The following is a 57,671-nucleotide window of genomic DNA, read 5'->3' on the forward strand; positions in this document are numbered from 1 at the left end:
CTTAAAATCGAATTCATCCAGCTTATCTTTCTTTTTTCTTGAAGCTATATAATCTTCTATTGATAGCATAGTCTTCCCTCCTGAAAATTTAGATTTTAACACAGATTCTTATTGATATCCAAAATATTGGAACTTGTTTAGAGATATTATAAATCATAATTGAATTAAATCACAAGGAAAAATTCCAGTAAAGATATAACATTATATTTACTGTGATGACCCATCTTTTGATAGTGCAATGTATGGTTACGATAAGTGTATAAACCTTAAGAATATTCTCTTTCGATGTCTTAGTCGGGTCAGTCCTAATTGCATCTATAATTGTCATAGGTTCATTAAAAATAAAAACAGAGCGTTATGCTCTGCTTTTATTTTTAGTCTTATTCAATTCTAATAATATCTAGAATATATACTAATCAGTATGCTATTCTTTTTCTTAATGTTAATAAAATAATTCCACTTATTCCTAATAGTACTATTAATATTCCAATAGGATTTGTATCCCCTGTTTCCACAATTACTTTGAATTGCGAATTTCCTACAATAGCATATTCTGAAAAATGATTTGTTTGAAATTCAACGTATTGAATACCATCTTTTGTTACAATCTTTGTATCATATGGATGAACATTTCCACTATCATCAATAAAAATGACAGATAAATCATTTCTACCCAGATAATTATCTGGAACTGGAATTCGTACAGTAATATAATCGACAATACTCGAATTATTTACTTTTGAACTTGAATCAAGGTTTCCTGACATTCCATAAATTGATTTCATTAATGAAATATCAAATGCTGCAAGAATCTCTTGTCCAGAAGTTTGAAGGTTTGTTGTAGCGATTGCTATATTAGCTGACATTGTAGTATTATTAGATGTCACAATTGGTTTTACATTTAATGATATTTCAATCTTACTAACATCAGGCGAATTTAATTCATCAACTACAACTGCAGTACCAATTCCCTCAACCATGATTCCAGTTGTTTTATCTTTTGCTATAATAACTAATAATGTTTTCAGTCTGCTAATAAGATTATCAAGTTTTTCTTTTCTATCATAACTAATCAAATCCCTTCCATCCTGATCAAGCGCATCATAACTCAGTTTTGTTTCTGTAATTTTATTCTGACTATTTAAAATTTCATCATCTGATGCTGCATTGGGATTAGGAAGTACATCAATCATATCAGCAACATGGCTAGTTAATGTAACAACTTGAATAGTAGATTTATCGCTAACATTTCCACTTGTATCTGTTGCAATTACATATAAAACACTCTCATCTGTTTGTTTTATTATTGTTATAGAAAAGCTTCCATCAGCATTAGCAATTCCATCTCCTATAATTTTTTCTTTTGAATCCTTTACAGTTACTTTAGAACCAGGTTCCGCAGTACCTGTGATTTTTGTAGAATGACTGTCAACAACACTATTTAAAACAGGAATTACAGGTTTTGTCTTATCTATTTTTATACCCTCATACTGTGTAACTATATTCCCAGCTTTATCTTTTGCTGTTACAATGACTTTATACTGTCCTTCCTTTGTAAATGTAATTGTTCCTACTCCATTTATTAATATTACTGTTCCTGTTTGTGGCACCGCTTCATCTGTTGTGTAGGTTACTTCTTTCACTCCCAAAAGTACATCATTTGCTGTAACATCAATATTTACATTACTTGAATTCCATCCACTTACATCTGATAATGATAGTAATGGATTTGTTTTATCTATCTGTACTGTTACTGACTGTGGATTGCTTGCATTTCCAAGTTCATCGATTACCCTGAATAAAATTGTATTGATTCCTTCTTTACTAGCCACAATACTGGTTCCGTCTGCCCATGTATTTCCACCATCAAGGCTATATTGTATTTTTTCCGTACTTCCCTGTGTTGGTGTGAATCCAGCTGTAATTGTCTGGTCCGTATTATACCAATTATTATCTGTATACTCATCGGCCTTTGTAATTACAGGTTTATTAGGCGCTGTACTGTCTATATTTGCAATGGTTACTGTCTGTGATGTGGTAAGTCCTGAGTTGCTTGTTACCACAAATGTATAACTTCCGCTTTCAGCCACTGTATAACCGTTTTTATAGCTATCTGTTATATCAGTACCATTTACTGTTACGCTTTTTATTCCTGATATACCCGCTGTTGCTGCTACGGAAAGATTTGCATTGTTCTTCCAGTCCGTTGGAACTCCAGTTACATTAATGGAAAGAGCTGTTTTATCAATCTTTACTTCTTCAGACTGTTCAATCGTATTTCCAGCTTTATCGTTTGCTGTTACGATGATTTTATACTGCCCTTCGTTTGTAAGTGTAATTGTTCCTATTCCATTTATTAATACTACTGTTCCTGTTTGTGGTACCGCTTCATCTGTTGTATATGTTACTTCTTTCACTCCTGAAAGTGCATCATCTGCTGTAACATCAATTCTTACATTACTCGAACTCCATCCACTTACATCTGATAATGATAATGATGGATTTATTTTATCTATCTGTACTTTTATTGACTGTGGATCGCTTGCATTTCCAAGGTCATCAATCACCCTAAATAAAACTGTATTGATGCCTTCTTTACTAGCCACAATACTGGTTCCGTCTGCCCATATATTTCCACCATCAAGGCTATATTGTACTTTTTCTGGACTTCCCTGTGTTGGTGTGAATCCTGCTGTGATTGTCTGGTCCGTATTATACCAATTATTATCTGTATACTCATCGGCCTTTGTAATTACAGGTTTATTAGGCGCTGTACTGTCTATATTTGCAATGGTTACTGTCTGTAATGCAGTAAGTCCTGAGTTGCTTGTTACCACAAATGTATAATTTCCGCTTTCAGTCACTGTATAACCGGTTTTATAATTGCTTGTTATATCCGTACCATTTACTGTTACGCTCTTTATTCCTGATATACCCGCTGTTGCTGCTACGGAAAGATTTGCATTGTTCTTCCAGTCCGTTGGAACTCCAGTTACATTAATGGAAGGAGCTGTTTTATCAATCTTTACTTCTTTAGACTGTTCAATCGTATTTCCAGCTTTATCGTTTGCTGTTACGATGACTTTATACTGTCCTTCGTTTGTAAGTATAATTGTTCCAATCCCATTTATTAATACTACCGTTCCTGTTTGTGGTACCGCTTCATCTGTTGTATATGTTACTTCTTTCACTCCTGAAAGTGCATCATCTGCTGTAACAGCAATACTTACATTACTCGAACTCCATCCACTTACATCTGATAATGATAAGGATGGATTTGTTTTATCTATCTGTACTGTTACTGACTGTGGATTGCTTGCATTTCCAAGTTCATCAATTACCCTAAATAAAACTGTATTGATGCCTTCTTTACTAACCACAATACTTGTTCCGTCTGCCCATGTATTTCCACCATCAAGGCTATATTGTACTTTTTCTGAACTTCCCTGTGTTGGTGTGAATCCTGCTGTGATTGTCTGGTCCGTATTGTACCAATTTTTATCTGTATACTCATCTAACTTTGTAATTACAGGTTTATTAGGTGCTGTACTGTCTATATTTGCAATGCTAACTGTCTGCGATGCAGTAAGTCCTGAGTTACTTGTTACCACAAATGTATAACTTCCGCTTTCAGTCACTGTATAACCGGTTTTATAGCTATCTGTTATATCAGTACCATTTACTGTTACGCTTTTTATACCACTGTATCCAGCTGTTGCATCTATTTCTAGATTTGTACTATTTTTCCAGTCTGTTGGAATTCCAGTTACATTTATGATCGGCTGTGTTTCATTATTTATTGTTAACGAAGCGACTGATGATGTTGTACTTGATACTACGCCATCTACTGTATTTGCAACAACACAGCGGTATTTTGTACCATTATCAGTAGCTGTTAAAATTCCTGTTGTATAAGAATTGGTGGTAGCGCCTGCTCCAGTCGTAACATTATTCCAAGATGTGCCATTGTCACTTAAGTTTTGCCATTGATAGGATAATGTACCATTATCTGTAATAGATGCAGATACAGAAAATATTGCAGATTCACCATTATTTATTGAAATATCTGATGGTCCACTTAATATAGGTGTTACAGGAAGTGCCTTCGTTACATATCCAGTCAAATTGATATATTTTACATCTGAATTACTTCCGTAGTTAATACTGATTTTTCCAGTGGTTGTACCTATTATACTATGTTTATAATTTACATGAATTACTGCTGATTCATTAGCAGCTAAAGTACTATTGACTCCTGAGGAATCTATTGTAAAATCTCCCAAAACTATAATACTATTAATATCTAACGGCTGATCTGATGTATTTGTTATTGTTACATCTTTTGATACGTCATTATTATCTGCATTAAAGTACAAACTACTGTTTGATACATTTAAATCATATCCCTTTAACAGATTTCCATATACTTTTAAATATATTTTACCTGCTCTTTCATATAAGAAAAGAATATCACCATTTGTTGTGTTTATTGATGCATTGGCAATTGTAGCCTGAGCAACAGTAATTGGAGTTCCAAATGTTGAACCAAGGTCATGACTTACTTGTAGATATACATTTGTATTATCAGAGTATCCTGTCGCCATATTTCCATATACATCATCACTAAGGGATCTTCCCTGAGAAGTTATATTATTCCCCATAACGGGATTAGTAACAGCACCATTATCAAGATTTATTTTTACACCAGTTGTTGAAGCACCTGCTATCAACAGATATTTACCTGCCAAGTCCGAGCCAATACTGCCTACAGAAAAATATACTTTTTGTTCAGATAGCATTACCGCATCTCCAAATGACACTCCATAATTAGTACTAATATAGTACTTAAGGCTAGGATTATCTTCCTGAACGATTACAGTATGACTTGTTGGATCTACATGAACATCTGAAAACACATACATTCCTGTTGCTAATGTAACTGAAGAAAATGTTTCACCAGCATCACTACTTCTATGTAGTACTAATCCTGCCCGGTCAATGATATATATATAATTACCATCTGTAGCCATATGCACTGTAGGGCTATTTGAAGTACCTACAACAATTGGAGTTTGGAAAGTCAAACCACCATCAGTACTTTTTGATAATTTAATGTTTGAATCTTCTACCCATGCTAAATATACTGACCCATCTGTAGATACAGCTATTTCTGCCTCTAGATTTTTATTATAAGCTAAAATACTGCTTTGAAAAGTATTACCCTGATCTAAACTTTTTGCCACCCTTATTCCTTCTGTACAGTGATAGGTTGCGTATATTGTTCCATCAGAAGCAACGGCAAGTTTTCTCGTTGTATTTCCATTCTGTATGGTTGGATCTGTTCCTGAATCACTTACAAGAACTTCACCAAATCTACTTGTGTCAGTCTCAGCCTTTACAGTTTTTTCTAAATACGAATTACTCGAAACAAAAATAACTAAAGCAATTGTTGCTAGTATTGCTCTTTTCTTTTTCATGATTTTTCCTCCTTGTTAGTATACTTAAAATATTAATATATTTTTTTACATAATATTATTTATTTCTACATAATATCATACAGTTCTGAAACGATTCTGAAATTTCCATTGTTTTAAACAGATTTTAATAATATTCATTCCAACAGCTCTTCTGTATTTATTAAATCTAGATTTATTATTTATAATTTACAAGTTTTAAGAATTCTTTATACTTTTAGGTGAAAAATTATATATAAATCTATATAAATCTATATAAGTTTGTTAATTTTATAAGTTATCACAGCATTATTAAATCTATATTTAATTTACATTTTTTTGATTTTCTTAATATTAATTCAAATTTATAATTTAATATATAAAACATAAATTTCATCTTTACTATATAAATTCAAACAACTAAATGAGTTGATTTTTAATATTAATACCTGTTAAAAGATAACACAAAACTAATATGCTCTTCTTCTTATGAAAGTTTTAAACAATGTAATAAGTGAAAAAATTCCTAATATTATAAAGCGGGATGATTCTTTCCGATCTCCTGTATTAACTGTATTAACTGTTTTATCATTATTAATGGATAATTTTGTAGTTCCGTCTTCATCTCCTTCAACACCAACTAAATAAGAATTTGTAAAACTTAATTCAGAAACTATAACGGAATTATATTTTATTGTTTTTAATACATTTAACGAACCATCATTATTATCCACAACATTTACGATAACATCATAAATATTATTATCATATATATATCTAGCATTCTCATCATTCACCTCAGATACTTTATAATAGTAGGTTTTACCCATATCTGACTGAGTGTAAGAAACTGGTGCAAAACTAATCACACCGTTGATATCATTTGTTGTTCTTTGCATTTCTTTTATAAACGTTCCATTTTGGCTAACTTGATTCAATACAAAAGTAAACTGTTGGTCAGTCAGTATTCTACCTATTAATTTCTTCCTTGCATTAAATACGGTAGTTACATTTGTTGTAATGTATGTATTATTGAATTTAATAACAGTTGCCTGTTCTGGATTTGTTACCTTTTTTGCTATATAAAGAGTACCATCACCATTGTCTTTTACTGATACATGAACGATATAACTACTATTGTCATATTGATACCCACCAATATTGTCATTGATTTCAAACACCTTATACTCAAATTCTTTTCCTGCGTCTGCTTCTGTATAATTTATAACCGGAAATACTATTGTACCGTTTGCTAAGTTTTTGGTTATAATTCTATTCCCAATATTTTTATTGTCTGTAATATCTACCTGTTGCATTGCAAAGTTAAATAATCCGTCTGCCAGAGGCTTTCCAGTTAACGATTTAGTTCCATCAATGATAATACTTCCTATTGCCTTGTAACTATTTTGAAATTCTATCTGGGACTGAGTAATACCATTTTGAGTAATAGTTTTTACTATTTTTAAAGTTCCATCATTATTGTCAAGTATATCTAGCTTTATTATATATACAGAAGTATCATATGTATATCCAGACTTATTATCATCGATTTCACTCAGCTGATAATAGTAGGATTTTCCGACATCACTTTGGCTAAAGGTAAGTGTCGGTAATGATATAACATTACCAGTATTCGTAACAGTACCTATCTGTTTGATTAATGTTTGATCGGCAGCCACTTGATCAAACCGAAACTGAAACTGGTTATCAAATAAGGCTCTGCCGGATAAATTTTTTCCAGCATTTAAAGTTACAGTTGCGTCTGTTGTTGTATAATTATTGGTAAAAGTGATTTGAGATACATCTGTGGGAACCCCGTTTTCTATCTTTTTAATGCTCTGAATGGAACTTGACAGTGTACCATTATCATTATCTGATACTAGAACATCTACATAATATATGTTTGAATCATAATTATATCCAGGAAGACCAGTATTTTTCTCCACAATTTTATAGGTTTTAATTCCAACATCACTTTGTGTATAATTAATTGTTGCAAAGGTAAAATTGCCGGAATAGGATTGCTGATCTGCGGTGGTTCCCAGCTGATTTCTTTGAGTATCTATCAGCGTATTACCCTCATAAAGTTCGAAGATAAACTGCCCCGTTGCCAAAGCATGTCCGTTTAATATTTTTATTCCATTAATCTGAATACTACCATTTGCTCTATAGGAATTTAGAAAAATAGGTATTTTATCAGTAAGTAAATTACCTTTTTCATCAGATAAAACATTTCCCTTTAGATCTTTTATTACTACGTTTAACGAGGACTGTCCTTTTACATTATAAACACTTACAACAAGCGGATAAACTGTATCATCATAACTATATCCAGCAAGATTTGAAGATAACTCTTTTATGTAAAATGTTTTTGTAGTCACAAGATATTTTGTACCATTTGGTTCACTGGACGAAAATGTATGATTGTTGCTGAAATTCAAAATTTCCTTCGGTGATATTCCTGCATTCATGCCAAAAGAAATAGCATAAGTACCATTACTTAGTTTTGTATCTGTAATGCCTGTTAAAAGTGAACTTGTACCATCTGTAATTTCAAATTGAAAAGTATGTATGATATCTTTACCATCTAATTCTTTAGCAGCCTGTGGTATCCAACTTCCTGTTTTGATTTGTGTATCATAAAAAACTAATGGCGTACAGTCAGAAGTACCTGTAGCTGGTACTGTAAATTCTACTGGAGACGGATTATCTATCTTATAATTATCAGGAGCAGATACCTCTGTTATTGTATATTTTTCTCCTCGTTCCAATCCCCTAAATATAATAGAAGCCTGTGTTGCAGTCAATGTACGTACAAAAACGACATCATTAGCATCTCCATTTCTTAACCAGTTTAATGTAAAAGTTGCACCTGTAATTCCTGCCCCAGTATCGCTGTCATATTTGTTTACAGTAATCGCAGCTTTTGTTGTAGACCCTCCACCAGCCATACCTGATAAAGTCATAGTACTTGTATTAAAATTTTCCGATGTTTTTGACTGTCCTGAATAATAAGCAACATTATTAATATTAGTTCCTAAAAGACTCTTATCGATATCTGTTAAAAATGTCAGAATATAGTCTGTACTTTTATCTGGTAAATCTACTGATAATACATATCGCCCTTCCATTCCCGCTTCTGTTGAAAGTTTATATGTATAATTAAATGGGACAGCAGTTCCTATTGTTTTGGCACTGGTGCCTGATATAAAATTACCATCTGTTCCAATTACATTTTTATAAAGCCTAATGGTGGTAGGATCTAGCGTAACCCCCTTTGGAAGTTCATCTACAACTGTAGGTGAATCAAGCATAATTCGATGCTGATTTAAATTAATTGTCCATTGTACTTGTTGTTCAGCGACAAGATTCACGCCTGATTTTCCTAATACTTCATTTTTGATTACATTTGAAGTGCCTGTAGGAGCGGAAGAAATCGTAGTACTCTTTAATCCAGTTGCATCTATGTTTGCAATATTTGCACTACAAGTGATATTTCCATTTTCTTTAAATACTGCATTCTGTAATATATCAAGTTCAGCTGTAAATGTAATGGTATATTTATCATTTACATTATCTCCAAAATTTATACTAAGTGTATTATTATTATATATAGAATTTGATATGATGGAATTTAAATCCAAGCTATCTCGTGTACCTGCGCTTTTTACCACTTTTAAGGAGTCTGGAACATAGGTCCATTTAACTCCACTAAGGGTACTATAAACGGAATCAGTTGCTTTTTTAAACTGAGTTTTAATGTTATCTAGATTATCATTAATGATTACATTACTCAAAGGCATAAGATTGCTATTAATAGTAATCTTGAAATCTATTCTTGGATTTTGACCTGATTTTGTAGTATTTTCGTTATATATAGTTGATGCTTTTGCTATAACTGTATTCTGGATATTCACAGAATCTGAATCTGATTTTGTAGCTAGTACATCACCTATTGTTTCTGATAATAAATTGCATTTGATATTGTTAGTAAAGTTCTTACTAATATTATCACCATAAACTTCAGGGTCAATTTTAGTTTTAATAGTAAAGTTCTGAATTGTCGAAATTGCATTATTATTATTAAATTTAATTGTTAATGTTCTACCGTCTGCACTTATGCTTGCTTGAGGCTCTGTTGACTCATCAATTTTCTGGCTTCCCCAATAGATTTCATCAGTAATAAAGCTCTGATTGTCAGGAAGTGTGTCCATAATCTGTGTTTTCCCATAAGAGGATACATTGCTTGCTGCGGCTACTGTCCAGGTAATTGTACCATCTCTTTTATCATCTGCACTCAAAGTAGAATGGCTTTTATCTATGTAAACATACGGAACACTTACCCCTACCTGGTTTATATTAACTGTTGGTAGTGTACCTTCCGTATTTCCATCTCCAATGTAATTACAATCTAAGCTTGCCCTATTATTATAGGTTGGATTTTGTGCTGCTACTGTTACTGGAGCTACAACATCTGTAACATAAGTAATCGTTTGCTTTGTTGAAGAAGCATTTTCCATTCCCCTCGGTAAATATATTTTTAACGTTGCCGTTCCATCCGGATTTTGGATATATATACCATATACTTCCGAATTACGAGAAGGCGTATAGGAATTATCATAAATTGTTATCGATGTTGCAGATAAATATACACTTGTCTTATCTAATTTAACATCAGACTGTAAATTATCAGTAATCACACCATTATACATGGATTGGTTTGTAATATTAGCATTAATGCTCCATTTTATCTTATTTCCCTGATATAATGAACCAGATTTTGAAAGCCAGTCAGGATTAATTGTCTGGCTAGCTATATTGGAATCGATATTTACATAGTTGTCACCCCCAGAAAGATTCGCCAAATTGGAAATAGTTGTAGCAGTCAGTTTTCCATACACACTTGGCTTTACAGTTGTCGTAATAACGATGTTTTGGAAACTAATGCCATCACGGCCTAATGGTATCGTATATACAAGCTTTCCAGTTAAAGTATCATAGGTATAATCTGTACCTTCAAGAAGGGTTAAACTTCCATGTTTTATGGACTTTAATTCCATATACTCAGGATTAATGGTATCTGTAAACACACAGCCACTAAATATGCCATTGGAAGGTTCCACTTTTATATTCCAAACAAGTTCCCTAGTCTGATTATTATAGCTAGCTACTGATTTTGTCAGAGACGTTGGTGTCGTAACTGGTGGAACTGGCTTAACCACATCTATTATAACAGATGCCGTATTACTGATAGGAATTGTAACTTGTGTACTAGTCCCTGCAGGTACTGAACTTAAATCCAAATTAAAATCAAAATCTAGCTGTCCATAAATATCATACTTGTTTTTATCATCTACATAACTAGTAAAAGTAATCTTTATATGCCATGTACTATCAGCACTTTTATAAAACGAATAAGTAGCAATGATATTATTTTCCTTGTCGAAAATGCTTCCATCTGTTGGATTTGACAGTTGTATTTTATCTGGTAAATCAATAGTATAATAATCTCCACTTTTAATCACCCGGTTTTCAGCGCCGAGTTCATCCACATGATCATCCAGCTTGAACGTATATTTAGCTCGAAATTTTTCAATTTTAGAGCTATCTTCAATCTTATAGGGCGACTTAAGCTGTACAAAACTTGTACTTCCCTTAAGCAAATAACTTAATTCCAAAGTTCTGATAATATCATTACTTGCTGTCTGGTCATTAGCATCTACCGCAAATGTAGATACTGAGGGTATAAAATTAATGAAAATCAACACACATAGTATAACTGACATTATTCTACGTATATTTTTTCCCCTAGTCCTTCTGAAAATTTTTTTTCTCCCGTTCATATATCATTTCCTCTTTCCATAGAATATGTGAAGTAGTAATAACTAGTTCGTATATTTATATTTTGTGACATCTTATCATACAATCTTTAAAAAATTCTGAATTTTATAAGCAAAAAATCCAGAATTTAATTACAAGAATTAAATTAGAGCGCTTATATATTTTATCCTTCTTACAAAATATTTCTATAGTAATTATTAAATTTAGATTTAGGTTTTAAACAAAATTCTTCCTTTAACATTTTTTCATACTCTTTATAAAATCTAATAAATTTATCATGTTTTTCTGTTTTCATCAAATAATTCAGTAAAATATTATATCCTTTTTCATTTAATGGATCATACTTAATTAATGTCATCAAAATTTTTTCATATTTTTCATATTCAAATGCTTCATAATAATAATCTGTCATTAACAAAATCAACTTTTCATATTGTAGCTCCACCTGGGTACGAATTTCATCTGCCCAGATATAATCTTCATCTTGAAGATAAGGTCCCTCATAAGTTTTTATGATATTCTCTGCTTTTTCTATATTTTCTTTATCAATTAATGGTGTTTGATTATAAAATTTAATAAAATCAATATAATCACATACTCCATCAGCAGCTTTTAAAATATAATTTCCCGATATCAGCAATTGATTTTCCTTAATTCCAACAGCTGTTAACAAATTCCTTAATTTATAAGCTGTAACATGCAAAAGATTTATATTTTTTTTGTCTTCAATTCCACCAAAAATATAATCTATTAATTCTTTTCTGGTTACCCGTCTTTCAAAATGAAAAATTAAATATGCTAACATTTCCTTCGTTTGCCTCGTTGGAAATTTCACTTCCCTATTTGCATCATCATTCAAACAGATTTCAAATTTTTGAAAACATTTAACGATTTTTTTATTATTCTTAATTGTATTTTCTTTCGTCTTCTGTTGAAATATAAAAGAAATCTGTAATATTGTTTTTTGTAGGCGTTTTTCATTTATCGGTTTTATAATGTAATCCAATGGAAAGAAATTAAAGGCTTCCAATGAATATTGAGAATAAGCAGATATAAAAATAATAACAATGTTATTATTTATTTTCTTAATTTTCTGGGACAGCTGAAGACCATTTTTATTAGGCATATCAATATCTAAAAATATAACATCAGGCATTTCCTGGCTAATACATAATAATACTTCTTTTACATTTTGATGTTTTGATATTATCTTAATAAATTCATATTTTTTAAGGTGATACTCTAATTCATCCAAAGCTGGCTTTTCATCTTCTACTATCATTACCCTTATCATTATTTTCACTTCCTTTATCTGGTATATTTATATACTTTTAATCCCGCATCTTCTATATTTTTAATGATAAGAGATATTCCATATAATTTTTTCTAACGATTTGTAATATTATATATACCAATCCCTCAACTTTGTTCAACTCCTGATATAAGTTTAAGTTAGCAACCACCACTTCATGTGGTTGTTTGCTATCAGCCCACTTGCTCGCCTAAAAGGCGGGTATCATTTTAACATAGGAGGATTTTTTTATAACATACGTAACACTTCCGTTTACTCTATTCGTCCCAGCATAGCTAGGGGATTAATATTATTATTTACTGCCCCTGTTGAACCGTCAATATTATCTTTCAGCTCAAATGAGTATTTTTCGTGAAGCTTTTCAATCTTTGAGCCATCAGTAATTTTACAAGGTGACAGCAGCTGGATATAATCGGAACCACCCTTGTGCATGTAGCTTAAGGATAAGGTTCTGACAATGTCGGTGTTTTCTATTTGATCATTACGTCTAAAGAAAAGGTACCGATTGTATAGGTAGCATATAGATAAGTACAAGAATTATACTTAACGAATTTGCTTGTAGCCTAAAAATTATTTTGTACTCTTTTTCATGTTAATTCCTTCCCAATTCAAATTTATTTAAATACTATTTAAAAATATCATCCTTGTACTAATACAACAAAAGAGAATTGTATAAACAGTGACCGTGCCATGCTGTTTTCATGGTACGGTCACCTTCATAAAAAGTGCTATGAATTTTGTCTTCTGCGCTTCAACATAAGAGATATAATTAGCAAGGATAGACTTAACAATCCTATGAGAAGTGCCACACTAACGCTATCTCCAGTTTTTGGTGCATTATCAGAATTATCTGTACTTGGTTTGCCCGAGTCGGTCCCGTTGTCAGCACCGAAATTGTTATCATCATTTTCTGTTACAGAAAATGTGCCGGAAGGTCCTCCCTCAACGCCGTCTACTGTCTGGGTTACATAGTAAACACCCAGTTCTAAATCTATATAGGTATAGAAGCCATCTAAGTTTTTCGTTGGTGCAACATTTACCAGAGTTCCATCAGACTTATAGAGGTTAAGAGTAGCTCCGTCGGTGACATCTTTTACCGTGATTGTTCGTGTTCCGCCAGTTGTTGTTGGAGCTATTGGTGCTTCTGGTGTTACCGTCACTGTGTTAGAAGGATCACTTTCAACACCACCAGAGGTCTGTGTTACATAATAGGTTCCTGGTTCTAAATCAGTATATGTATATGTTCCATCTGGGTTCTTTGTTGGTATCGCAGTTACAATTGTACCATCAGCTTTGTAAAGCTTAAAGGTAGTATCGTCTTTAACATCTTTTACAGTGATTGTCTTTGTTCCACCAGTTGTTGTTGGAGCTGTTGGAGCTGTTGGAGCTATTGGTGCTTCTGGTGTTACCGTTACGGTGTTAGAATGATCGCTTTCAACACCACCAGAGGTCTGTGTTACATAGTAGGTTCCTGGTTCTAAATCAGTATATGTATATGTTCCATCTAGGTTCTTTGTTGGTATCGCAGTTACAATTGTGCCATCAGCTTTGTAAAGCTTAAGGGTAGCATCGTCTTTAACATCTTTTACAGTAACCGTCCGTTTTCCGCCTTTTGCTGTAGGTGCCGATGGGGTTTCGGGTGTTGCATCGGTTACCATCGCCGTATTGGAATGTCCACTTTCAATTCCGTTTATTGTTTGTGTTACATAGTAGTTACCTGGTTCAACATTGGTGTAGGTATAGGTTCCATCTGGGTTTTTAGTTGGTGTCTCGATTACAATTGTTCCATCAGGCTTGTAGAGCTTAAGGGTAGCACCGTCAGTGACATCTTTTACAGTAACCGTCCTTTTTCCGCCTGTTGCTGTAGGTGGATTGATTTTCACTGTAAAACTTACATCAAAGCTCTTTGGTATAATATTGTTTCCGGATACTGTAACAGTTGCAGTGTAGGTACCTACTGCAAGTCCGGTTTTTGGCACAACGGTAAAATTGTCGCTACCGTTTGCTGTAAGGCTGGCTATTGTGGTTTTTGAAAGCATAAAGGAATCGGCGTTTGTTCCGCTAAGTGAAACGGTAAGCTCACCCGTGGCTCTGGTGCCGGTATTGCTTAAATTGACGTCATAAGCAGTAACAGGGCTGTAGCCAACGGTTGCTGGGGAAAAGGTTTTGTCGTCGAAGGGATTAAGGATAATCACATCTTTGTTTTCTTCAACCGTAAAGCTTATATTAAAGCTCTTTGGCGTGATATTGTCGCCGGATACTGTAACAGTTGCAGTGTAGGTGCCTACTGCAAGTCCGGTTTTTGGCACAACGGAAAAGCTGTTGCTACCGTTTGCTTCAAGGCTGGCTATTGTGGTTTTTGAAAGCGTGAAGGAATCGGCGTTTGTTCCACTAAGCGAAACTGTAAGCTCGCCTGTGGCTCTGGTTCCGGTATTGCTTAAATTGACGTCATAAGCAGTAACAGGGCTGTAGCCAACGGTTACTGGGGAAAAGGTTTTGTCGTCGAAGGGATTAAGGATAATCACATCTTTGTTTTCTTCAACCGTAAAGAATACATCAAAGTTCTTTGGCGTGATAGTGTCACCCGAAACTGTAACAGTAGCCGTGTAGGTACCTACCGGAAGCCCTGTTTTTGGCACAACGGTAAAATTCTCGCTGCCGTTTGCTGCAATATTGGTAATCGTGGTTTTTGAAAGCGTAAAGGAATCGGCGTTTGTTCCGCTAAGCGAAACCGTAAGCTCGCCTGTATCTTCTGTACCGGTATTGCTTACATCGACGGTATGCACGGCAACTGGACTGTAGCCTTCAGTTTTAGTTGCAAAAGTTTTATCATCAAAAGGACTTAAGTTAATAATATCTTTGGTTACACTTTCAACTACCGTAAACTCTATTAAAAAGCCTTTGTTTTTATCAGAAGCTTGCATATTGGTGTTTGAGCATGATATTTGAACAAAGTCCTGATAGGTACCTGGCGCAAGTCCTGTATTTGGCGTAACGGTAAAGCTATCACTTTTGCCTACCGCGAGACTTGCCATTGTGGCTTTCGACAGCGAGAAATAGTTTAAGCTTGCTTGTACGAGAGAAAGGGTAAACTCCCCTGTGTCTCCTGTGCCGGTATTGCTTACAAGAACGGTCTGGGACGCAGCCGATTTGTAGCCTTCGCTTACTGTGGGAAGGATTATCGGGGTTTGAACATCCGCCGGTTGCGGACTAATAGAAAAGCTATACGTCAGCGGAATGGTCGCCATTACACTGCGTCTGGAGGTGGCTTGCACTTCACTTTCCGATGAGGTGTAGAATACATTAAGTTCGGGATAGTAGATTGAACCGTCGTTTGTCCGCTTTTTCCATTCTGAGCCCAGTGCGCTCATCAGACCCTTATCATTGCCTGAGGTCAAAACGCTGTTGTCAGTCATTTGCTCAACAGTGAGTGCAGTTGCATTCCATTGTTGGTTACTGCCGACTCCGGCTCCTTTACGATAATCGCTCCCATTAAAATAAATGGCGAGTGCGGGATTGATTGCCGGAGCATAAAAATTATTCGAAGACTCCATTCCGCCAAATTTCCCAACCAGCGCACCGACTAAACTGGTGCCCTCTACAGAGCTTGCGCTGTATGTTTTGGTCACCGATGCACACTGATTAGCTTCCCCGGCAATACCGCCAACATAGCTCGTACCACTGACACTTGCAGTATTATAGCAGTTGGTTAAGTAATTGCTTACCTTGGTGTAATCGACCCCGTTTCCGTTCTGATTTCCTAATCTGCCAATTATTCCGCCTGTATATTGGGTACCGTTTACCTTTCCAAAATTAAAACTTTGTCCAATGTCGGTAAGCTGGCATTGTCCTATAAGACCGCCGGTGTTGTTTCCACTTGATGTAATTGTTCCTGTGTTATACGAGTTGCTCACCTTTGTGTGTGTACCACTAGGAAAACCTTGGGTATAGCCTGTAATGCCGCCCGCACTGCTTGCTCCATTCACGTTTCCAGTATTAACCAATCCGGTAAGCGAAAAACAATACCAGGCGCCTCCTGTGATTCCACCGACGGAACTGTCCATGTTGGTTGAATCTTTATGGGATACAGTTGCATTGTTCCTCAGATTTGTAAGATAGCATCCTCTTGCAGTACTCGTAATGCCTCCGGCATAATTTGGAGTGGTATAACTGCCAGTGGCAGCTACGTCACAGCCGTTGCTCAAATTTTTCAGACCGCACCCAGACGTATATCCAATAAGCCCGCCGGCATTGGGCCCTGAGACAGTTTTCCCCTCTGCTGTGCTGGCAGAGCAGTTTTCAACAGTTAATCGAGAGGCAAATCCAGCCAGACTTCCGACATATACCAGTGAGCTGGTTGACGTACATTCTACCGAAACTTTCGCAAGCTTTATGTTTTTCAACCTGGTGGGCATGGATTCTGTAACATACCCCGAATCAACAGAGCCAAACAGGCCAAAACCGGAATTGGCAACATCCGTACTTGTTTTAATGGTAAGGCCGCTGATGGTATAATTGCCGCCGTCGAAATAGCCTTTAAAAGCATTGTTATAGCTACCAATCGGTGTCCAGTTCTCATAACCGGATATATCAATATCCGATGTCAGCTTATAATACATATCGACCGTATTAACGCCGCTGTTTACATCTGTGGCAAATTGCGCCAGATCACTTGCGCTGGTTATAAGGTATGGATAAGTTTCAGAACCGTTTTGTGTAGCCGCACTTACTGTCAGCATACCTATCGGCAAAATTGCAATTGAAAGAAGCACTGATAAAATACGCACTATAACTGTTGATCTTTTCTTTATGTTCATAATTTTCCTCCGTTATGATTACTTTTTCTTCTAAAATACCCACAGCAAACAACCATAGTATTTTATTATTATTTTACAATAGCAATTGTGACAAAGCTGTGACAAAAACAGCTGCTTGGACATGATTCCCTGAATAACGACAAAATTATTTGTGTTATTTTACAGCAAAACAGCAAAACAAGCCGAAATTTCAAATTTCGGCTTGTTTTGCTGTTTATTTAGGTTTAACCAAATTGCTTATGCATTGTGCATTAGTTGCTCATATAATTTGTAAAGATTTTCTCCCGGCTTTTCTCCCAAGTCGGTTTCTAAAAGCTTCTGATATATTTTGAAATAATCATGTACACCCTGTTTGCCTGTCAACCTAAAATGGATTTGCATGGCACAGCCGCGAACAGTTTCATCATAAGGCTCATATTTAGTCACAGTTTCAATCAGTTCCAACGCCGAGAGATATTCTGTGTCCCGTTTTATCAAATACATAATCAACCGCTTTGCCGCGCTGACAAAGCGCAGATGATATAGTACCCGATATGGCTCACACCATTCCCCGCCAAAATTTTCAAAAAGCATCCCCTGATATGTAGTTAATATCTGATGATACTCCTTTGCTCGCTCATCATTCATACAGTCTGTTTCTGGGTTGAGCGATTCCAGAAGAAATGCGTCCAAACGCAGTTCTAGAAATTCATTTATGTGAAGCTGATAGTCACCACCTTTAAAAACGACAGCTATGGATACACCACTTTCATGAAGTGTTTTGTTTAGGCGACTGATAGAGCTTCTCAAATTGATATCTGCCTTGTCCTTGTCCTTATCTGGAAAAAGAGTGTCCATCAGTTTATCCTTCGTTGCTTCTCTATTTTTTTGCAGAAGCAAAAATGCGAAAAGCTCTGCACATTTCGAAGTTGTCCAGTGAATAGGTTCCTCATACTCACAGCAAGCGCGAAAGGAACCGAACATACTAATGTTTAAGAACTTCGCTTGTGGCGTTTCAGTTAAAGTTCCTGTACGGTTCAACCTTTTTTGCAAACGAAGCACTGTACGCTCCAAATCCTTTTCAAGTACGGGTTTGAGAAGGTAATCCAGAGCATTGACTGTAAAGGCCTCAATCGCATATTGATTATATGCCGTGATGAAAACAACTTCACCATCATATCCTTCCGCTTGTGCACGTTCAGCCAGTTCAAGACCATTTATCTCCGGCATTTCAATATCCAAAAACAAAACATCGGGCTTTAGTAAATCTATTTTTTGTAAGGCCTCACATGGATTTGAAAAAAGCCCTACAACTTCAAACTGATAGGCCTCAAGTAGTTCGCCTATATATTCCGCAAGCAGTTTCTCATCATCTACAATCATTGCTTTAATCATTTACCAAAACTCCTTTTTGCATAGTGTCACCTACAGGTATACGCATGGTCACTGTAGTTCCTAGACCAAAGTCACTCTGAATCTCTAATCCCTGCCCATAAGCATTAATTAAACGCTTATTCACATTTTTTAGCGCAATTCCACTTGTGGAAAGGCTACTGTCTAATAGAGACTTTTGTTTTTCATCGTTCATTCCCTGACCGTCATCGCTGACAGAGATAACCAGTTCCATGTCAACTTTTTTTATAGATATAGCCACTGTCCCTCCTGAAATTCGTTTCATCAATCCATGTCGGACGGCATTCTCAACAATGGGTTGGATTATCATAGCAGGAATTTCAATTCCCATCACATCGTCATCCAAATCTAAAACAACGTTAAGACGTTCTCCAAAGCGAGCTTTGTCAATATGAATATAGGATTCCACTAGAGAAAGCTCCTGTTTTACACTAATAAAGGAATGATTTGGGTCAATATCAAGACTGCCTCTTAGATAATTGCTTAAATCCTTAAGCAGATTTTCCGCCTGACCCCCGTCTTTTCGGCACAGTGAAATAATTGTACTTAATGCATTGTATAAAAAATGGGGCTTGATCTGGGACTGCAAAAAAGCGGTTTCCATTTTTACCGTATTTTCAGCTGACTCTTTCATTCTTAAAAGGGTATTAACCCTCGCTGTAAGTTCCCTTACATCATAGGGCTTCACTAAAAAGTCATTTGCGCCGGCTTCAAAACCTTCTGCTATGTCTTCCGGTGCATGTCGTGAGGTGAAAAGCAGTATGGGAAGTTCATACAAAGAATGCTCCACTCGAATGCGTCGACACACTTCATATCCTGTCATGCCCGGCATAGATGTATCTAAAAGCACAATAGAAATATCTCTGCGTTCGTTTAGTCGCTTTAACGCCTGCTCACCGCTGTAGGCCCCTAAAATCTGATACTCTTTTGCATAGAAGATTTCCTGTAGAGTTTTGATATTTTCCGCTTCATCGTCAACTGCAAGCAGTATGTACGGAAGTGCGCTGGCATTACCGGATGGAACGTAATTGGATGACACAAGTAAGGTACTTTTATCTGCTTCTACCAGTGAATTATCTATATTTTTAGTCGAGTATTCTGCCATTTGTGGCATTTGAATCACAAAAACAGAACCTTCTCCGGGCGTGGATTTTTTCAAAAATAAATTTCCCTGCATATTTTTTGCCAGCATTTTTGAAATTTTAAGGCCCATTCCGATAAAAAACGGATCAGAACTTTCATCTTTTTGTTCACTGAAACGATCGTCAAATAGATTTTTCTGATCCTCCTGGCTAATTCCTACACCGGTATCCATAACATAAATCTGTATTTCTCCGTCAATCACTTCCGCCGTGATTTTAACAAACCCTGTTTGGGTATATCTTAAAGCATTGCCCACTATATGAATCAGTATTTGGTGCAACCTATCTTCATCTGCGTGGACATAAAAACAGCCTATCGGAACTGCATTTTGCAGCTGAACCTGTTCACCTTTTTTTATATGAATCAGCACTTCGTTCACAGCCTGAATAGTTCCACTTACATCAAAATCACGACAATTCAGGCGCAAGGTGTGGTTTTTTATGCTTTGAAAGTCAATAATATCATTTACAAGACTGGATAGCCTTGCAGCAACAGAGGAAATCAAAATCAAATTTTTCTGTTGCCGACCGGAATCCTCCCCGGAATCGACCGTCGATTTTGCCACACTGATGATGCTGTAAAGGGGTGTTTTAAATGCGTTGGAGGTTTGTATTAACAGCTGATCCTTCTCCTTATCCGCCTGAATCAACTTTTGATTCCATGCATTCATACTATCGTTAGCCTTAACAAATTGAATAATATATAGAAAGGACGCCATGGATAAACCGCATAGTAAAATCAATGAGGGCGATATATAAGTGTGAAGTATGGAAGTAAAGTACAAATATGCTCCGCAAAATGAAATCGTGATTAAAGAAACAAACAAAAGCAGCAGCAAAGTACCATTTTTCCCAATAGTTCCGTATTTCGCCCTACGGGCTGCTCTAAAAATAAATATGCTATAAATTACATAACTGCTTATATCAAAAAAGCTCAACATCATCTCGACAAGGTAAAGATCTTTATTTCGAATTATTAACAAAAGAAGGACCCCACACGATAAGGACAAAATAATACCTTTTAAAACACGAAGCGGAATAAAATCCTTTCCCAATTCACGTATAAAGAGTCCCATAAATATGATGCTCAAGCAGATGGCGGTATTTTTAAACCGTAAGACATTCAAATACGAAATAGAGTTGAAAATAAAGTTAAAAAACTTTTCCCCATCAGCTACTTTAACAAAAGTATAGGAAATGCAAACCAATCCAAGAAACAGCAAATGTTTATTATGCCTACTAAAAAAATATATGGCAACGAATAAACAGCCAAAAATCATCAGCGCGGCAATTCCAATGCTTTCAAGCATTTTATGTATAAAATCAGTATGAAGAATACCCTGTTGGCTACCTAAATAAATAGGTTGTATGATACCGCCGTTGACATAATCCCAATTTGCAACTTGAATGACTAAATCAATGGTATCATTATCTGAAGGAAAGAACGCCATCACCGGCAGGATACTCGTTTCATAGGCTGTTGAATAAGTAGTTGTCGGATTACCCACCTTGGTAATCTCTTTTCCGTTGGCATATATTCTACAGGAGGATCGGATATTAGTGATTTTGAGTCCGTACTGGGAAGTTTCCCCATTTGTCTTTATAATCAGATGATAGGTTCCGATACCTCTATCCGCTATATCTATGTCTGCTTTTTTATTTGCCCATCGACCGGGTACTTGCAGGTATTCCACATTTTTCAAAGACGGATTGTTAATATCTGTAGTAGAAAGCAAACGGTCGGGATAAAATTCCCACTTGCCATTCAATGGTACTGTTCCATCATCGCCCAATCTCCAGTGAGATAAATCAAGGACGCCATTTGTGCAGATCGGTACGCTTGGCTTTTCCCAGATTGTATAAATACAAGCCGATACCATACAAAAACCGACAGCCAAAAACAATACTATTTTTTTTTGAAATGTATTTTTTTCTTTCATAAAAATCTCCAAATTCAATTAAAATATTGTCATGACTACATAACTCAAAAACACCGCAAATGTATTTATTAGAATAAAATATGTATATCATTTACGATAATTATAAACATATCATTTTATTGTAGAAAAAATTTTCATTTATCTTAATCTAAGATTCTATACAATTTGATTAATGATCACTCTTCACCCCTAACGTTGAATATCTATGATAGATAGGTGATTTTTTTTCAAAAACATTTATGTTTATTTCACAGTATATCACAAAATTTTCACCCGGCAACTACAAATCACTATGTTTTCAAATTATATGAATCATATATGATAATGTCCTCTTAAACCACAAATGATTATGTCCCAACTATAGTATAATAAAACCTCATAACAAAGAAATGAGGTGGACACAATTAGAAAGGAAACTGCAATCACTTTTCGTGAAGTTGCTAAAGCCTCTATTGGCTCTATTATGCCAGTAAAATCCTTAGGGTTGAAGTATACCATTAAATTAATATGGGAGATTGATGAAGTCGAATCTGAAATCAAAGCAATCATGGATGAAATAGATTCTCCAATTTTAAGAATTCCTGGTATTAGCTACCGTATGGGAGCAATGATTATTGCTGAAATTGGCGACTTTAGTATTTTTGATTCTCCTTATAAGATACTTGCTTATGCTGGATTATCTCCATTCATCTACCAATCAGGACAACTTGTGTCCTCTTATTCTCATATGAAGAGCGTAGTTCTAGATACCTCGGATATGCACTTTTAATTCATCTAAATTTGTTTGCCTTTGGGATCCAACATTTGTAGCCTATCTTACGAAAAACGTTCTGAAGGAAAGCACTACAATGTTGCCATTTCACATGCTGCCAAGAAACTTGTAAGCGTAATCATCTTGAGAAAACAAGGCAACAATATATCAAAGTAGCTTAATACTATATTCTCAATACATCTTTTTTGAGCACCTATATAGATGCTCTATTTGTCATACAGTTTTCAATGTTCAAATATATCTAAAATACAATTCAGCACTCTATTCAAAAAATATTAGTTTAAGACTTGACTTTTAATAATTTGTATACCTAGCAGCTAAATTCTCGCTGACCGGATACACATTTATATTTGTTCGTATAAAAAAGTAGGTAATCCCATATCTGGATTTACACACCTTTGATACTCGAAGGAATTTATTTCATCATAAAAAGACTGATATTTTCAAGTTTTTTTTACATTGAATTTGCATTAAATTTGCCTTTATTTTTTCGCTCTCAGTCTTTATTTTTATACATTACCACTCTATTTCTTCCGATTCTTTTGGCTTCATATAATGCCTTATCTGCATCCTCTATCAAACTATCTATGTTCATAGATGTGTAAGGATATGATGCGATTCCAATCGATACTGTAATATCTATACTTATATCATTTGAAATTTCGAAATTGTAAGTTTCAATTTTTTTACGTATTCTTTCCGCTATTCTAAATGCATGCTCAGCTGAACAATCTAATAATAATGCAGAAAATTCTTCCCCTCCATTTCGGGAAACGACATCGAAAGTTCTAACGGTATCTTTTAAAATTTCAGCCGTTTTTTGTAATACAATGTCTCCCGCAGTATGCCCGTATGTATCGTTAATTTTCTTAAAGAAGTCAATATCCATATATATATATGACAGTTTTTCTTCTTTTAAAATTGTTAATCGGGATAGGTTGCGAAAAGATGTATCAAATTCTCGTACATTATTTAATCCCGTAAGAAAATCCTTAGTAGCTTCCTTTTTTAATTTGTTGTTCATTTTTATCATATCAACTAAATATCCTGTATACTGATATATTACATAAGCCACAAATGTATTACCAATGTAATAAATCACTAAAATTCTAAAGAATAATATTGATATCCCTGTTACGAAAAATAATCCTGCTGAAAAGAGCAATACCATGTATATGATTGAGTATATCCACTTTTTTTTCTTAGACTCCACATACTTACTTATAATATTAAATCCCAAAACAATTAAAATGATAATTACAAATGCAACAGTAGACGACTTTGAAGCACCAAAATAAAGGAATCGAAATGTACCCATTAATATACCTGCTGTAATTGATGGTATAAATCCACAAAACACTACCGTTAGTAATAAAGGAATGTAACGAAAATCAATCATGACCTCCGGTAATACATAAACACTATTTAGCATTAAACTAATTCCTAACAAGCCACTGATTAATCCAATCACTATTTTTGTGAGATAAGAAGCATTAATATTCACTTCCCTATCCTTAAATCCGAAATACGATATACTGATAAATGCTATTAAAATACATGCATTAATAAATAATTGATAAAACACAATTACGCCTCTCTATATTATCAAAAGACCTATTTTTGTAGTATAAAGTCTGATGTTTGAAAGTAAATATGCTACTTTGTTTAAATGCTTTGCCTGAATAGTCTAGGATTAAAGGCAATCAAACTAGACGAAGTAAAACTTATTCCAGTATTTCTAAAGTAAAATAGTCATAGCGCAGGCAGATTTCACTGTATAGAATTTAGTCTTACACGAAAGGCATATGGAATTTAGCCTCGCACACTATTTTTAGATACCCGTTTGCCATACAGAAAATAATTTTTCTAACCAAACACTCTGCCAACCTCGTTTATTCTTCCGAATCATCATTTTTGTCGTAGTCATTTGTTGCCTTTTCATATTATTCAAACGTAACTACAACTTTACCCTGTGCGTGACCTTGAGCAACTTTATCTAAAACTTGACTTATTTGTGAAAAGTCGTACACTGAATCAATTGTCGGTTTGATATTATTGCTTTCTAAAATAATTGCCACCTTTTTCAATTGTTGAGCATTAGCTTGTACAAAAAAGAAATGATATTCTTTTTGTTGCTTAGATGCCATTCGATCATATTTACCGCCTGCTAATTTTAATAGAATCTTCTTCCAAAGAGGGAAACCATTTTCTACTGCAAAGCGATAATTAGGTACAGCTTTTAATGGCACTATCTTACCATATTGCTTTAAAATTATCAACTCTTGCTCGATTTCGAGATATATATCATTATTGAATTAATAATTGATATATTATATAATATATTTATCCTGCTCCCAGTAGGATGATTTATTTGAGCCACTACTCCCCTTATAATGTAGTGGTTCTTCTTTTTTGCATTTAAAAATACACCCTGCGTGCTGAAAGTGCTTGATTAGTATATTTATATAAAATAAGGTTTATAGTCATTCAACTGCACTTTCAAAAGGATTGAAACCTTGCAGCGTTTGTAAACCACCAACAACGTAAATATTGCAAATTTTAACGAAAAGGGCAACAGCCACATGTTTTTGTCGAAAGGGGACTTTTGCTCATATCAGATTACTCATCTATTTTGCAAAAGCCCCTTTTCTTTTAGTTAAAGGATTAGTTTTGTGACTTACTAAGCATTAGGTGAAAGTGTATAATAAACGACTGTTTGTTTATGACCACAAGGGCATGTGCATCCTAAAAAAACGGTATCTTCTTCATTGAAACAAGTTTTTGTACAAGGTACAATTATATAATTAATAAACCATAAGAAATCATTCAATTGACATTCTAACTGACTTGAAGAACAATAAGTGAAAACTTTAGCAAACCAAAGTTTACATGATGTTGAATGAGTAGTCCAAGATATATGATATTGTTCAGCTAATAATTTCAATGCTTCTTCTTCTGTTGTTCCTTCAAATTTTCTCTTTATTTCTTCTTTATTGAACATAAAAATCACTCTCCTTTTAATAATATAATATGCGACAAAAAGTTTTTTGACTCCATAATATGATGTTTTTTGACAATTTATTTTAGGGTATAAAGCAATCAATATTCCGTACCTCATACGGGTTTTTATTAAAGAATGAAAAGCGACCTAATAACTAAAGGACAAAATATAGGCACTCAAAAAGACCTAATGAATATGAAAAAAACAAAGGAATGTCAATGAAGTGCATGGGAATTACCACCCCAAGATAAAAAATCCCACTTGTTTTTTGTTCAATATAATTCTACAAAAAGAGACGTGTTTCTACGTCTCCCCCACTACTATGCCACCTGCTCCAGCAACTGCATCAGCATATTTTCAAATTCAGTTTGATATTTCCATTTGATTTCAATTCGATCTTCTGAATAGACAATCACCTTATCAATCAAGTCATTCATAACCTCATCCGAGAACTATACTTACAGTCTTGAATTTTTCAATTAAGTCACTCAGTTTCTGTTCTAATAACTTGCGCTCTTGTCTATCCCCAATTTCATTGCAAATTTTCAATTTTCTTTCTTCCAGTTCTTCAATCTGCATTGTAAATTGCTTCTTACGTAATACATATTCTTCCTTTGAAATTGACTTTAATCGGTATCTTTCATACAGATTCATTTTTGTCTGCATCAATTTATTAATAGCATTATCTGCATCGGATACTGTCATTTCTGCTTTATTTTCTTTATATATCTTCTGTTTCAAGTCATTAATAAGTTTTTGTGAATCACATAGCAGCTTAATATGATTTTGTATCAATTCAACCATCGTACTCATCATATCCTTTTCATACACCTTAATTTCTGAACATTTATCTTCAGTGTATCTACTTCTAGAACATTCATAATAAGGATTAATCGTTGTATGGCTCCTTCTGAGCAATCTTCCACAGTCTGCACAGTAATAGAATCCTTTTCTCCTAAAATCACCAAGTAGAATAGTCTCCTTCTCCGTAGGGGGCATAATATCATTGTTTACTTTCCAAAATACTTCTTTCGAAACAATCCCTTCATGAGTTCCTTTAACAATAATCCACTCATCTCTATTTACACGTTCACTCTCTCGCTTTGCGATTTTTGTACGCACTCTGACATTACTTATCATATCGCCAGCATACCTTTGGTCCTGATAATCTTCAAGACCTTCGGTGATGTCCATACGGTCTTATCATCGACCACATACTTTCTTTGTCTGTTAGTATTACTATACCCCGCTGGCGTAAAGATTTCTAGCCCATTCAGTTTACGTGCTATATCAGAACCAATTAAACCGTTTAGTGCATACTTAAATATCAGTTTGACAATTGATGCTGTCTCTTCATCAATAATCAACTTATGCTTATCCGTCGGAGCCTTCTTATATCCAAATATAGCATATGGACTAATAAATTCACCCTTTTTCTGTCTGCTATGAACAGCACTCTTACCTTCTTAGACAAATCTTTTACATAATAATCATTAATAAGATTCTTCATTGGGATACTGATACCATCTGATGTTTCCATTACATTTTCACTATCATAACCATCATTAATAGAGATTAAACAAATCACATGTCAAATCAGAATAATAATAGTAAGTAATAGATACATCATGGTCATCTCAAATATCATTCGGTACTTAACCCGGTTTCCTGTTCAATCTGTTTGGTAATTATTCGTCCAAATAATTCTTCAAATGCAGGTGCATCCTCAGCATAATCAACTTTTACAACAATATTTCCCGCTTTATAACAATATGGATTTTTTACCTGCTCCATAAATGAACAGATTCGCTCATATATTGGTAATGACTCATCAATATACACATTTTTTATATCTACTAGCTCATTCTTATCAACCTTTAGAATATCAGTTTTCTTCATTCTGTCTAATTCAGCCTGCGTAGGAATTACATAAACGTTTTTGTCAAATATATATTTTTTATGGGTTTTCTTTTCTTCTACTTCATCAATTTGTAGCAATTCGATTTCATTACCCGGCCTGAATAGAACTCCTTCTTTCCATTTTTCAATCCTTTCTTTTATTTTGCGAACACTATATTTCTTACTCATGCATAACTCTAGCCAGAAACTTCTATCTCTTTCTTCAATTCCATCAAGTAATAATATATGGCTTGACCAATTTATTTCCGTCAAATGTTCTCCATAAATATCCCAATCAGAATATGCCTCATAAAACTGAATCATTCTATATAGACCACGTCGATTATATACTTTATCTTCAATGCCTTTCTTTTTCATACCAATTGTAACATTTCCAATAAAATCAGAACCAAACTTATTTACTGAATTTTTGCGACTCAATTCACGTCCAACTTTCCAATACTGATAAATTATATTTTCCTGTCTATCATTTGAAAATCTAATAATACGTTCAATATTTGCAATTACCGTATTCACTGTTCTCATAAAAATCCTCCTGATTTTTTATGAATAGTATATACAGTAATTGCAACAAATAAAAGTCCATTAATTGTGAGTACACCTTTTGTGTCATTTGTGAGTACAGATGCCATTTTATAAGGCTTTTCAGACTTAATTAAGCCTATATTTTCACGTATTATATTGAATTTTAATATGTAAATACAACTATTTTTCTATTTGTGAGTACACTTTTAGATAATTCAAATTATAAACTTTTTATAAAATCTTCAAAAATGCGGGACACTACCCCCTAATTTTCGGCTTATAAGTATAGAGGTAAATTTAAGAAACTGCAGTAAACATAATCACCCTGGTATACTATCCTTCACACAAAGTGCTCCCCAACCCATTTCAGGATTCGGCCACTCACTAAACCCCGGCAGTTTCTTCGCCCCATCAATTAGGTAGGCTTTCACTTTCTCTGCTTGTGTCAAGGAAAGACTAAAAAAAAATTGTACATTTATTGCGTTTTCGTTATCAACTCACCAGAAAATGCAGTGTTTCTGCGGTCTCTGGTGAATTGATAATTTTCACCTCATCTATTAAAATGAAAGTAAGATAAAATGAAATCTTACTTTTATCAAATGAGTTTGCATTAGAACTTTCTTCCAATGCTTCAAATAATATATATGCCAGTGTGGCTGCCCAGTATTACTATTGGACTGACCACACTTTTTTTATTTACTCTACCCCGTGCATTATCTATCGCAAATACTTCTGCCATAGATCGGGAAACATGTAAGTTAGGATTGATGATTTCCATCACAGCACCACATATATCTAATTCCAATGAACCAATGTTGGTTCAACCATATGCTTGCTATGCTCCGGTGCCACCCGGCTGCTTGTTTAAGCAGTTGTTTCATTATCCATCAAAGCTTTGCAATGCGTATCAATAACATTACATCCATCTGGTTCGCTCTTTACCTTTTGCGTTGAACTTTAGTTCAATCTTCTACTTACGATACCTTGCTTGAACTGGTTTCGCAGCAGGTACATCACGGCAAATCTACAGATGGATCACGTTTACTTCCAAAGCGGATACTACAGCTTTGGTTTCAATTAAGTGTGTTTGATTTTTGTTTCTTACACTCGATATTCAGTTGTCAAGGTTCAGGTGCTGTAGCAAATTACCAGAATCTTGATTCTGATTATCGTCTTTCAGCAGGGGGAAATTTATCCCTATACTTATAAGCCGAAAATCAGGGGGTAGTGTCCCGCTTTTTTTAATTATTTTTTTATTATTTTGATAATCCATTTGATTTATCTTAAATTATTCATTGTTTTATTTGCATATATAATATGAAAGATCTTTTAGAATTTTATATACAAGTAAAATAGTTTTGAGCAAAATACCTCAGTAGAAAAATGATCTACTGAGGTATTCATTGTTAATATATAATATTAATGGTATTTATCAATATTTTCATTTCTACTACATGTATTAGTAATCCTAGCATTATCTTGGCATAGTTTTCTCTTAATTTTCTCTTGTGCATATGGTAACATATTCTTTCTCGAAACTAATCCAAGAAAGCTGAATTGTACCTTTTAGATGCAGAACAAAAGACCCTTCTTAGTTTACATATAGATATGCAAAAATAATTTAAAATACTATCTACTAATTTCCTTTATATTATAAAAAATCTTTTTTTCTAATAAACAATCCCATTAGAAATAATCCTATTATTAAAATTAATGGATACACTACCAAATTATAATAAGATACTCCCAACCAATAGATTACATATGGATTCATATTTACTTTTAAAAAAAATAAATGGATAGCAGCTGGTTGCATTCCTAGTTCTAACTTTATTAACAGTATAATAATAACATATCCAATTAAAGGTGTTCCAAATATCCACCACAACAAAGCAATAAGCATGCCAAAAAAAACAATTGTTAAAAATGTCATTATTGTAAATACAAATAATATCTCCCATACATTTCCGTTATGCGGAACCTGGGTATGTAATAAATTTGATGCTGCACTATTTTCTTCTATCCAGTTATTATTAAATCGACCAAATTGGATTCCTATCAATGTCGTACAAATTAATAAATAAAATGATATGATAAAAGCATTTTTTATAATTTTTTTACATAATCTTATCCAAAGATTTCGTACATTTTTCATATGTAGTATCACACTTGGAAAGAAATCATATTTGATACTATGAACAACAAGGAATGCTGCAAATGGGATAGTGATAATACTACACTGATTTTGAACAGTACAAAATGCGTCAGCTAAGCAATAGCTTACCTGAGGTGAATCCATTAACGCCCAAAGGACAAAACTTATATATATAGGAATGCCAATCAGAAAAATAAAAAATGCTATGTTATAACTCCAATCAGTTGCCATTTTAACCTTCACTTACTATTTTCCCCTCACTTATTACAATAATCTCATCTGATAAAGATTCTAATTCTTCTGCATCATGGCAAGCTACTAATATAATAGCACCTCGTTCTTTTTGTTGTTTTAAAATTTGTCTAACAAGCTCCACGCCCGTCTCATCTAAAGCATTAATTGGTTCATCTAATAGGATTAGTTCAGGTTCTTCCATCACAGCCGCTGCGATGCCCAATCTCTGCTTCATGCCAAGAGAATATTTTCTATATGTTCTCCTATCATTTGGATCTAATCCAACATTCTGTAAGGTAACATAAATCTTATTTTTATCAATCTTTTTTTGTATCGAAGCCAATACCTGTAAATTTTTAACCCCTGTATAATTTGAAATAAATGTAGGATTCTCTATCAGCACTCCAACACTTTCCGGAAATGATATATCCTTTCCTAATACTCTTCCATTAATGTCTATTGTTCCTTCGGCTTTTATTAATCCACAAATTGCTCGCATAAGCATTGTCTTTCCAGAACCATTTTTCCCTTTTAATCCATAAATTTTACCTGACTCGAATCTAAGATTAATATTTTGTAGAATATAATTACCCCGAATCTTTTTTGTAAGATTTATAATTTCTATATACATAGCTTTATTCCTTTCCTAAAATATCAACATTTCGAAAATAAAAATATCCCACAATGAAACTTATTAAAATTATGATCATATTAACCATCATAGAAGGAAAAATATGAATTCCATTTGGGTTCACAATATAATTACGGTAAAACATTAAGAAGTTTCCAGGCAGAAACCATTTCATATAAAATGCTGAAAATATATATAATATAATAATTATTATATAACTCACAATTGGATGAACTAAAAAAGACAGAAACATCTGAAACATTGATATGGCTATTGAGGAAATAATTGGGAGAAGTCCTACGAAGATGATAATTTCAAATTGCTTGTACCCTACTATTTCCATTCCAAGCATTCTATGAATCAATTCTTTATGAATTTCACCAGTTATCTGTGTTTTAAATAACATACCTGCTATTAAAATACCCATATATATTGCTGCGTAATAAGAAATTACAGTCGCCATATTCCAAATGCATTTTGAACTCCACCAGAATATTCTTTGTTTACTTTTTATCATCATTTGCAATCCCATTCCATGTAAATCTTTATGAGGATAATACCCTATCAATAATCCCAGTATTAAATTAAAAAGCAAAAAATCGAACGGAACATTAAAAGGATTTGAAGTGGATGGAATGTATTCTTTCATTCCCTTAAACATATATATAAAACAATCAATTACTGAAGTCTCATCTGCTATATTATACTTTTTGATATAAATATTCGTTTTTAAAAAAAATTGAATTGCAATAGTACATGCAACAAAAAATATAATGATATACTTATAATAATATCTTATAATTCCTTGACGTAAATCTGATAGAATTTGTAATTTCATACTTAACCTCTTTACCCAAAATTTAATATCTTTTTCGCAGGATAATAAGTAAAAACAAGATGAAATGCACAAGATTCCAGTTTTTCTTTACTCCAATAGTTCTCGCTTACAAGACTATTGCTAATTACAGTTGAAAGCTCGATTACAGTACCTTGTGATCCTGACTTTATCACCCCAACCATATTACCAACCATGCTGATTCCATTTCCAAACTCAAAAGGGCTTGTTTCTACCTGCATTAACATTAGATCTTTTAATTTTATATCATTTGATGTATTGTTACTGATTTTAATAGTAAATACAACATGCAAAAATCCTTTTTCCATATCAAAATCATAACTATCTTCAGGATATGCAACAGCATATTCCTCAGCCGAATAAATCTTTCTACTAATTGGCGTAAAATCTAAATCTTTCCATTTCATTGACTGATTTAGAACATACTCTTCCACCTTAGCATTGGGAAAGCGGTGATTGATATCCCAAATCATATAGAAAGAGGCACAAAAAAATATACCAATTGCTATACACAAGAGTATCTTTTTATATTTTTTAATAAATATCATCTTTAAATCCTCTCCAAATATAAATTGCACTACTTATTGTACCAATCAAGACTGCTTCAATTATTATTGCTGATAACTTAACTTTATATGGTTGTGTCAAATCTAAAATATAAATTGGACTCCATGAACCTATATGTATATTGTAAATATAGGATGCAATTATGCCCAAACAATAATACATAAGAAACGGACATAGTGTAAACATAAATATATTATGAACAAATCCTACTAATGATAATGCAAGCGTTGCAAACACGCCGCCGTAAATAAAATAAATTAACATGTAAATTAAAATATAGTAATATGGATGGCTATAAAAAAGGGCAACCAACATACTCCCACTGATTGGGGCAAATAAATTATTAGTGGATGGAAGTAGTGAAGGAAGCAAGCAGGCTGTAATCAGAAGGTTTAAAAGCATTGGAATTACTACTGATATTCCTCCAGCTATAAAGTTAACGAGATATTTAGATATGTAATAATTTCTTCTGAAAGTTCTAGAAAAAATATTTTTAACATAGCCTGTCTTCATATCCATAAAATACGTAATTGCGCATGGAAGTATGGCTAAAATTGGAAATATTGTCCGATAAGAGAAGCTATACGGTGAAAACCCACTTCCACCAATCCATGAATTAAACACAGAAGGTAAATAACAGCTTGCATCATTCCTATAACCTCCTATTATGTCTTGAGATCTTCTCCCGACTTCCATGATAATCTGAGCTATTGCAATAGTACAACCAATTGAAAGTGAAAGCCAAAATCCCCAATTTGATTGAACACGTTCTCGTTCAATTTTAATCATTTCTTTCATATTTTACTTACTCCTAATTAATTGGAATCATGTAAGATCCCACTGATAATTTATCAACACTATAATTATTTATTAAAAATCCCGTATTTAAATATACCTTGTTATTGTTAACGACAGACTTATACATATTTCCACATAAAACCGTTTCAATTTCCTCATTAACTTTGAAGTTATAAAATAATGCATCTTTAGCATCTTTATTCAAGTCCGGATACTTATTATATGCTTCAAGTGCTCCAAAACAATTTACGAATCCCTCTGAATTTTTAGTAAAAAAGGTAGAACCTAAATACTGCTTTATATCAGTTGTAGATTCATTTTTAATTTTTACTTTTATAAAATAATTAACTTTTTCATCATTTATTAAATTTATACCATTATAAAAATAATGTTCATAATCCTTCACATTAACTATGTAATTAATAAATTGATTCTTATCTTTTTCATTGAGTAACTGATTTAAATCCTCTAGAGTGCTACTAAGTACCACCTGCTCATAACAAATCGAAAATTTTCCTATACGATATATTTCACCTAATTTCCCATATGATATCAAATCCGAATTTGAAGCAGCTTTATTTAAATATTCAATTGGATCATTCTCGCTCATCGTTCTCTGAGTTTGATGTATACTAGTAGATTCTTGTATTACATTTGTAGTTGTAGTAACCTGTAAATCACTTACGCTTGTTCTATTGCATGCAGTAAAAAAGAAAAAACATGTACAGAAAAAAAATATAATATATTTACCCTTCATATTATTCCCTTTCTTGTTAGTTAGGTGGTAATATTATATGAATAGCAAATTATATACAATAAGTTTTAATTTAATATCCTATACTATCTGGACTCCAAAGCCCCCAAAACATACAGCTTCCAAATCCTTGGTCATTAACTAGACTTCCTTGTATAAATGCATCTCTGAACCTCTTCTCATAAACGTCATTAGTTATAGGTAACTTTGTTCCCTCAGTAAAATATTTTTTCCAAACGCCATTTTTACTACATCTTTCACCATATGAATACTCCCAGTCAGCTCCATATGCTTCCGCGGAATAAACAGTTCCTAGTATTTCAGAAGAAGTGCAATACATATACATATAAGATGTATATGTTTTAGGTCGTGTTTCTGTTTGTGTATATCCTTGATAAGTATCAAATCCAAATGTATATGGTGTATCACTATGTTCATTCGCTTTAGCAGCGACTGTGCCAATATGAAACATTATAAAAATCACCATCATACATATAAAAATATTACTCCACCTTGATTTTTTTCATACAATCCTCCTTAAATATATATATTATTACCACCTAGTTCTATAATTATATGATTTAATATCTAAAATATAGTACAAGTTCAAATAAAAATACTTTTATAAATCAAAAAATACTTGAGGATCTCTGTCAGTCTTAAGTGAAATCCTCAAGTATTTATTTATTACATTTTTTTATTTTACAAATTTAATATCAATTTTAATGACTACTTCCCCAGAATCGACATAAGTATCATTGTTTTTCATTGTCTCTCCATGTGATTATATTTTAAATTAGTATAATAATGAGTAATAAATATAGTAATAAATATATAGTAATTGCAACAAATAAAAGTCTATTAATTGTGAGTACACCTTCTGTGTCATTTGTGAGTACATATGCCATTTTATAATGCTTTTCAGACTTAATAAAACCTATATTTTCTCGTATTTTATTGAATTTTAATATGTAAATACACCTATTTATCTATTTGTGAGTACACTTTTAGATAATTCAAATTATAAACTTTTTATAAACTCTTCAAAAATGCGGGACACTACCCCCTGATTTTCGGCTTATAAGTATAGGGGTAAAATTTAAGAGACTGTAGCAAATACACTCACATCGGTATACTATCCTTCACACAAAGCGCTCCCCACCCCATCTCAGGATTCGGCCACTCCGTAAACCCCGGCAATTTCTTCGCCCCATTAATCAAATACGCCTTCACTTTTTCTGCTTGTGTCAAGGAAAGACTAAAAAAAAATTGTATATTTATTTCGTTTTCGTTATCAACTCACCAGAAAGTGCAGTGTTTCTGCGGTCTCTGGTGAATTGATAAATTTTAACTCATTTGTTGAAATTATCAATTGAATAAAAGGAGAACCTTCATTCATTAAATGAGTTAGTGGTAAATCTTTGTTCTAATGCTTCTAATAATATATATGCAAATGTGGCTGCCCAGTATTACTACTGGATTAGCCACACTTTTTTAATTTACTCTTCCCCGTGCATTATCTATCGCAATCACTTCTGCCATAGACCGGGAAACATGTAAGTTAGGATTGATGATTTCCATCACAGCATAACATACCACTCTTACAAATGAACCGCTTCCGGTTCAATGATATGTTATGCTCCGGTGCCATCCGGCTGCTTGTTTAAGCAGTTGTTTCATTATCCATCAAAGCTTTGCAATGCGTATCAATAGCATTACATCCATCTAGTTCGCTCTTTACCTTTTGTGTTGAACTTTAGTTCAATCTTCTATTACGATATCTTGCTTGAACTGGTTCCCCAGCAGGTACATCACGGCAAATCTACAGATGGATCACGTTTACTTCCAAAACGAATGCTACTGCTTGGTTTTCAACTAAGTGTGTTTGATTTTTGTTTCTTACACTCGATATGAAATTGTCAATGTTCAGGTGCTGTATCTACTCATCAGAACCTTGATTCTGATTTTCGACATTCAGCAGGGGGAAATTTATCCCTATACTTATAAGCCGAAAATCAGGGGGTAGTGTCCCAATGTCATTTAGTTAAGATATCAGAATACGATGTTAAGAATTGAAACATAGCAGAGAACGTATTTTTCTTTGTTCTGTTTCTTTTTTTATACAGAACTGCCATGAATTAATATTTATAAGCATTACAAAAAGACAGATTGCTATCTGCCTAAAAGTAGATTATACTTTTTATGGATTAAGCTACTCTATAGAGGAATCCAACTACGCTCTTTGGTTTGACTTTACGAGGGTCTTGACGGCCTGGGCGCACGGGTAGGATATACTTCTGTATTAGCAATTCGACATTTGGTGGACTTATATCATTACATTTTAGGTATTTTTTGCAGATACATATTGCCATCGTGAAATTCACTTGGTAAGTGTGCTTATTTTTCTGTTGCTGCTCAATAACAACATAGGTTGTTATTGCTTCACAGAAGTTATATAGTAACAATCTTGCAAAAATCTCCTGCTTGATATAATCCACCTTTTTGGAATGAAAACTAGTTAATCCTATTGCGTATTTTAATTCTCTAAATGATGTTTCTATTCCCCATCTTAGGTGGTATATATCTTTGATTTTATCAGGTGAAAATTCAGATCTATCGAGATTTGTTATTATAGTTTCATAAGAATCTTCGCCGATCAAAAAACGAACTACTCTAAATGAGATTGCATATGTTTCTTTACTTCCAACTGGCAAATAGTCGAATTTCTGGCAAGATGGCATAAATTTATATTTTCCTGGTTGTGAATGTATATCTTTCGTCTGTTTCCTGGTTAATAAAAAGGAGAAATCTTTATCAAATTCGCCCTCTTCTGAAATATGTAGTCCTGAAGTGATACCATTGCTATGAATATCTTTCGCTCGTATAACAAACTTCCATCCTTTATGATCTGCATGAGCGAATAGGTTATAATTCTCATAACCACGATCAGCGATAAGTATTACTTGCTCTGTTATCGATGACCGTTCTATCATTTGTATGCAAGCAGCATATTCGTTTTCTTGGGTTCCATTTTGGATAATTGCATCCATATACATACGATTTTTCAAATCATAAATTGTATTTAAATGCAATTGATTAAAACCTTTATCGGTCGGTGTGCATTGAAAATAAGTAGTAGAGTCTTTAGAATTCCTGGCAATATTCAAATCCGAACCATCACATGCTATAAGCGAATATTCATCATATCGTTTGGGTTTATAAATCTGACCACTAACCTCATGGAATAAATATTCAAATGCTTCAGGAAGTATCTTACTTCGTTGCTGATTAAAAGCTGAAACAGTAGCGGTCTCTGGTGAAAAATTAAAATGCTCTAATAATTCCACACCAATAGACTTCCCCTCCATAGAAAGAAAAAAATTAAAGAATGTTTCAAAATCTAATTTTCTCTTCCTTGAGAAATCACTTTCTGGTGTTTTTGTAAAGAGCCATGGAATAGCACTCATTTCCTTGATGGTATCAGATAAGATCTCTTTAACTGATGAAATATAATTTTGCATAAGCGGTTGCCTCCTTGAAATGTATTTAAATCAAGGGCTTCGCCGAATTTTTCTAATAATTTGTCAAGCTTTTTTTGAAATTAATTACAAAAAAAAAGGGCAGGTACGTATTTCTACATACTCTACTCTTGAGTTGTTCTTAACTAAATGACATTGGGTAGTGTCCCGCTTTTTATGAAATATTTTTAAAAAAAATAAAGAAGAGTTTTAACTCTTCCTTATTAAGTCATATTTTTAATGATTTTTATTAAAAATCCACCTAGAATTTAAATTCTAGGTGGATAAATTATTTTAACCTAATATTTGTTTTAAATCATCTTCTGGTGTGCTAATTGGCTTAATATCAAAAGTTTCAACTAGGAACTGTAATACATTAGGGCTTAAGAAAGCCGGTAAAGTTGGCCCTAGATAGATACCTTTTACACCAAGTGAAAGCAATGCCAATAAGTCAGCAACAGCTTTTTGTTCATACCAAGTTATGATATAGGATAATGGTAGATCATTAATACCACATTTAAAGGCATCAGCTAGCGCTAGTGCTATTTTAACAGCAGAATATGCATCATTACATTGACCAATATCGAGTAATCTTGGAAGCCCTGCCACTTCTCCAAACTCTAATTTATTAAACCGGTATTTTCCACAAGCTAAGGTAAGAATAATACAGTCTTTGGGAACTTGCTGAGCGAATTCAGTGTAATAATTTCTTCCAGATCTTGCACCGTCACAGCCTCCAATTAAGAAGAAGTGTCTAATCTTTCCGTCTTTAACTGCATTAACGATTGTTTCAGCATGGCTTAAAGTTGCTTTATGACCAAATCCTACTAGAATTTCTTTAACTTCTTCATCTTTTTCAAATCCACCTAATTCTAGGGCTTTCGTTATTATTTCAGAGAAGTCTTTATATCCATTTTCATCATTAGATATATGTTTTATTCCATCCCAACCAACAACATTTGTGGAGAAGATACGATCTTTATAAGAGTCTCTTGGTTTCATCAAACAGTTTGTTGTCATTAAAATACAACCTGGGATACCATCAAATTCCTTTTGTTGATTTTGCCATGCCCCTCCAAAGTTACCAACTAAATGAGTGAATTTATTTAACTTAGGATATCCATGAGAAGGTAACATTTCACCATGGGTATACACATTTATTCCTTTACCCTCTGTTTGTTCAAGTAGCATTTCAAGATCTCTTAAATCATGACCAGATATTACGATAAATGGTCCTTTTTTAATGTTTACATTAACTTTTTGAGGTGATGGGGAGTTATATGTTTCAGTATTACCTTTATCTAATACTGCCATAACATTAACACTCATCTCTCCAGTTTTGAGTACGTACTTGATAAGGTCATCCAGCGTCAATTTATCGTCAGTCAATGCTGCAAGAGCTGTAAAATAATAGTCGTCTACTTCATCACTATTATAATTAATAAATCTAGCTTGATGCGCATAAGCTGCAATTCCTTTTAATCCGTATTTTATAGTTTCGCGTACGGAACGAATATCAGCGTCCAAATCCTCATCATACATAACTCCAGCTTTTTTAGCATCTATGAGAATTTGTTCTTTAGAATCACTTAAATTATATAGAGCTTCTGCACCAGTTATTTTTTCGTCAGAAGCTTTCTTTCTAATTTCTTCTTTCATGATTTGAGATTTTTTAAGCATATCCATATGAGAATTCGGATCGAAATTTACATTAGTCAGTGTCATAAATAATGAATTTTCAACAAATGAAACTAATGACTTATCAATCTTTTCACCTTTTTCTAAAAGTTTTGTAGCATAACAACTGATTCCTTTTAACTGATAAATCAGCAAGTCTTGCATAGCTGCAATTTCAGGTGTCTTTCCACAGACGCCTATTTTTGTACAACCCTTACCAAATGCAGTTTGTTCACATTGAAAACAAAACATTTCTCCTTGCATACGTATTCCTCCTAATATTTTATATAATAATATAGTATCCTTTATAGGTATAATTAACAAAGGGAATAATTACCAAGGTACATTATTTAAAACAGGATTCTTCTTTAATCAGTTCATTTGACTTACTGCATATCATAGCTTCGATAAGAAATCCACTCGTACTTACTGCTTATCAATATTGGAAATGACGAGATTTATTATATTTTTTAAAACTTTGATTTGAATCATATTATTATATCAAGAATGACTTTAGAATAGGGTTATAGCAATACAAGAAATTAAAAAATAATATAAAACATTGGAGGAATTGATTATGGAAAAAAACATTAAGCTAAGCGAAAATATATTTTGGATTGGAAAGGTTGACGATAGGGACGTACCTTTTCATCGACTAACCTTAACGAAAGGAACTACTTATAATAGCTATTTGTTAATGACTGAAAGCCCTACAGTGATTGATACCGTTGATTTAAGCTTTGGGAAAGAATTTTTAGATAATTTAAAAAGTATAATTGAACCAGATAAAATTAAATACATTGTAATTAATCACACTGAACCTGACCATTCTGGTGCCCTAGGGGGTTTGGCTGCTAAAGCAAAAAATGCAATAATTGTATGCACCAAGCTGGCTGAAATTGAACTTAAGGAAATGTATAAACTTTATGATAGAGAATTTTTAATTGTAGGAGATGGCGATACTCTAGATATCGGAGGCAAGACACTTAATTTTATAGAAACACCATATCTTCACACAGCGGAAACTATGATCACATACTGCCTCGAGGATAAGATTTTATTTCCTTGTGATATTTTTAGTACCCATGTAGCAAACTATGATTACTTCAATGATATGGCAAAAGAAGATATCAGCGCTGACTATATTGGATATTACAAATTGATAATGCATCCTCATAGAAGGTATGTTCAAAATATGCTTAATAAAATTAAAGATTTAGATATACAGATAATAGCCCCATCCCATGGATATATTCTTAGAGATAATGTTCAAAGTTTTATAGATATTTATGATAATATGAGTAAAAGTACAGAAATAAATAAAAAAGCTTTAATTCTATATTCTACTATGACAGGTAGGACAAAAAAGATTGCAACATTTATTATGGAAAAATTCCAAGAGCAAAATATAGTTTCAGAGATCATTAATGTAAATAAAGTTGAAAAAAATGAAGTAATTAAAGCAATTAATGAAGCTGATGTTATTATATTTGGTAGCTCTACAAAATATGCTGATATCATTGGAAACATGGAAGATATATTGAAAGAATTAAATGCAATAAACCTAGAGCATAAAATAGGTGCAGCTTTTGGTTCATATGGTTGGAGTGGAGAAGCAATAGAGGTAGTTCAAGACTATTTGAATCAAAGCAATATTAAAGTCTTAAGTACTTCTGATATAATTAAGTCTACTGGTATGATTGATATAGAATTCCCAATAAGAATTAGGTTCTCTCCTCAAGAAGAGGATTTAAAGAACATTGAAAGAGCAGTTATTTATACGGTTGATAGATTACTTGGGATAGTCCCAAACTAAGAGGAGGCGTTAATTATGAGGAATACTATAAATAAAAACCAAAGCCTTGGAGAAATAGTATCGATTTTTCCAGGTGCCACAGAAATTTTCAACCATTATAAAATAGATTATTGTTGTGGAGGACATGATACTTTAGACGGAGCCTTAGAAGCCATAGCGACAGACAATGAAGAAATTATTGACAAACTAAATAATGAATATGATGAGTTTGTAAAAACTAAATCAGAGTACAAAGATTGGAGAAAAGAAAATCCAACCGTTTTAATAAGACACATAGTACAAACTCATCATGAATTTACTAAAAATCAACTGAAAGAGATAGATACAATATTATTTAAAGTACTAAAAGTACATTTTAAACTCCACAGTGAAGAACTCTTAAAGGTGCACAGATATTTTGGATCCTTAAAAACTGAACTTGAGGAGCACCTTGTGAAAGAGGAAGAAGTTTTGTTTCCTCTTATTGAACAATATGAAGTAACTAGAAGTGATCATATATTATCCGAAATAAATCAGTTAACAAAGGGCACAGTTGAGGAACACGAAGCTGCTGGAAATATACTGAAAGAATTGGAGAAGGTAACAAGAGATTTTGAGGCACCAGAGGGGTCCTGCACGTCTTTCAAGCTTGTATATACAAAACTTCATGATTTAGAAAAAGATCTATTTATGCATATATATCTAGAAAATAGTGTGCTATTCCCTATGATTCAACAAACGAATTAAATTATTTGACCTCAATAAACTTAACTGCTATGATAACAAATGGTAGGTGAAAAATATATGAGAGAATGTAATTGTGAAAGTTGTAGTCATAGTCTATGTGCTAAGAAGGTACCGATATTTTCATTTTTATCTGATGATGAACTTATAAAGATTATTGATATGACAGGCCATAAAGTTTATAAAAAGGGCGATAGGTTGTGCCGACAAGGTGAAAAATCAAATACTTTATTTATTATTAATGAAGGAAAAGTAAAGATATCTAAATTGACTGTGGAAGGTAAAGAACAAATAGTTCATATCTTCACGAATGGAGATTTCTTTGGAGAGTTAAGCATATTTGGTGCTGAAGAGATATTTAATTTTGATGCATATGCTATATCAGATGTTAAAATGTGCACATTAACCAAACAAGATATGGATAAGATTATTATGAATAATCCAGAAATATCTTTGAAACTATTACAAGTTATTTCAAAACGTCTCAGTCAGACTGAAAATCTTGCTCAAAACTTGGCCACTAATGATGCAGAAATAAGAATTGCATTTATGCTGTTAGAATTTTGTGAAAAGTATGGTACTACTACTGACCAAGGTATGAAGATCAAACTACCTATAAACCGGGAAGAGATGGCTAGTTACACTGGTGTAACAAGAGAAACCATAAGTAGAAAGCTTAGTATATTCGAAGAATTAGGAATTATTAGCATTCAAGGTAATAAGGTGTTAATTATTGAACAATTAGATAAATTAAAATCATATGTAGAATAAGAATAAAATAACAAAGAGCTTTTGTAAATTAGATGAGTATTCATTTATTTTGCAAACGCTCTTTGTTATTGGATAAATAAAAATACGGATTCCGAAGAATCCGTTAAAATGGTATTTAATACACTTTTTGCTCACGTCCTATCTTGATCCCGCGTCAAACCCATTGACTTCGCAATAGCAAAGATACTTCATCTTTTCTATCTTAAGTTTCGCGTCTGCCAATATCTTTGGCCATGCTTTAATATCTTTCATTATTTTGTCCTTTTCCTCTTTTGGAAGGATCATCCATGACACTAATGAAGAATGCGTTTTATTCTTTTCGTCTATGATACTACCATAGACCCATCCCTTTTCCTTCTTTTCAAGGGACCATTGTTTATGTTCATTTACAGACAGAATGTTTAATTCGGCCTCAGTAAATTCAATAATCTCACACTTCTCTTTTACCGAAATAAGATCATACTTTATCTTTTGTAAGGCATCTGGAATATTCTTTACTCTACTGCGTAGTGTTTCTTTATAGTCTTCATCTGTCAACTCCCAATAATGTTTACATGGTAAATCCAAATCCGGCAGCTCTCTGTGATTTTCTAAACGACTATTATGAAGATCTTTCGCAAGCGTTTCAATCTTTTCGCTGAAAAAAGTATCTTTCATTAAAAGACGCAGGAATTCTTCTTCGTCTACATGGAGTTTTAACTGTTCCTTCGAAGGCAAATGTGATTGTTCCCATTCTTTTGCATGACTTAATCTACTCATCTCTATAATTGCTTCCATAGATCTTGCTTCATGTTTGTAACTTCCTACTTTAAGTAATGCGCATACAACACCGTAATCTATCTGGGCTTCACCTCTCTCATTAATAAGATATGGTGTTTTGCGTTCTATAAGTGAACGTAAAAGCATTGCTCGGCGTATAATAAATAACTGATCCCATTCATTATCTGTTTGATTAGGCCCAAGTATATTTACATAACCTCTCAGACGGCTTATGAAATCTGGACCTTTGGTACTTTGGAATTCTCTAAAGAATTTATCATAATCTTTTTCATCACTTATATTTTCACCGCAGAATTCTTTAAATGTACTACTTGTCCCCCCTGCAAACACAAAAATAGCTTTTCCGATAGGGTGTATAGAATCACCTTCTCTAAACGTTCCATCCTGCATAGGCGCTAGAAAATATTTTAACCATCCAAGTTTCCCATTTAAATCGCTATCAAATTCATCAAAAAATACGAGCGGTAATTTTCCCTGAAGTGAAAGATCCCTCACTTTATGAAAAGCTGTAGCCAAATCCGAAATTGAATGAAACTGAGATAAATTAAAATCTAGTTTTACTATCAGTTCAGGTGCTATACTTGAAGCAACTTCTGTTACTCCAAATGACTTTCCAGATCCAGGCGTTCCAAATACAGCAATGGCGAGTGGGCGAACTACATTTGAGGTATAAATATACTCCGTCATTAAATTTTTAATACTTCTAAAGTTTTCAATCTCAGTTCGATCAACGACTTTCAGATTACCAAATCGGGCTATCGGAATAAAACGAAGGGCACTTTTTTCCCCGTTCTTCACAATATTATATGCAATCTCTAATAGACTATTTGAACTTTTATCTTTTATAATGTACCAACAACCTTGACAGTTTGGATTGCTGGTATTTCTAATCAATACGTCTTGTATATTTTCCTTATAGATAAAATCATTTTCTTTCTCCTCAAATATTAATGGATTTGGAAAGCTATCCTCAACCGTTTTCCCAAAACCATTCATAAAGTATTTCTGTGTTGCAACCATTCCTTCACGAATCCCATCATCCAAACATATAAATTTATCGTTTTTATTCATTCCTGAAACCATGGCGCGGGCAAGTCCAGCAACAAAACATGAAGTCATACCATACATTTTACCTTGACTCTCTTTTATAAATTCTCCCTCAGACTCATTCGTCAAAAAGTATAAATGGGATTGTGCAGTCTCGCCCTGATTATTATAATATATGGCTCCTTCAAGACCCAATGGCACTATTAGATGTCTGGATTTTGCAAGTGAGGCAAGTTTAGGATTATTACTCATTTGCCACACAAAATCTAGTGCAGTTTTTTCCCATGAAAGCCCCCGACTGATGTTAACGCCTTTCGAACGTAAATCATTTCCATTTATAACTACCACTGTATTTTCAATGTGATACTTTTCAATGTGTTTCCAGAGTAAACTCTCACAATTCAATCGGTTTGTTTTATATAATACAATTGGTGATTTTTCTAGAGACTTTAAAGCCAGCGGCCAAAAATCTTCATTAGAGTTAAACCCATTATTTTCATCATCTATGATAACCATATCTGCATTCTCATCATCATTTATAATAGGAAATAGTTTCGGTTCTCCAAATGTTGGACCTGTAAATCCAAGATATTGTTTTACCCGGTAGGTTTTATTATTATCACTGTCTGTAATTGGGAAAAGCTCTAACTCCGTAGAGGAAACAAGTACCTTATCTTGGATATATCCATCGACACTTCCTATCTGAGGTGCAATCACCGAAACCCCAGTTGACATCTCTACAAGTTTTGATAATAAAAGTGCCTCTCCATCTTTGAACGTTCTAAATACATTGGGATAATTCTTCCAGCTTAGATCTCTTGTACATTTGCGATCAATGCTCCATTGCATTAGATTGATACATACATCTCCTGTTACAGCTATTTTAACATCTTTATTATCCATAGTTTTTACACTCTCTTTCAAAAAATATATTTGTTCGTATAATAGTAACTAGTGGATAATTACTATTTATTATTCTTTTTTCATATATCTATATCCACGGTTAACACCATCGCCAATGTACAGAATATTATCAAATTCAGATACTTTTATTCTTCCCTTTTCATCTATATAAGATTCAGAAATAACTCTTCCTTTTATGCTAGCCAAAATATTAGTAATTCCTTTATGATTTTGACTTTCGAATACATCGGTTAAAGTACATTCTATTGAAATTGGGCATTCATCTATTATTGGTGCATTTACGACCTCAGACGGTATAGGCGTTAGATTTAAACTTTCAAATTTTTTACAAACAGATCCTGTATTTTTTCCACAAAATTCAGCTTCCTGCACAAGTTTACTGTCCACAATATTAATTACAAAATCTGATACTTCCTTAATTTGATTAATTGCATATCCACCACAACTAAAACCTAATGCCACCATATCTTTTAATGTATATGAAGAAGATATCGTTGTTACATTTGGGATTCCATCTTTATCATAATAACTTAACAGTATTACTGGAAATCCATAATATAGTTTTTCATAATTCACTTTTACTTTTTTCATATAGTTAGTCTCCTTTATAATAATTAATATTTAAACAATTTGTCCTAATGCTTGTTTAAGATCCTGAATTATATCTTCTGGATCCTCTAAGCCAACTGCCAACCTTACAAGTCCGTCACTTATTCCTGCTGATAGTCTTTCTTCTTTGCTAAATATTACATGGCTCATAGAAGCAGGGTGTTGAATTAATGTTTCAGCTTCTCCAAGACTTACGGCTAAACGGCAAATTTTAAGACTATTCATTAACACAATTCCACTCTCATATCCTTTTTTCATTTCAAACGCTATAATTGCGCCTGGTAAACTCATCTGTTTATTTGCTAATTCATACTGATTAAAGCTTTTTAAACCTGGATAATATACTTTTTCTATTTCCACGTGTTGTTCTAGAAAATTAGCAATTTTTATAGCATTCGAGCAATGTCGTTCCATTCTAAGAGACAGTGTTTTTAAGCCTCTTATTACCAGATAAGAATCAAAGGGGCTCAATATTGCACCTGTCATTTTTTGTACACTAAACTTAACTTCTTTTATAAATTGTTTCGATCCAAGCACAAATCCGGCTATTACATCTCCATGACCATTTATAAATTTAGTTCCTGAATATAAGACTACATCTGCGCCCAAAAGCAATGGCTTTTGTATATATGGAGTAGCAAATGTATTATCTACCATAACTAAGCAATCTTTTTTCTCATGTGCAATATCGGATATTGCTCTTATATCACTAATTTTTAATGTTGGATTTGCTGGTGTTTCAATATATACGACCCTTGTATTTTTTTTAATAGCTTTTCTTACATTTTCAGGATCTGACATATCAACAAAGTCTACCTCAACCCCAAATTTTTTATAACCATAATTTAATAAAGCTGCTGTATCGCCATATATTGTTCCACACGCCATTACATGATCACCCGATTTTAGAGCGGCCCACAATGCTGCTGATATCGCCCCTATGCCAGATGAAGTAGAAATGCAATCTTCTGCGCCTTCTAACAAAGACATTTTATCCTCTAAAACTGTGTTTGTGGGATTTCCAAATCTTGAATATTTATAGCCGGGCTTATTCCCAGAAAAGACCTCTCCACCCTCCTGTGCAGAATCAAAAATAAAAGTTGATGTCTGATAAATAGGTGTAGTCGCTGAACCTTCACTGTTTTTCTTATTTCCTGCATGAATCTCTTTTGTTGCAAAAGCAAGTTTTTCAAACATTTCTATGTCCATAATTATTCCTCCTCATATTTGAGCTATATGACACCCAACATTCAATATATCTTATTTCAGAATATCATTACTAGCATTGTATTTATGTTGCAATTGCAACTCTTTTTACTATTAATAATTTAACATATATTCTCCTTAATAAGCATAAAAAAAAACCATTAATGTCTAGACACAACATATATGGTTCAGTTTTATATTTATATAATAACTTTTAATATTTTAAATGTATTTTTGTTGAATTCTATACAACCTTCTGATTTTATCCGATTCAATTCTCTCGTAAGTGAACTTCTATCTGTACAAAGGTATTCTGCAAGCTCAACTCTTCCCATTGCCACCGTAAAGTGCTCGCTATTATGATGTTGTGCCTGAATAGATAAATAGGTACTAATCTTTTCACGTATCGTTTTTTTTGTCGTAATTTCTAGCTTTTCCATCAGCTGTAAATTTTTATTTGCAATTAGCCTAACCATATTTCCAATGAGTATATTGTGATATTCACAGGACATAAAACATGTGTGCAATAAGCAAGGGAATTTTAAATACAATATCTTTACGTCTTTCCCAGCTACAAATGCCACCGTTGCTACTGATATATCTCCACAAGCAAATGTTTCTCCAAATAGCTCTCCCTTTTCCATTACTGCCAATATTGTCTTGTTTCCCCATAAATCTTCTTTAATCATCTTTACAGAGCCTTCAAGAATCACTCCTATGCACCTTATCGTTTGGTCTGTCAAAATAATAAATTCACCTTTTTTATAGGTTTTAATATAGCTTCCAAGACACTTCATCATTGAGAGTAAATCCTTATTGTTAATTCCATAAAAAAGTGGAATATGATCATAATCTTTTAGATAGCTTTCTTCCAATTGCTTCATTTTATCTCCGTATTAAAATTATATTTTAATATATTATATCAACATAATGATAGCTTTGCAATTAAGCTATTCAGATACCTAATGTTTTTCCACTGTTATTTGCTGTATTGGCTTAATATCCTGTGTTACTTCTAACAATCCAAGATATTCACAATTTTTATTTAATAGTATAGAATCCAATCCTACCTACTATAATATTATCTCTTTATTTCCAGTCTAATTAATAAATCTTTCCCTAGTCCGGATTGCAAATGAAGATTTGTATGTGTTAAAGGTTTAGTAGATAAGCCACAATCTCGGCAAGTAAAGTTGTCTCTTTGTTTATTTTTTCTCTTAGTGAGGATTTGCCTCATAAAACTGAATCATTCTATATAAACCACGTCAATTATATACTTTATCTTCAATGCCCTTCTTTTTCATACCAATTGTAATATTTTCGATAAAATCAGAACCGAACTTATTTACTAAATTTTTGCGACTTATTTCTCGTCCAACTTTCCAATACTGATAAATCATATTTCCCTGTTTCTTATTTGAAAATCTAATAATACATTCAATATTTGCAATTACCGTATTCACTGTTCTCATAAAAATGCTACTGATTTTTTATGAATAGTAATACAGAAATTGCAACAAATAAAAGTCCATTAATTGTGAGTACATCTTCTGTGTCAATTGTGAGTACACTTTTAGATAATTCAAATTATAAACTTTTTATAAAATCTTCACAAAATGCGGGACACTCCCCCCTGATTTTCGGCTTATAAGTATAGGGGTAAAAATTTAAGAAACTGCAATAAACATAATCACCCCGGTATACTATCCTTCACACAAAGCGCTCCCCACCCCATCTGCGGATTAGGCCACTCCGTAAACCCAGGCAGTTTCTTAGCCCCATTAATCAAATATGCCTTCACTTTCTCTGCTTGTGTCAAGGAAAGACTAAAAAAAATTTGTATATTTATTGCGTTTGCGTTATCAACTCACCAGAAAGTGCAGTGTTTCTGCGGTCTCTGGTGAATTGATAAATTTTAACTCATCTGGTTGAATTATAAGTCTAATAAAATAAGACATTTCTTTCGTCTAATGAGTTAACGGTAGATCTTTGTTCTAATGCTTCTAATAATATATATGCAAGTGTGGATGTCCAGTATTACTATGGACTGGCCACACTTTTTTAATTTACTCTACCCCGTGCATCATCTATCACAAATACTTCTGCCATAGACCGGGAAACATGTAAGTTAGGATTGATGATTTCCATCACAGCAACACATATCACTCTTACGAATGAACCGCTTGCGGTTCAATGATATGCTATGCTCCGGTGCCACCCGGCTGCTTGTTTAAGCAGTTGTTTCATTATCCATCAAAGCTTTGCAATGCGTATCAATAACATTACATCCATCTGGTTCGCTCTTTACCTTTTGCTTCTTCTATTACGATACTTTGCTTGAACTGGTTGACCAGCAGGTACATCACGGCAAATCTACAGATGAATCACGTTTACTCCCAAAGCTAATTCTGCAGCACTGGTTTCAACTAAGTGTGTTTGATTTTTGTTTCTTACACTCGATATGAAGTTGTCAAGGTTCAGGTGCTAAAACTTAATCACCAGAACCTTGATTCTGATTTTCGGTTTTCAGCAGGGGAATTTATCCCTATACTTATAAGCCGAAAATCAGGGGGTAGTGTCCCGCTTTTTATGCAAATATTTCAAAAAAAATAAAGAAGTAGATTAACTCTTCCTTATTTAATCACATTTTTTTTAATTGAATCCCTTTTTCCTTGCATATACTTTCTATTTCCCTTTTTGTATAAGACAATCCACTCCTGTATCCGCGAACACATACCAAAGGATAGAATTAAAATAAATCATTAACTTTTATATTACCGAATCATTGAAACCCACTATTCCAATTAGAGAATTCAGGAATGTCATATATAACATTTAATGATGGTAAACCGCCTCCACCTGTAATGTAAAAAGGCAATCTTATACTATCCTTACCTTAACTAATATCAGAAATTGTCTTTTGTAAATTCAATAATATCTGCAATAAAAGCCTTTTTATCAAACAACATCTCAACATAATCACAATATTGTTTCATTATTAATTTTACATTATCTGGTTGCTTTGCTGCATTGAGTCTGATATCTACTAAATATGATTCTACCTCATTAATGTGTTCCCATTTTTCTAAATGTTTCTGAATCGCTTCCTGATGCTTTATTCGTAAATCCTGTAACTTCTTCTGTTCGGCTTCTTCCTCTTCCCTTTGTCGTTGCAGCTCCCACTTCCTATTGCTTTCTTCATATGCTTCATCTTCTAAACGTTTTGCTTCTCTATTTTTATTGCTGATTTCAATTAATACGGCCCGCAAGTCAATAAAAATATCTATAATCTGGTCTTTCAATGAGATTGTATCTTCTTTATAAATTAACTCGTGAAGTTTCACTTAGGCTTATCCGTTTTTACTTCAATACACGTCAACTTTTAACAATCCCTTCATATATAACGACAGCCCCTAACATTTAATTTAAAAATCAACGTTAGGAGCTGTTTATTTGTTGCCTATCCTTTATAAAAAATATTGCATGCTATACTTTCTTATTAACCTTATGTTCCATTAATATCAATATTAATACTACAGAACTAATCAATGCTGAGGCTGTTGTCATCAGCATTAAACTAATTGGCAGTATTATACCCATCAAAAATAAGATAATAGCAACTGCATCGAGTACATATGTCATTCTACGCATATTATTATGATACATAAAAGAGAATATTGCTATTCCTATTATATAAATACATTCCAAAAAAAATAATATCATAATATTGTTCCTCCTCAAATAAATTGATTAATTACTTCCGCCAATTTCGGTTAAATCTAATATACCAGAAGCATCTGTTATATGACGCTTCAACGCTTCAATATCAACATCATAATTCATACTATAATATAGAGCCACCCCACCAGTCACAAAAGCTGTTGCCAATGATGTTCCTTCTGAACTTAAAAAAACATCACTAGGTAATAAACACTCTATTTCAGATGCAGGAGCATATATATCAATGTAACTATTTTCGCTTTGATCATCATATATGCTTCCATCTTTGTTAAATCCACCAACTGATATTACATTCTCTAAATCAAATGTAGCTGGGTAAATATTTGATTTGGATCCATCAAGATTTGAGTAAGCGCAGATAAAAACCGCATCATCAAAATGTGAAATTGTATCATATAACACTTCTGAATATGTAGAAGTGGACCAGCTACAATTAAATATTCGAACACCTAAACTATAACCATATTTAATCGCATCAGCAACATCATCAACATCTCCACTATTACCTTGGAAACATTTTAGTGGAACAATTGTTACATTAGGCGCTATCCCATATGTGAAGTTATTTATATGATTACTAGAAATAATACCTGATATCATAGTCCCATGATAATCAGCTGAATAAGTTTTATATACCTCATTATCTCCATCATAAAAATTCCAACCATTACAGTCATCTATGTAACCATTATTATCATCATCAATATTATTATTTGGCACTTCACCCTTATTAACGTAAATTGAGTCATCCAAATATTCACTATCTATTTTTATTCCACTATCAATAATTCCAATTAGTACTGACTCATCTCCCTCCGTTATCCTCCAAATAGAATCGCTATTAATAGCCGAAATCCACCATTGATCGTTACTAATTTTTGGTTTTTTGTATATATAAACACCTATAATAATTAAAATTAAAAATGATAGCATTCCTAATGTTAATACTACTTTATTATATTTTTTCATACTATTCTATTATTGTAGTTGTTGTATTTGCTAAATCACTCACATTGTATGCTCCCTCAATACCAATTCTAGGTGATGATCCAGGTGATACAGAAACGCTTCCAAATCCTAAAACCTTATGACAATACTGAGACTGAACAGTCACATAATCACCTGTTCTTGTTGAGTTTTTAATTCTAAATGCAATAGAACCACTTTTAGCTTTTGAAGTTGATAAGAAAGCTGGCCCTTGAGTTGGAAATGAGAGAACAGCAAAATTTTGCCCTTGAGATGATATATATGGCGTTCCAGTGCTAGTTTGATCCCCCCATGAAAACAAACCTATAACTCCATTCATTTTGTTATAATATACATCTTTAAAGAATGACCCAGCGGTGTCTCTTACCAAGGTTCCTCCCCAAGCAATTGCAATAGCATCAGTAAAATCGTATGGGTAATATGTTTGTGTGAAATCCCATGAAACAATTACAACATACTCTGCAGAAGAGTCATCAGACACATCTGCCAAAGCTTGAGTAAATGTCAATTGTGAACTAGAAATCACACTATCCAATTGCAATTTATTATCTTGTTCAATGTCTTTAGATTTCTTATAATTATCCTCTCCTGTAGCTACCTCTTTTAAGATAACTGCTTCGGCCTCTGTGGCACCATATTCTTCAATGATTTCTTCTTCACTCATACTACTAATCGCTTGTATCTGTTCTTTCATCTCTTTTGCCTTGTTGGGCTCAATAACATACTTTTCAACTAATTCATCTTCTGTAGAATTTGCAATTACTGCTATTCCCTCCAATTCATCAAAAGTTTCTGTCGTTGATTTAATAGTGACTTTATCCGGGTCATTTATCAAATATGTTGCTAATTCGATCGCATGCTCTTTTGTAAATGTACTGAATACATCCTTTGTATATCCGTTCTCAAGAAAAATTTTTCCAGCTTCCTCGTAAGTTATTGATGTCGCATCTGGTTCGCTAGCATAAGTGACTAACACACAATTCACTGTAAGCAGCATCGTAAGTAAAACAATAGATCCCTTTTTTAAAGCTTTTCTCATAACATTATTCCCCCTCAATATTATACCTGAATTATTCATCAGAATTCATTAAATGGTGCTTAGCACCACATGGTTACTGTATTTTCATCTTATATTGCAATTCAGTTCTAAGTGAATTAATTATTTCAAAATTGTATAGAAAAAGGCTTCAACTTTGTTGAAATTTAAGTACGATTAAAAGCAGGATAAACCTATATGTATAGTTTAGTAGAACAGAACTTTAATTGCAATAAAAAGATTAAACTAAATTTCAACGGAGGAGAATTATCCTCCGACACAAGATACTTCCCTGTAAAAGAATGCTCCCACAAAACAGGTTTTGAGAAGCTAATCAAACAAAAGTTCAAAACCAATATATGGACGAAGATAATATTGCTCAGTTAGAGATTAATAACAAAGCTTTATATCAGAATATTTATTTAATTTGCAATCATGAAATAATGATTTTTGATCTCCATTCAACTTTGTTTGTAACTTACGGTAAACAAAGCGTTTAAGGCTTTAACTTTCATTATCCTTCAAATGGCTATCATTCTCTTGTTTGCTATAATGGACTAAACGGTGTCTTGCTAAAAATCCAGTTAGGAAATGACGCAGCTTATTGTTCAATATGTGTAATTAATTTAATTCAGTCTTTACTAGGTGAATACCAATCGTACTATGAAAACGCTAAACTATACCTTCGTTGTAATATTGGATTCTCTGTCCCAGTAGGTTTGTACAATTCGAACACAATAGCTGTTCTTATATAATTAGATGAGGCAAATCATATCTTTACAGAGTTATAAAACATATTGATGCCGAATTGAATTTAAGCATTTCAAATTCAACTATAAATACACCTATATTTTTACAAAACTAACATAATTGGTGGCCACCATTCTAAATTTTATATAATATGTATTTACATCGTATTAATTTAGAACATACTAATTAATATCCACCGATAAACTTAGGTTCGCAGATAACTTGCATAAATTATCATTAGCCCCAAATTTTTTTCCATATCTCATACCAATCCACAAATAAAGTAGCCATTTCGTCCCCCTTACAAATAAATAATTAGATTAATCTATATCAATATATTAATATTAAAAATAGGATAAGACAAGCAGCAGTTAATGAACGACATATTTTTTGTATAAATTACATTATTATATATATTGCTGTTACTGGACAATTTAAAGTTACTGTACTGAACTTAATGAAACAAAATATTACTAACATTGTGATTTTTTTAATCAAACCAAATGAAGCCAATTTAAAATGCATCAGCAATACTTTGGTATTTAATATAATTATTTAATGAGCAGTTTTCTTCCATTATATCGGCTCCCAAATGCATCTCTGTTATCAAATTTTTACCAGCACCTAGCCTAGTAATTTATTAGTCTTCACAATATATAATTAATTCGCTAAATCACAGGTATTAGAAAATAATATCGAACGTATCATTCATATTTATTTTCTGATTAAGATTCAATATATAAATAATGAACATGAAATTGCATTTAAAATATGTAGACCATTCAATAGCTAATACTTTTCCGTTCCAGAACTATAGTATTAATACATTACTAAATCCTCCTTCAAATAAATCTAAAATTGTGTCAGGTTATATAATGGAATTCATAAAATATATTTATACTATTAATAAACTTCTATATTAAAACCCCTGTTTTGAAAACATTTTCTTTGCAGCTATATTTTATGCTTCCATTATATTTGTCAACAACACGTCTAACATTATCATTACCAAACCCATGATTCTTTTTATCTTCTTTAGTTGTTTTAATTCTATTACCATCATTAATTGCTATCTGTCCAAATAGATTATTTTCAACTTTGAAATATATTTTATTCTGATATACATATGATTCAGCCTTAATCACTTTATCTGAATCATTATCCAGTTTCTCGCTAGCTTCCACAGCATTACGTATAATATTTGAAATCACCGTGCATAAGTCATATGCTTCTACTCCTATTTCATTAGGAATTTTTCCTCTCCACTCAATGCTAATTTTATCATCTTCAGCTGATTTAATAATTTCTCCTAAGACTGCATCAATAACTATATTTCCTGTATATTTTTTTATTGAATTCAGTCCCGAATTTTCTTTGATTGCATTTAAATAATTTATCAACCGTTCATCCTTTATGTCCAAGCAATATTCATTTATAACCGTCAAATGTGCATTTATGTCATGTTTAAAGTTTCTTATCATTTTATCGTTATCAATTATCGCTTTAATATAATTCTCTTGAAGCCTAATATACTCTTCATAGTGCAGATTTTTATCCTTATAGTTTTCGGCTTTACTTAATGTAACTATTTGCCATATGCTTAATATCATAAAACAACAACTTGCAAATGCTATTGCAATGAACCAAATGTTTTTACCATTTTCAGATATCTCCCCTCCGATCAATATCCATTGTGCTCCCGCTAGTATCAGCAAACAACCTATAATTCCACATATTATTACAATATATTGCTGAAAAGTCAGTTTCAAAACTTCTCTTCTTTTATTAGTATCCAATTTTTTTATAAATATTAGAATTATCAATACTATAAGGCTAAGAGAATTACCAATTAATTTCATTATATTATCTCCTATTGCCTTATCCATCTCACTTCCTACTATTGCTATAATACCCGAGAATCCAAGCATATCTACTATTGATACGCCAGGAACGATTATTATATACGCTAATATTTTTTCCCACCAAATACCTTCGATGCATATTATGGGAATATACAATCCCATAATTAGTAATAATGTGCTAACCCATGTTGAATCTATCTTATAAACCACTATTACTTGAATAATACATACTACAGAAAGTGGAATAATAAATAACTTCTTAGTTTTTCTTATTTTAAAATCAAATATTACAGCATATGCAATTAGATATTTTATAAATTCTAAAATAGTTGATATTATTGCAAATATAATCATATTTTTCATAATCGTCCTCTAATTTTCTTCATGATGTAATTATTATATTTTCCCTGCAACTCCTTATTATAACTTCTCCCAATTGGTAATTTTATTTGACAATATTTTAAGTAAACTTTTTCTTTAATCTTATCTATAAATTCAAAATTTACTAAGTACGATTTATGAATTCTAACCAAATGATTATTAGGTAACTTTTCCTGCCAATACTTTAAATTTCTACTTACCAGAAAATCGTCACTTTTTGTATATACTCTTACATAATTCCCATCTGCTTTTAAATATATTATATTACTTATTGGTAGGCAAGTTTCACTATTTTCTCTAGCAAATTTTATTATTATATCTTCATCAAGTTCACATAATGCAACGTTTATCCATCTCTTGATAAGTTCATAACTAACTGGCTTTTTCCCAAAATCCAAAGTCCTTAATCCAAAAGTAGACCAAACTTCTTCTGTATGGCTTGAAACGAATACTATTTTCCATACCATATTTGTTTTTTCAATTGATTTCATCACCTGTATTCCATCTAAATCATTCATCTCAATATCCAATAATAAAAGTGTTATTATTTCCCCACAATAATCAATAACTTCCTGCCCAGACATAAATTCCACTATTTCAATATCTATATCATTTTCCTGACTACATCTTTTACACATTTCAATAAGATTTTTTCTTTGTTCTGCCTCATCGTCACATATCCCAACTTTCATATTCCCCTCCTTAAATTCACCCTTTTAATATAAAAAAAGCCCCAGAAAATATTTTACTATTTTTTGCAGGCTGACTATCTTAAGGTTAATCACTCATATATTATTGTATTATCTTTTCCCCTGCTCGCATTTTTCCCTTATTTTCCATTTGTACCCTCACATTTCTGTGAATTTGCTCTTTGATTTATTATATTCCCTAAAAATAATATAACGTAATTTATTGTAAATATCAAGGATTTAATCACTTAATAAAGTGGTTTTATTTTAATTCGACATAATTCTACAAAATGGTGAAATATTTCCACGTCTCCATTCACGCTATGCCACCCGCTCCAACAACTTCACCAACATATCCTCAATTTTCATCTGGTACTTCCGCTGCACTTCAATTCTATCTTCTAAATATCATCAATTATATACTTTTTTCTATTAGGATTACTATATTGCGCTGACATAAAATTTTCTAGTTAATTCCGTATGAGTACTATATCAGAACCATTTAAACCGTCTATTGCATACTTAAATATCAGTTAGATAATTGGAGCAATCTCTTCATCAATAATCAATTGATGATTATCTGAGGGAGCTTTCATATATACAAATATAGCATACGAACTAATAAATTCACCCTTCTACTGTCTGCTATGAACAGCGCTTTTACCTTCTTAGACAAATCTTTTATATAAAAATCAAACATATTACATGTCAAATTAGAATTATAATGATAAGCAATAGATACATCATAGTCATTTCAAATGCTATTTTGTACTTAACCCTGTTTCCAGTTCAATAAGTCTGGCAATCATCCGTCCAAATAATTCTATAAATGTAGTATCATCCTCAGTATAATCTGCTTTTACAGCAACATTTCCCATTTTATAACAATATGGATTTTTTACCTGCTCCATAAATGAGCAGGTTCGCTCATATATTGGTAATAACTCATTGATATACACATCATTTATATCTACCAGCTCAAGCCTGAAAAGAATTCCATCTTTCCATTTTTCAATCTTTTCTTTTATTTTGCGAACACTATAT

36 protein-coding genes and 2 pseudogenes (1 of these 38 running past the window's edge) are annotated in these 57,671 nt (G+C 32.9%); 5 read left to right on the forward strand and 33 right to left on the reverse strand.

Features of this window, described 5'->3' with window-relative positions; genetic code table 11:
• Positions 1–416: 416 nt before the first annotated feature.
• The 6 genes from BMY18_RS18245 to BMY18_RS18270 form a co-directional block, all read right to left on the reverse strand.
• Positions 417–5,477, reverse strand: coding sequence for an OmpL47-type beta-barrel domain-containing protein (locus tag BMY18_RS18245; protein WP_092457192.1), 5,061 nt, complete (start codon positions 5,475–5,477; stop codon positions 417–419).
• Between the two features lie 446 nt (positions 5,478–5,923).
• On the reverse strand, positions 5,924–11,296 hold the full coding sequence (locus BMY18_RS18250) for a Spy0128 family protein (RefSeq protein WP_092457195.1): 5,373 nt from the start codon (positions 11,294–11,296) through the stop codon (positions 5,924–5,926).
• A gap of 170 nt (positions 11,297–11,466) precedes the next feature.
• Entirely contained in the window at positions 11,467–12,588 is a 1,122-nt protein-coding gene (locus BMY18_RS18255) for a response regulator (protein ID WP_092457198.1), read from the reverse strand.
• Positions 12,589–13,334: 746 nt separating this feature from the next.
• Complete coding sequence (locus BMY18_RS21195) at positions 13,335–15,881, reverse strand: choice-of-anchor D domain-containing protein (RefSeq protein WP_170841489.1); 2,547 nt, start codon at positions 15,879–15,881, stop codon at positions 13,335–13,337.
• 1,779 nt (positions 15,882–17,660) lie between these two features.
• Complete coding sequence (locus tag BMY18_RS18265; RefSeq protein ID WP_092457204.1) at positions 17,661–18,797, reverse strand: response regulator; 1,137 nt, start codon at positions 18,795–18,797, stop codon at positions 17,661–17,663.
• Positions 18,790–21,897: a hybrid sensor histidine kinase/response regulator gene (locus BMY18_RS18270; RefSeq protein ID WP_092457207.1), complete on the reverse strand. Its 3,108-nt coding sequence runs from the start codon at positions 21,895–21,897 to the stop codon at positions 18,790–18,792. The genes BMY18_RS18265 and BMY18_RS18270 overlap by 8 nt, the downstream gene beginning before the upstream one ends.
• Positions 21,898–22,291: 394 nt before the next feature.
• Here BMY18_RS18270 and BMY18_RS18275 point away from each other — a divergent pair, with 394 nt between their 5' ends.
• Entirely contained in the window at positions 22,292–22,666 is a 375-nt protein-coding gene (locus BMY18_RS18275; protein WP_330386014.1) for a transposase, read from the forward strand.
• Positions 22,667–23,165: 499 nt separating this feature from the next.
• Here the strand turns inward: BMY18_RS18275 and BMY18_RS18280 are convergent, their stop codons facing one another.
• From BMY18_RS18280 to hcp, 15 genes and pseudogenes are all read right to left on the reverse strand, one after another.
• Complete coding sequence (locus tag BMY18_RS18280) at positions 23,166–24,254, reverse strand: diguanylate cyclase (protein WP_092457210.1); 1,089 nt, start codon at positions 24,252–24,254, stop codon at positions 23,166–23,168.
• 358 nt (positions 24,255–24,612) lie between these two features.
• Positions 24,613–24,948, reverse strand: a complete 336-nt coding sequence (locus tag BMY18_RS18285; RefSeq protein WP_170841490.1) for a zinc-binding dehydrogenase — start codon at positions 24,946–24,948, stop codon at positions 24,613–24,615.
• Positions 24,949–25,349: 401 nt separating this feature from the next.
• Entirely contained in the window at positions 25,350–25,670 is a 321-nt protein-coding gene (locus tag BMY18_RS18290) for a hypothetical protein (RefSeq protein ID WP_092457216.1), read from the reverse strand.
• Positions 25,671–26,111: 441 nt separating this feature from the next.
• A pseudogene (locus BMY18_RS18295) lies at positions 26,112–27,037 on the reverse strand (recombinase family protein).
• Positions 27,034–27,210 (reverse strand): hypothetical protein, encoded by a 177-nt coding sequence (locus BMY18_RS21200; RefSeq protein WP_170841492.1) that lies wholly within the window; start codon positions 27,208–27,210, stop codon positions 27,034–27,036. The pseudogene BMY18_RS18295 and the gene BMY18_RS21200 overlap by 4 nt, the downstream one beginning before the upstream one ends.
• 104 nt (positions 27,211–27,314) lie before the next feature.
• Entirely contained in the window at positions 27,315–28,115 is an 801-nt protein-coding gene (locus BMY18_RS18305; RefSeq protein WP_092457225.1) for a DUF6870 family protein, read from the reverse strand.
• A gap of 1,651 nt (positions 28,116–29,766) precedes the next feature.
• A complete protein-coding gene (locus tag BMY18_RS18310; protein ID WP_092457228.1) occupies positions 29,767–30,513 on the reverse strand; it encodes a hypothetical protein in 747 nt (248 codons plus the stop codon).
• Positions 30,503–31,135: an ABC transporter ATP-binding protein gene (locus BMY18_RS18315; RefSeq protein ID WP_092457231.1), complete on the reverse strand. Its 633-nt coding sequence runs from the start codon at positions 31,133–31,135 to the stop codon at positions 30,503–30,505. Before BMY18_RS18315 ends, BMY18_RS18310 begins: the two co-directional genes overlap by 11 nt.
• Before the next feature lie 4 nt (positions 31,136–31,139).
• Positions 31,140–31,973 (reverse strand): hypothetical protein, encoded by an 834-nt coding sequence (locus tag BMY18_RS18320; RefSeq protein WP_092457234.1) that lies wholly within the window; start codon positions 31,971–31,973, stop codon positions 31,140–31,142.
• Between the two features lie 11 nt (positions 31,974–31,984).
• On the reverse strand, positions 31,985–32,539 hold the full coding sequence (locus BMY18_RS18325; protein ID WP_092457237.1) for a hypothetical protein: 555 nt from the start codon (positions 32,537–32,539) through the stop codon (positions 31,985–31,987).
• The gene (locus tag BMY18_RS18330; RefSeq protein WP_092457240.1) at positions 32,526–33,356 is read right to left on the reverse strand and encodes a hypothetical protein; all 831 of its coding nucleotides are present in this window, start codon (positions 33,354–33,356) and stop codon (positions 32,526–32,528) included. Before BMY18_RS18330 ends, BMY18_RS18325 begins: the two co-directional genes overlap by 14 nt.
• Positions 33,357–33,369: 13 nt before the next feature.
• Positions 33,370–34,113 (reverse strand): hypothetical protein, encoded by a 744-nt coding sequence (locus BMY18_RS18335; RefSeq protein ID WP_092457243.1) that lies wholly within the window; start codon positions 34,111–34,113, stop codon positions 33,370–33,372.
• A gap of 70 nt (positions 34,114–34,183) precedes the next feature.
• A complete protein-coding gene (locus BMY18_RS18340) occupies positions 34,184–34,582 on the reverse strand; it encodes a hypothetical protein (protein WP_092457246.1) in 399 nt (132 codons plus the stop codon).
• A 1,735-nt stretch (positions 34,583–36,317) separates the two neighbouring features.
• A complete protein-coding gene (locus BMY18_RS18345; protein ID WP_092457248.1) occupies positions 36,318–37,631 on the reverse strand; it encodes an IS4 family transposase in 1,314 nt (437 codons plus the stop codon).
• 291 nt (positions 37,632–37,922) lie between these two features.
• Entirely contained in the window at positions 37,923–39,569 is a 1,647-nt protein-coding gene (gene hcp / locus BMY18_RS18350; protein ID WP_092457251.1) for a hydroxylamine reductase, read from the reverse strand.
• 313 nt (positions 39,570–39,882) lie between these two features.
• Here hcp and BMY18_RS18355 point away from each other — a divergent pair, with 313 nt between their 5' ends.
• The 3 genes from BMY18_RS18355 to BMY18_RS18365 are packed head-to-tail and all read left to right on the forward strand — an operon-like array spanning position 39,883 to position 42,615.
• Positions 39,883–41,121 (forward strand): FprA family A-type flavoprotein, encoded by a 1,239-nt coding sequence (locus tag BMY18_RS18355; RefSeq protein ID WP_092457254.1) that lies wholly within the window; start codon positions 39,883–39,885, stop codon positions 41,119–41,121.
• Positions 41,122–41,136: 15 nt separating this feature from the next.
• Positions 41,137–41,847, forward strand: a complete 711-nt coding sequence (gene ric / locus BMY18_RS18360) for an iron-sulfur cluster repair di-iron protein (RefSeq protein WP_092457257.1) — start codon at positions 41,137–41,139, stop codon at positions 41,845–41,847.
• A 57-nt stretch (positions 41,848–41,904) separates the two neighbouring features.
• A complete protein-coding gene (locus BMY18_RS18365) occupies positions 41,905–42,615 on the forward strand; it encodes a Crp/Fnr family transcriptional regulator (RefSeq protein WP_092457260.1) in 711 nt (236 codons plus the stop codon).
• A gap of 138 nt (positions 42,616–42,753) precedes the next feature.
• On the opposite strand, the gene BMY18_RS18370 is transcribed toward BMY18_RS18365, so the two are convergent.
• The 9 genes from BMY18_RS18370 to BMY18_RS18410 all read right to left on the reverse strand — a co-directional run bounded on the left by BMY18_RS18370 (position 42,754) and on the right by BMY18_RS18410 (position 52,948).
• Complete coding sequence (locus BMY18_RS18370; protein ID WP_092457263.1) at positions 42,754–45,345, reverse strand: RyR domain-containing protein; 2,592 nt, start codon at positions 45,343–45,345, stop codon at positions 42,754–42,756.
• A 69-nt stretch (positions 45,346–45,414) separates the two neighbouring features.
• A complete protein-coding gene (locus BMY18_RS18375) occupies positions 45,415–45,957 on the reverse strand; it encodes a flavin reductase family protein (protein ID WP_092457265.1) in 543 nt (180 codons plus the stop codon).
• Between the two features lie 30 nt (positions 45,958–45,987).
• The gene (locus BMY18_RS18380; protein WP_092457268.1) at positions 45,988–47,184 is read right to left on the reverse strand and encodes an aminotransferase class V-fold PLP-dependent enzyme; all 1,197 of its coding nucleotides are present in this window, start codon (positions 47,182–47,184) and stop codon (positions 45,988–45,990) included.
• A 197-nt stretch (positions 47,185–47,381) separates the two neighbouring features.
• Entirely contained in the window at positions 47,382–48,065 is a 684-nt protein-coding gene (locus BMY18_RS18385) for a Crp/Fnr family transcriptional regulator (RefSeq protein ID WP_092457271.1), read from the reverse strand.
• A gap of 381 nt (positions 48,066–48,446) precedes the next feature.
• Positions 48,447–48,653, reverse strand: coding sequence for a hypothetical protein (locus tag BMY18_RS18390; RefSeq protein WP_092457274.1), 207 nt, complete (start codon positions 48,651–48,653; stop codon positions 48,447–48,449).
• A gap of 1,434 nt (positions 48,654–50,087) precedes the next feature.
• A complete protein-coding gene (locus BMY18_RS18395; RefSeq protein WP_092457277.1) occupies positions 50,088–50,525 on the reverse strand; it encodes a hypothetical protein in 438 nt (145 codons plus the stop codon).
• A 142-nt stretch (positions 50,526–50,667) separates the two neighbouring features.
• Positions 50,668–50,904 (reverse strand): hypothetical protein, encoded by a 237-nt coding sequence (locus BMY18_RS18400; RefSeq protein WP_092457280.1) that lies wholly within the window; start codon positions 50,902–50,904, stop codon positions 50,668–50,670.
• Between the two features lie 27 nt (positions 50,905–50,931).
• Positions 50,932–51,891: a S8 family serine peptidase gene (locus BMY18_RS18405; protein WP_092457283.1), complete on the reverse strand. Its 960-nt coding sequence runs from the start codon at positions 51,889–51,891 to the stop codon at positions 50,932–50,934.
• Between the two features lies 1 nt (position 51,892).
• Positions 51,893–52,948, reverse strand: coding sequence for a hypothetical protein (locus BMY18_RS18410; protein ID WP_092457286.1), 1,056 nt, complete (start codon positions 52,946–52,948; stop codon positions 51,893–51,895).
• A 512-nt stretch (positions 52,949–53,460) separates the two neighbouring features.
• Here BMY18_RS18410 and BMY18_RS21830 point away from each other — a divergent pair.
• Positions 53,461–53,700: pseudogene (locus BMY18_RS21830) on the forward strand (hypothetical protein); the annotation flags it as partial.
• 909 nt (positions 53,701–54,609) lie between these two features.
• On the opposite strand, the gene BMY18_RS18415 reads toward BMY18_RS21830, so the two are convergent.
• The 3 genes from BMY18_RS18415 to BMY18_RS18425 all read right to left on the reverse strand — a co-directional run.
• Positions 54,610–55,920 carry a sensor histidine kinase gene (locus BMY18_RS18415; protein WP_092457291.1) on the reverse strand — a complete coding sequence of 437 codons (1,311 nt, stop codon included), beginning with the start codon at positions 55,918–55,920 and terminating at the stop codon, positions 54,610–54,612.
• Positions 55,917–56,630, reverse strand: coding sequence for a LytR/AlgR family response regulator transcription factor (locus BMY18_RS18420; RefSeq protein WP_092457294.1), 714 nt, complete (start codon positions 56,628–56,630; stop codon positions 55,917–55,919). The genes BMY18_RS18415 and BMY18_RS18420 overlap by 4 nt, the downstream gene beginning before the upstream one ends.
• A 758-nt stretch (positions 56,631–57,388) precedes the next feature.
• Positions 57,389–57,671 carry the 3' portion of a DUF6870 family protein gene (locus BMY18_RS18425; RefSeq protein WP_170841493.1) on the reverse strand. The gene runs 311 nt beyond the window's last position, so the window shows 283 of its 594 coding nt (coding positions 312–594); the start codon falls outside the window, past its right edge — the gene reads right to left on this strand; it ends in the stop codon at positions 57,389–57,391.

It is taken from the genome of [Clostridium] fimetarium (genome assembly GCF_900111235.1).
Taxonomy (GTDB): domain Bacteria; phylum Bacillota; class Clostridia; order Lachnospirales; family Lachnospiraceae; genus Clostridium_N; species Clostridium_N fimetarium.

Coding starts and splice junctions, on each gene's coding strand:
- BMY18_RS18265 (WP_092457204.1), bottom strand. CDS start 18,797: ATGATTAAAGCAATGATTGTAGATGATGAGAAACTGCTTGCGGAATAT.
- BMY18_RS18330 (WP_092457240.1), bottom strand. CDS start 33,356: ATGAAAGAAATGATTAAAATTGAACGAGAACGTGTTCAATCAAATTGG.
- ric (WP_092457257.1), top strand. CDS start 41,137: ATGAGGAATACTATAAATAAAAACCAAAGCCTTGGAGAAATAGTATCG.
- hcp (WP_092457251.1), bottom strand. CDS start 39,569: ATGCAAGGAGAAATGTTTTGTTTTCAATGTGAACAAACTGCATTTGGT.
- BMY18_RS18370 (WP_092457263.1), bottom strand. CDS start 45,345: ATGGATAATAAAGATGTTAAAATAGCTGTAACAGGAGATGTATGTATC.
- BMY18_RS18390 (WP_092457274.1), bottom strand. CDS start 48,653: ATGAGAACAGTGAATACGGTAATTGCAAATATTGAATGTATTATTAGA.
- BMY18_RS18380 (WP_092457268.1), bottom strand. CDS start 47,184: ATGGACATAGAAATGTTTGAAAAACTTGCTTTTGCAACAAAAGAGATT.
- BMY18_RS21200 (WP_170841492.1), bottom strand. CDS start 27,210: ATGGAAACATCAGATGGTATCAGTATCCCAATGAAGAATCTTATTAAT.
- BMY18_RS18270 (WP_092457207.1), bottom strand. CDS start 21,897: ATGAAAGAAAAAAATACATTTCAAAAAAAAATAGTATTGTTTTTGGCT.
- BMY18_RS18305 (WP_092457225.1), bottom strand. CDS start 28,115: ATGAGAACAGTGAATACGGTAATTGCAAATATTGAACGTATTATTAGA.
- BMY18_RS18420 (WP_092457294.1), bottom strand. CDS start 56,630: ATGAAAGTTGGGATATGTGACGATGAGGCAGAACAAAGAAAAAATCTT.
- BMY18_RS18365 (WP_092457260.1), top strand. CDS start 41,905: ATGAGAGAATGTAATTGTGAAAGTTGTAGTCATAGTCTATGTGCTAAG.
- BMY18_RS18250 (WP_092457195.1), bottom strand. CDS start 11,296: ATGAACGGGAGAAAAAAAATTTTCAGAAGGACTAGGGGAAAAAATATA.
- BMY18_RS18245 (WP_092457192.1), bottom strand. CDS start 5,477: ATGAAAAAGAAAAGAGCAATACTAGCAACAATTGCTTTAGTTATTTTT.
- BMY18_RS18340 (WP_092457246.1), bottom strand. CDS start 34,582: ATGTTTCATATTGGCACAGTCGCTGCTAAAGCGAATGAACATAGTGAT.
- BMY18_RS18345 (WP_092457248.1), bottom strand. CDS start 37,631: ATGCAAAATTATATTTCATCAGTTAAAGAGATCTTATCTGATACCATC.
- BMY18_RS18335 (WP_092457243.1), bottom strand. CDS start 34,113: ATGAAGGGTAAATATATTATATTTTTTTTCTGTACATGTTTTTTCTTT.
- BMY18_RS18410 (WP_092457286.1), bottom strand. CDS start 52,948: ATGAGAAAAGCTTTAAAAAAGGGATCTATTGTTTTACTTACGATGCTG.
- BMY18_RS18320 (WP_092457234.1), bottom strand. CDS start 31,973: ATGAAATTACAAATTCTATCAGATTTACGTCAAGGAATTATAAGATAT.
- BMY18_RS18375 (WP_092457265.1), bottom strand. CDS start 45,957: ATGAAAAAAGTAAAAGTGAATTATGAAAAACTATATTATGGATTTCCA.
- BMY18_RS18415 (WP_092457291.1), bottom strand. CDS start 55,920: ATGAAAAATATGATTATATTTGCAATAATATCAACTATTTTAGAATTT.
- BMY18_RS18355 (WP_092457254.1), top strand. CDS start 39,883: ATGGAAAAAAACATTAAGCTAAGCGAAAATATATTTTGGATTGGAAAG.
- BMY18_RS18255 (WP_092457198.1), bottom strand. CDS start 12,588: ATGATAAGGGTAATGATAGTAGAAGATGAAAAGCCAGCTTTGGATGAA.
- BMY18_RS18315 (WP_092457231.1), bottom strand. CDS start 31,135: ATGTATATAGAAATTATAAATCTTACAAAAAAGATTCGGGGTAATTAT.
- BMY18_RS18325 (WP_092457237.1), bottom strand. CDS start 32,539: ATGATATTTATTAAAAAATATAAAAAGATACTCTTGTGTATAGCAATT.
- BMY18_RS18405 (WP_092457283.1), bottom strand. CDS start 51,891: ATGAAAAAATATAATAAAGTAGTATTAACATTAGGAATGCTATCATTT.
- BMY18_RS18385 (WP_092457271.1), bottom strand. CDS start 48,065: ATGAAGCAATTGGAAGAAAGCTATCTAAAAGATTATGATCATATTCCA.
- BMY18_RS18400 (WP_092457280.1), bottom strand. CDS start 50,904: ATGATATTATTTTTTTTGGAATGTATTTATATAATAGGAATAGCAATA.
- BMY18_RS18290 (WP_092457216.1), bottom strand. CDS start 25,670: ATGTTCAATAAAGAAGAAATAAAGAGAAAATTTGAAGGAACAACAGAA.